This window comes from Blautia sp. Sow4_E7 (assembly GCF_052116245.1).
Classification (GTDB): Bacteria; Bacillota; Clostridia; order Lachnospirales; family Lachnospiraceae; genus Blautia_A.
This window is the reverse complement of record NZ_JBQKLL010000018.1, coordinates 1-57,671: the sequence shown is the minus strand read 5'-3', so window position 1 is coordinate 57,671 and position 57,671 is coordinate 1. Positions and strand designations below refer to the sequence as shown.

The 57,671-nt window shown below is 43.7% G+C and carries 49 protein-coding genes and 5 pseudogenes (1 of these 54 running past the window's edge); 49 read left to right on the top strand and 5 right to left on the bottom strand.

Annotated features, from left to right (window positions below; all coding sequences use genetic code 11):
* From mobQ to ACTQ50_RS11420, 10 genes and pseudogenes are all read left to right on the top strand, one after another.
* Positions 1 to 621: the end of a MobQ family relaxase gene (mobQ, locus tag ACTQ50_RS11465; protein WP_441484317.1), read on the top strand. 1,044 nt of this gene lie to the left of the window's left edge; the window shows 621 of its 1,665 coding nt (coding positions 1,045–1,665); its start codon lies off the left edge, out of view; its stop codon occupies positions 619 to 621.
* A gap of 13 nt (positions 622 to 634) precedes the next feature.
* Positions 635 to 2,536: an AAA family ATPase gene (locus ACTQ50_RS11460; protein ID WP_441484316.1), complete on the top strand. Its 1,902-nt coding sequence runs from the start codon at positions 635 to 637 to the stop codon at positions 2,534 to 2,536.
* Between the two features lie 131 nt (positions 2,537 to 2,667).
* Positions 2,668 to 2,790 (top strand): hypothetical protein, encoded by a 123-nt coding sequence (locus ACTQ50_RS11455; protein WP_256443746.1) that lies wholly within the window; start codon positions 2,668 to 2,670, stop codon positions 2,788 to 2,790.
* Positions 2,791 to 2,812: 22 nt separating this feature from the next.
* Positions 2,813 to 2,929 (top strand): putative holin-like toxin, encoded by a 117-nt coding sequence (locus ACTQ50_RS11450; RefSeq protein WP_243115541.1) that lies wholly within the window; start codon positions 2,813 to 2,815, stop codon positions 2,927 to 2,929.
* A gap of 275 nt (positions 2,930 to 3,204) precedes the next feature.
* Entirely contained in the window at positions 3,205 to 3,387 is a 183-nt protein-coding gene (locus ACTQ50_RS11445; protein ID WP_302577724.1) for a hypothetical protein, read from the top strand.
* Positions 3,388 to 3,414: 27 nt separating this feature from the next.
* Positions 3,415 to 5,113: pseudogene (locus ACTQ50_RS11440) on the top strand (recombinase family protein).
* Positions 5,114 to 5,168: 55 nt separating this feature from the next.
* A pseudogene (locus ACTQ50_RS11435) lies at positions 5,169 to 5,252 on the top strand (Maff2 family mobile element protein); the annotation flags it as partial.
* Between the two features lie 19 nt (positions 5,253 to 5,271).
* Positions 5,272 to 6,144 (top strand): VirB6/TrbL-like conjugal transfer protein, CD1112 family, encoded by an 873-nt coding sequence (locus ACTQ50_RS11430; RefSeq protein WP_441484315.1) that lies wholly within the window; start codon positions 5,272 to 5,274, stop codon positions 6,142 to 6,144.
* Positions 6,145 to 6,171: 27 nt separating this feature from the next.
* Positions 6,172 to 6,561 carry a PrgI family protein gene (locus tag ACTQ50_RS11425; RefSeq protein WP_154580939.1) on the top strand — a complete coding sequence of 130 codons (390 nt, stop codon included), beginning with the start codon at positions 6,172 to 6,174 and terminating at the stop codon, positions 6,559 to 6,561.
* Positions 6,509 to 8,584 (top strand): VirB4-like conjugal transfer ATPase, CD1110 family, encoded by a 2,076-nt coding sequence (locus ACTQ50_RS11420; RefSeq protein ID WP_441484325.1) that lies wholly within the window; start codon positions 6,509 to 6,511, stop codon positions 8,582 to 8,584. The genes ACTQ50_RS11425 and ACTQ50_RS11420 overlap by 53 nt, the downstream gene beginning before the upstream one ends.
* A gap of 705 nt (positions 8,585 to 9,289) precedes the next feature.
* Here ACTQ50_RS11420 and ACTQ50_RS11415 read toward each other — a convergent pair.
* Together ACTQ50_RS11415 and ACTQ50_RS11410 are read right to left on the bottom strand one after the other, a co-directional pair.
* Positions 9,290 to 9,823 carry an HdeD family acid-resistance protein gene (locus ACTQ50_RS11415; protein ID WP_154433055.1) on the bottom strand — a complete coding sequence of 178 codons (534 nt, stop codon included), beginning with the start codon at positions 9,821 to 9,823 and terminating at the stop codon, positions 9,290 to 9,292.
* A gap of 72 nt (positions 9,824 to 9,895) precedes the next feature.
* Positions 9,896 to 10,336, bottom strand: coding sequence for an Hsp20/alpha crystallin family protein (locus tag ACTQ50_RS11410; RefSeq protein WP_262655201.1), 441 nt, complete (start codon positions 10,334 to 10,336; stop codon positions 9,896 to 9,898).
* Between the two features lie 340 nt (positions 10,337 to 10,676).
* Between ACTQ50_RS11410 and ACTQ50_RS11405 the strand changes: the two genes are divergently transcribed.
* The 11 genes from ACTQ50_RS11405 (at position 10,677) to ACTQ50_RS11355 (ending at position 20,914) form a co-directional block, all read left to right on the top strand.
* On the top strand, positions 10,677 to 11,108 hold the full coding sequence (locus tag ACTQ50_RS11405; protein ID WP_154433057.1) for a MarR family winged helix-turn-helix transcriptional regulator: 432 nt from the start codon (positions 10,677 to 10,679) through the stop codon (positions 11,106 to 11,108).
* Positions 11,109 to 11,319: 211 nt separating this feature from the next.
* Positions 11,320 to 11,604 carry a co-chaperone GroES gene (locus tag ACTQ50_RS11400; protein ID WP_154433058.1) on the top strand — a complete coding sequence of 95 codons (285 nt, stop codon included), beginning with the start codon at positions 11,320 to 11,322 and terminating at the stop codon, positions 11,602 to 11,604.
* 28 nt (positions 11,605 to 11,632) lie between these two features.
* Positions 11,633 to 13,246, top strand: coding sequence for a chaperonin GroEL (groL, locus tag ACTQ50_RS11395; protein WP_441484314.1), 1,614 nt, complete (start codon positions 11,633 to 11,635; stop codon positions 13,244 to 13,246).
* Between the two features lie 108 nt (positions 13,247 to 13,354).
* Positions 13,355 to 13,858 (top strand): flavodoxin family protein, encoded by a 504-nt coding sequence (locus tag ACTQ50_RS11390; protein ID WP_441484313.1) that lies wholly within the window; start codon positions 13,355 to 13,357, stop codon positions 13,856 to 13,858.
* Positions 13,859 to 13,909: 51 nt separating this feature from the next.
* A complete protein-coding gene (locus ACTQ50_RS11385) occupies positions 13,910 to 14,437 on the top strand; it encodes a hypothetical protein (protein WP_441484312.1) in 528 nt (175 codons plus the stop codon).
* Positions 14,421 to 15,752: a citrate/2-methylcitrate synthase gene (locus ACTQ50_RS11380; RefSeq protein ID WP_441484324.1), complete on the top strand. Its 1,332-nt coding sequence runs from the start codon at positions 14,421 to 14,423 to the stop codon at positions 15,750 to 15,752. Before ACTQ50_RS11385 ends, ACTQ50_RS11380 begins: the two co-directional genes overlap by 17 nt.
* Positions 15,746 to 16,624, top strand: a complete 879-nt coding sequence (locus ACTQ50_RS11375) for a DUF445 domain-containing protein (protein ID WP_441484311.1) — start codon at positions 15,746 to 15,748, stop codon at positions 16,622 to 16,624. The genes ACTQ50_RS11380 and ACTQ50_RS11375 overlap by 7 nt, the downstream gene beginning before the upstream one ends.
* Before the next feature lie 474 nt (positions 16,625 to 17,098).
* Positions 17,099 to 17,284, top strand: a complete 186-nt coding sequence (locus ACTQ50_RS11370) for a helix-turn-helix domain-containing protein (RefSeq protein WP_441484310.1) — start codon at positions 17,099 to 17,101, stop codon at positions 17,282 to 17,284.
* Positions 17,285 to 17,365: 81 nt separating this feature from the next.
* Positions 17,366 to 18,337 (top strand): helix-turn-helix domain-containing protein, encoded by a 972-nt coding sequence (locus ACTQ50_RS11365; RefSeq protein WP_441484309.1) that lies wholly within the window; start codon positions 17,366 to 17,368, stop codon positions 18,335 to 18,337.
* A gap of 3 nt (positions 18,338 to 18,340) precedes the next feature.
* Entirely contained in the window at positions 18,341 to 19,732 is a 1,392-nt protein-coding gene (locus tag ACTQ50_RS11360; protein ID WP_441484308.1) for a tyrosine-type recombinase/integrase, read from the top strand.
* 120 nt (positions 19,733 to 19,852) lie between these two features.
* Entirely contained in the window at positions 19,853 to 20,914 is a 1,062-nt protein-coding gene (locus tag ACTQ50_RS11355; RefSeq protein WP_441484307.1) for a Fic family protein, read from the top strand.
* A gap of 547 nt (positions 20,915 to 21,461) precedes the next feature.
* Here ACTQ50_RS11355 and ACTQ50_RS11350 read toward each other — a convergent pair.
* A pseudogene (locus tag ACTQ50_RS11350) lies at positions 21,462 to 22,025 on the bottom strand (IS66 family transposase); the annotation flags it as partial.
* Here ACTQ50_RS11350 and ACTQ50_RS11345 point away from each other — a divergent pair.
* From ACTQ50_RS11345 to ACTQ50_RS11295, 11 genes and pseudogenes are all read left to right on the top strand, one after another.
* The gene (locus ACTQ50_RS11345; RefSeq protein WP_441484306.1) at positions 21,990 to 22,319 is read left to right on the top strand and encodes a tyrosine-type recombinase/integrase; all 330 of its coding nucleotides are present in this window, start codon (positions 21,990 to 21,992) and stop codon (positions 22,317 to 22,319) included. The pseudogene ACTQ50_RS11350 and the gene ACTQ50_RS11345 sit on opposite strands and share 36 nt — an antisense overlap.
* Positions 22,320 to 22,503: 184 nt before the next feature.
* Complete coding sequence (locus ACTQ50_RS11340; protein ID WP_441484305.1) at positions 22,504 to 22,761, top strand: type II toxin-antitoxin system Phd/YefM family antitoxin; 258 nt, start codon at positions 22,504 to 22,506, stop codon at positions 22,759 to 22,761.
* Positions 22,754 to 23,083 carry a type II toxin-antitoxin system RelE/ParE family toxin gene (locus tag ACTQ50_RS11335; RefSeq protein ID WP_441484304.1) on the top strand — a complete coding sequence of 110 codons (330 nt, stop codon included), beginning with the start codon at positions 22,754 to 22,756 and terminating at the stop codon, positions 23,081 to 23,083. Before ACTQ50_RS11340 ends, ACTQ50_RS11335 begins: the two co-directional genes overlap by 8 nt.
* A 55-nt stretch (positions 23,084 to 23,138) precedes the next feature.
* Positions 23,139 to 23,504: an SDR family oxidoreductase gene (locus tag ACTQ50_RS11330; protein WP_441484303.1), complete on the top strand. Its 366-nt coding sequence runs from the start codon at positions 23,139 to 23,141 to the stop codon at positions 23,502 to 23,504.
* A 262-nt stretch (positions 23,505 to 23,766) separates the two neighbouring features.
* Positions 23,767 to 23,847 (top strand): annotated as a pseudogene (locus ACTQ50_RS11325) (rubredoxin-like domain-containing protein); the annotation flags it as partial.
* 367 nt (positions 23,848 to 24,214) lie between these two features.
* Positions 24,215 to 25,072 (top strand): AraC family transcriptional regulator, encoded by an 858-nt coding sequence (locus ACTQ50_RS11320; RefSeq protein ID WP_441484302.1) that lies wholly within the window; start codon positions 24,215 to 24,217, stop codon positions 25,070 to 25,072.
* Between the two features lie 239 nt (positions 25,073 to 25,311).
* On the top strand, positions 25,312 to 26,694 hold the full coding sequence (locus tag ACTQ50_RS11315) for an MFS transporter (protein WP_441484301.1): 1,383 nt from the start codon (positions 25,312 to 25,314) through the stop codon (positions 26,692 to 26,694).
* 40 nt (positions 26,695 to 26,734) lie between these two features.
* Positions 26,735 to 27,574, top strand: coding sequence for an alpha/beta hydrolase (locus ACTQ50_RS11310; RefSeq protein WP_441484300.1), 840 nt, complete (start codon positions 26,735 to 26,737; stop codon positions 27,572 to 27,574).
* On the top strand, positions 27,574 to 28,275 hold the full coding sequence (locus ACTQ50_RS11305; protein WP_441484299.1) for a DUF554 domain-containing protein: 702 nt from the start codon (positions 27,574 to 27,576) through the stop codon (positions 28,273 to 28,275). Before ACTQ50_RS11310 ends, ACTQ50_RS11305 begins: the two co-directional genes overlap by 1 nt.
* A 37-nt stretch (positions 28,276 to 28,312) precedes the next feature.
* A complete protein-coding gene (locus ACTQ50_RS11300) occupies positions 28,313 to 30,823 on the top strand; it encodes a glycoside hydrolase family 3 protein (protein WP_441484298.1) in 2,511 nt (836 codons plus the stop codon).
* 12 nt (positions 30,824 to 30,835) lie between these two features.
* The gene (locus tag ACTQ50_RS11295) at positions 30,836 to 31,654 is read left to right on the top strand and encodes an MBL fold metallo-hydrolase (RefSeq protein WP_441484297.1); all 819 of its coding nucleotides are present in this window, start codon (positions 30,836 to 30,838) and stop codon (positions 31,652 to 31,654) included.
* 493 nt (positions 31,655 to 32,147) lie between these two features.
* On the opposite strand, the pseudogene ACTQ50_RS11290 reads toward ACTQ50_RS11295, so the two are convergent.
* Positions 32,148 to 32,357: pseudogene (locus ACTQ50_RS11290) on the bottom strand (transposase); the annotation flags it as partial.
* A gap of 27 nt (positions 32,358 to 32,384) precedes the next feature.
* Here ACTQ50_RS11290 and ACTQ50_RS11285 point away from each other — a divergent pair.
* Positions 32,385 to 32,684 (top strand): hypothetical protein, encoded by a 300-nt coding sequence (locus tag ACTQ50_RS11285; protein ID WP_441484296.1) that lies wholly within the window; start codon positions 32,385 to 32,387, stop codon positions 32,682 to 32,684.
* Positions 32,685 to 32,840: 156 nt separating this feature from the next.
* Here ACTQ50_RS11285 and ACTQ50_RS11280 read toward each other — a convergent pair whose 3' ends face one another.
* Positions 32,841 to 35,684, bottom strand: coding sequence for an HD domain-containing phosphohydrolase (locus ACTQ50_RS11280; RefSeq protein WP_441484295.1), 2,844 nt, complete (start codon positions 35,682 to 35,684; stop codon positions 32,841 to 32,843).
* A gap of 285 nt (positions 35,685 to 35,969) precedes the next feature.
* Here ACTQ50_RS11280 and ACTQ50_RS11275 point away from each other — a divergent pair, with 285 nt between their 5' ends.
* The 16 genes from ACTQ50_RS11275 to ACTQ50_RS11200 all read left to right on the top strand — a co-directional run bounded on the left by ACTQ50_RS11275 (position 35,970) and on the right by ACTQ50_RS11200 (position 57,626).
* The gene (locus tag ACTQ50_RS11275) at positions 35,970 to 36,548 is read left to right on the top strand and encodes a hypothetical protein (protein ID WP_441484294.1); all 579 of its coding nucleotides are present in this window, start codon (positions 35,970 to 35,972) and stop codon (positions 36,546 to 36,548) included.
* Positions 36,549 to 36,552: 4 nt separating this feature from the next.
* Entirely contained in the window at positions 36,553 to 37,146 is a 594-nt protein-coding gene (locus tag ACTQ50_RS11270; RefSeq protein WP_441484293.1) for a hypothetical protein, read from the top strand.
* A 191-nt stretch (positions 37,147 to 37,337) separates the two neighbouring features.
* Positions 37,338 to 39,209, top strand: coding sequence for a hypothetical protein (locus ACTQ50_RS11265; protein WP_441484292.1), 1,872 nt, complete (start codon positions 37,338 to 37,340; stop codon positions 39,207 to 39,209).
* Positions 39,210 to 39,297: 88 nt separating this feature from the next.
* Entirely contained in the window at positions 39,298 to 43,425 is a 4,128-nt protein-coding gene (locus ACTQ50_RS11260; protein ID WP_441484291.1) for a protein kinase domain-containing protein, read from the top strand.
* A gap of 64 nt (positions 43,426 to 43,489) precedes the next feature.
* A complete protein-coding gene (locus tag ACTQ50_RS11255; protein ID WP_441484290.1) occupies positions 43,490 to 44,257 on the top strand; it encodes a TatD family hydrolase in 768 nt (255 codons plus the stop codon).
* Between the two features lie 172 nt (positions 44,258 to 44,429).
* Positions 44,430 to 44,987, top strand: a complete 558-nt coding sequence (gene grpE, locus ACTQ50_RS11250; protein WP_441484289.1) for a nucleotide exchange factor GrpE — start codon at positions 44,430 to 44,432, stop codon at positions 44,985 to 44,987.
* Positions 44,988 to 45,091: 104 nt separating this feature from the next.
* Complete coding sequence (locus ACTQ50_RS11245; protein ID WP_441484288.1) at positions 45,092 to 46,705, top strand: transglutaminase domain-containing protein; 1,614 nt, start codon at positions 45,092 to 45,094, stop codon at positions 46,703 to 46,705.
* A gap of 27 nt (positions 46,706 to 46,732) precedes the next feature.
* Positions 46,733 to 47,197: a hypothetical protein gene (locus ACTQ50_RS11240; protein ID WP_441484287.1), complete on the top strand. Its 465-nt coding sequence runs from the start codon at positions 46,733 to 46,735 to the stop codon at positions 47,195 to 47,197.
* Positions 47,198 to 47,199: 2 nt separating this feature from the next.
* Positions 47,200 to 48,501: a hypothetical protein gene (locus ACTQ50_RS11235; protein ID WP_441484286.1), complete on the top strand. Its 1,302-nt coding sequence runs from the start codon at positions 47,200 to 47,202 to the stop codon at positions 48,499 to 48,501.
* Positions 48,473 to 49,933: a penicillin-binding transpeptidase domain-containing protein gene (locus tag ACTQ50_RS11230; protein WP_441484285.1), complete on the top strand. Its 1,461-nt coding sequence runs from the start codon at positions 48,473 to 48,475 to the stop codon at positions 49,931 to 49,933. The genes ACTQ50_RS11235 and ACTQ50_RS11230 overlap by 29 nt, the downstream gene beginning before the upstream one ends.
* A 20-nt stretch (positions 49,934 to 49,953) precedes the next feature.
* On the top strand, positions 49,954 to 51,345 hold the full coding sequence (locus ACTQ50_RS11225) for a hypothetical protein (protein WP_441484284.1): 1,392 nt from the start codon (positions 49,954 to 49,956) through the stop codon (positions 51,343 to 51,345).
* 9 nt (positions 51,346 to 51,354) lie between these two features.
* On the top strand, positions 51,355 to 52,821 hold the full coding sequence (locus tag ACTQ50_RS11220; protein WP_441484283.1) for a hypothetical protein: 1,467 nt from the start codon (positions 51,355 to 51,357) through the stop codon (positions 52,819 to 52,821).
* 95 nt (positions 52,822 to 52,916) lie between these two features.
* Complete coding sequence (locus ACTQ50_RS11215; RefSeq protein ID WP_441484282.1) at positions 52,917 to 54,722, top strand: Hsp70 family protein; 1,806 nt, start codon at positions 52,917 to 52,919, stop codon at positions 54,720 to 54,722.
* Positions 54,723 to 54,844: 122 nt separating this feature from the next.
* Positions 54,845 to 55,735, top strand: coding sequence for a transglutaminase domain-containing protein (locus ACTQ50_RS11210; RefSeq protein WP_441484281.1), 891 nt, complete (start codon positions 54,845 to 54,847; stop codon positions 55,733 to 55,735).
* Positions 55,736 to 55,825: 90 nt separating this feature from the next.
* A complete protein-coding gene (locus tag ACTQ50_RS11205) occupies positions 55,826 to 56,758 on the top strand; it encodes a metallophosphoesterase (RefSeq protein WP_441484280.1) in 933 nt (310 codons plus the stop codon).
* Positions 56,759 to 56,990: 232 nt separating this feature from the next.
* On the top strand, positions 56,991 to 57,626 hold the full coding sequence (locus tag ACTQ50_RS11200) for a peptidase C39 (protein WP_441484279.1): 636 nt from the start codon (positions 56,991 to 56,993) through the stop codon (positions 57,624 to 57,626).
* Positions 57,627 to 57,671: the final 45 nt, after the last annotated feature.

Here is a 57,671-nt window from a genome sequence, read left to right as displayed (position 1 = left end):
CAGAAATTAGAGGAATTACAGACGGTTGCGGGTGGCATCCGTTCCGAAATCAAATCCCGGAGGGGAGAGATTGCCGGGTACCGGGAACTGATGGATTATGACCAGAAAATGAAAAAGCTGCAGCCGGTTATGGATAAATACCATAAGATTTTCTTTAAGGGTTCCAAGCAGAAATATTACAGTGATCATAAAAAGCAGATCGACCTGTACCGGATGTGTGAACGGAGGCTGAAACCCTACCGGGATGCACAAGGAAAGCTGCCGGTTGCACAGTGGAAAAAAGAACAGGAAAAGCTGGAGGCATTGAACCGGGATGCGGATATTGACCTTACCCCGTATGATAAGGAATTAAAGATGGTCAGGAAAGTGCAGAAGTGCATTGATGTTATGCTGAATGAAAAAAGGCAGATGCAGTCCGGTAACACCGGGCGGTCAGAAAAAGAAGATCCATCTGTGCAGCATCCGGTTTCATCTCAGGCAAAAGGATATTCCCAGAAACCAATGGTAGAAAGGACTTCTGTTCTGGAGAAGCTGAACAAAAACAAGGAGATCAAGCGGAAAGAGGAGGAAGAAAGAAAAGCATCAAAGAAGAAAATCAAAAGAAATGACATGAGTTTATAAGGAGGAAATGAAAATGCAGTATTCAGAAGAGCAGGTCAGGCGGGCAAAATCCACTGACCTTGTTTCATTTTTACAGTCACAGGGTGAGAAATTAGTGAAAAGCGGGAAGGAATACCGCTGGATGGCTCATGACAGCGTGACTGTCCGTGGAAACTGCTGGTTCCGGCACAGCCGGGGAACTGGCGGTGGACCGATTGATTTTGTGATGGAGTTTTATGGACTGACATTCCCGGAGGCAATGAAAAAACTGACCGGGGAAGAGGGGGAGGAAAGGCGGGTGGCGAAGGATGCCCCAAAACAGGGCATCCCCGCCCCTTCGCCTGATTTCCGGCTTCCAATGAGAAACAGGGATGAAAAAAAGATACTGGAATATCTGACAAAGACCAGAGGAATACAAGAGGATCTGGTAAAGGTATTTATTGGGAATGGCGATATTTATGAGGATGAAAAGCATCATAATATCGTGTTTGTCGGGAAAGACCATTCAGGGATTCCCCGGTACGCCCACATCCGGGGAACGGAAGAAGAAAAATTCCGGGGAGATGTGGCTGGTTCATCGAAAGAGTACAGTTTTTGCTACAGAGGAAACGGTGACCAGCTGTATGTGTTTGAAGCACCGATTGACCTCTTATCTTTTATTCAGCTGTTCCCGAAAGACTGGGAACAGAGAAGCTATCTTAGCCTGGGCGGTACATCGGACAGGGCACTGACAGCCTTTCTTTCTGACAGCCCAAATATCACTTCGGTATTTCTCTGTCTTGATAATGACAAAGCCGGGGAGGAAGCCTGTGAAAAGATTGCAGGGAAAGAAGTTCCCTGTGAACGGATCATCCGCTTAAAGCCGGTTTTGAAAGACTGGAATGAAATCATCTGCCATCAGGAAGAAATGCAGGGAAGGAACCCGGTTGCAGATACGGTTGTGCTGAAAGCACCGGAAAAAGAAGAGATCGTGCCTATGATTTATTATCAGGATGTGGAAGCCACAAGTGTGGAATGGCTCTGGTTTCCCTATATCCCGTTTGGCAAGCTGACCATCATTCAGGGCAATCCGGGGGAAGGAAAAACGTATTTTGCCATGAAGCTGACCGCAGCCTGCACCAACCGGAAATATCTCCCGAATATGGAGGAGACAGAACCATTTAATGTAATCTACCAGACAGCCGAGGATGGAAAGGGAGATACCATCAAACCAAGGCTGATCGAATGCGAGGCAGATCTTTCAAGGGTCATGGTGATTGATGATACAAAAATCCCACTGACATTAATGGATGACCGGATTGAGAGAGCCATCCGGCAGAACAAAGTCCGGCTCCTGATCATTGACCCGGTGCAGGCATTTATCGGTGCGGATGTGGATATGAACCGGGCGAATGAAGTCCGTCCGGTATTCCGGAAACTGGGAAATGTGGCAGAACAGACCGGATGTGCCATTGTGCTCATCGGGCATCTGAACAAAGCCTGCGGTACGCAGAGTACCTACCGGGGGCTTGGTTCCATTGACATCATGGCTGCCGTCAGAAGCCTTTTATTTATCGGAAAGGTAAAGAAAGACCCGACAACGAGAGTGCTGATCCATGAGAAAAGCTCTCTTGCTCCTCCGGGTGAGACACTTGCGTTTATGCTGGGGGATGAAGAAGGTTTCCGCTGGATTGGCGGTTATGACATCAATGCAGACGATCTCCTGAACGGGAAAGAAGGAAAACCGATAGAGACAAAACTGGAACGGGGAACAAGGCTGATGGAGGAAATGCTGAAAGACGGAAAAGAAATCCCGCTGAAGGACATTCAGGAAAAAGCGGCTGCGATGAACATTTCATCCAGAACCATGCGTGATGTCCGTAACCGGATGGGGGAACGGCTTGTGTATGGAAAAGGGACAGGACGGGAAAATACTGTCCGGTTGAAATTAGATTAGTGGCAGGATTTCTGGTTTAAAGGCAGGATTTTATAGATACCTTAAAGCCTGCCACTCTGCCACTAAAACATTTTTGCATGACAGACAGAAAGGAAGGCTGTCTGTTTATGGGGAAATGTGGCAGATTATAATTGAAAACATTGGATATTGATGGTATGATAATTCCGTGGCAGAAATGCCATGGAAGAGTTACCCATGACGGGGTGGTAGCCTCCCGAACCTTACAGACCGAAGCCTTTATGGTGACGGAATAAAAAGGAAGGGAGGTGCGTGATTATGACAGCTTATGAGATTTTGTCTCTTGTCATCGGCATATTGACTTTGTTGATTGCCTTTGGCAGCTTGATTGTTGCGTTTCTTGCCTTTCTTGACAGAAAGCACAAGAAGAAATAAAAATGCCTATCCTGTCGGCCAACAGGATAGGCGGTGTCCATAAGGACAAATAACCCATTCGAGAGGCATCCACTTTGGAGTGGGTGCTCTTTCTATATCTAATGTACCACTAATCTGTTTTTTTATCAATGAAAAATCGAAATTTCATTATATTTTCATAAATCCGTTGTGGGTATATTTGGCAGAGAAAATGAAATATGGAACCAGTGTTTGGGCAGTTAGTCTATGGAAATGGATTAGCTGCTTTTTTCTTGCAGAAAATGGAGGGGATTTTTATGGCAACGAAAAATAAGATTGTAAATATCAAGGTGTTTTTTGATGGCGATCGGGATGCGTCGCAGGTCTTTGCAGAGGTGATCGCACAGAAAATAAAGGACACGAAAAAGAAAGATTACCTTGCAAAAATGACAGATATGGATTATAATGAACATGAGTTCAGTAATCTGAAATCTGCGTAGGATGTGCGAAAGGAACGGAGGTATCAGATGAACAACGCAATGATGTATCAAAACAGCAGACGAAAAGAAAACTGTGATACATGGAGAGTCGGTATTTACTGTAGGCTTTCCAAGGATGATGAACTGAATGGCGAGAGTGCCAGTATTTCCAACCAGAGGGATATCCTGACGAATTACTGTAATTCGCAGGGATGGCAGATCGTAGGGGTGTTTCAGGATGATGGGTACACCGGATTGAACACGGAACGTCCGGATTTACAGAGGCTTTTGCAGGCATGTAAAAAAGGCCTGGTCAATCTGGTAATAACGAAAGACCAGAGCCGTCTGGGAAGGAACCACGTACAGACGGGGTATCTGATGGAAGAATTTTTCCCGAAGCATGGTGTTCGGTATGTGGCACTGTATGATAACGTTGACACATATGCCGGGGATAATGAGATCGCTCCATTTAAGAACGTACTGAATGAGATGTATTCAAGGGATATTTCCAAGAAAGTACATGCTTCTTACCATCTGCAGGCAACGAAAGGCAAGTTTACCGGTGTGGTTCCGCCTTTGGGGTATTTAAAAGATCCGGACGAAAAAGGGCATCTCCTGATAGATGAGGAGACGGCACCCATTGTCAGGAAGATCTTCCAGTGGGCGGTGGACGGACGGGGAATCAATTATATTTCCCGGGAGCTGGAACGCCAGAAAGTCCCTTGCCCGTCATGGTGGCACCGGAAACGGGGGGAACCGTACTTATTACACCAAATGGGAGCAGAAAGACCCGGAAAACGGGAAATATGTCTGGGATGAATCGTACCTGAAAGACCTGCTCCGAAATCCGGTCTACTGTGGGGATATGGCATCCCAGAAGAGGTATTATCGGTTTAAAATCGGCTCACAGGGAGACAAGGCACCGGATGAATGGATCACAGTGGAAGATACCCATGAACCGATTATTTCAAGGGATACCTTTGAACTGGTACAGGCGAAAATAAGATCGAGAAAAAGGCAGAATACCACCGGGGAATACAGCATTTTTGCGGGACTGCTTCGCTGTGCGGAGTGCGGAGGGGCATTAACCATCCGCAAAACCAACAGCAAAGACCCACGTGAGATCTATAGCTGTTCCACTTACATTCACAAAGGAAAAGCACACTGCAGCCAGCATCGGGTGGATGCAGATGATCTGTACGATGCAGTACTTTCCAAAATCCGTGAATGTGCCAGAATTGCCGTCGGCGGATGTGAGGATATGGAAGAACGTGTCCGGGAACTTTGCCATGAGGACGAACAGGATCACAGGGATAGTATTGAAAAACTGGCAGCGAAACAGAAAGACAGGCTGGAGTCCCTTGACAGGTTGATTGCCCGCCTTTATGATGACCTGATCAGTGAAAAGATTTCAGAATCTACTTTTGATAAGATGCTGGAGAAAACACAGAAAGAGCAGTCTGAGATCAAACAGGAGCTTGTAAAAAATCAGAAACTGCTGGATGCAGAAGAAAAGCTGGATGCCCAGTCTCAACAGTGGGCAGAAGATATAGGCAGCTATACAGACATCACAGAACTGGATGCCAATATACTGAACCGGCTGATCAGCAAGATTGTCATTTCAGAGCCGCAGGATGATGGAAGCAACAGTTCCCATGCGGTGGAAATGGAAATTCATTTTAATTTAAGTCCAATACCGGAGCTTGGAACCATCGAAAGAGGTTCCAGCTCCATAAGATATTTCTAATCTATCATTTTTTTATCAATTTCAAGCCCATTCGGGCAAAAATTTTCTCATATTTGGCATTATACAGCTTATGAGCGGTGGTGGTGTAATCCTCATCGGTACTCAGTTAATTCCGCTTCTTAGTGGACTGTTTGGTTAAGAGAAAGGAGTAGTTATCCATGTTCGATCAGATTTTTGATGCGATCGAAGAATGGATGAGGGAACTCCTGACAGGGATGATCAATTCCAACCTGGATCAGATGTTTACTGATGTCAATCAGAAAACTGGTGAGATTGCAAGCCAGGTTGGACAGACTCCCCAGGGATGGAATGGCAGCATATTCAGTATGATCCAGAACCTGTCCAATTCGGTAATTTTACCGATTGCAGGTATCATCATTACGTTTGTGCTCTGCTATGAACTGATTTCCATGCTTACTGAGCGTAATAACATGCATGATATTGATACATGGATGTTCTTCAAATACTTTGTGAAGATGTGGATCGCAGTGTATCTGGTAAGCAATACTTTTACGATTACAATGTCTGTTTTTGATGTAGGTCAGCATGTAGTAAATGCTGCATCCGGTGTGGTCACAGGCAGTACAGCCATTGATATCAGTTCGGCATTGACCGATCTGGAGGCTACATTGGAAGCCATGGAGATTGGAGAATTAGTAGTATTGGCATTGGAAACCCTGATCGTCAGCTTCTGTATGAGAATCATGTCCGTATTGATCACCGTAATTCTATATGGACGTATGATTGAGATTTACCTTTATACTTCGGTCGCGCCGATTCCGTTCGCCACAATGAGCAACAGAGAGTGGGGACAGATCGGAACCAATTATTTCAGAGGACTCTTTGCCCTGGCATTCCAGGCATTTCTGATGATGGTTTGCGTCGCTATCTATGCTGTGCTGGTAGCGGGTATCCAGTATTCAGATAATCTGAGTTCTTCATTATTTGGCGTAATGGCTTATACAGTCATCCTGTGTTTTAGTTTGTTTAAGACAGGATCCCTGAGCAAGTCCATTTTTAATGCCCATTAAATTAATCACAGGAAGGAGAGATAAACCATGGCATATGTCAGTGTTCCAAAGGATTTGACAAAAGTAAAAAACAAAGTGGCTTTTAATCTGACAAAGAGACAGATCATCTGCATCGGTATCGGTGCAGCGATTGGTATTCCGTTTTATTTTCTCACAAGAGGAATACTTGGAATGTCAAATGCGGCTACCGTTATGGTGATTCTAATGTTGCCGGCATTTATGTTTGCCATGTATGAAAAAGATGGGATGCATCTCGAGGATGTGATCTTGCACATCCTGAATGTAAAAGTGTTCCGGCCACCGGTCAGAACCTATGAAACAGAGAATTATTATGAATCGAATCCGGAAACAATCGGTTCGAAAAATGCAGTCAGAGGAAAGAAGGGAGGAAAGACAGGTGTCAAAAAGAAAAAATAACAGCACCAAAAAGTCAAAGAAAAAAGAAGAAAAGCGGCTTTCGGTACAAAAGACGATCCGATACAAAGAGATGGGAAAGGATGGGATCTGCCGGGTACAGGGGAATACATATTCTAAATGTATCCGGTTTTATGATATCAACTATCAGCTGGCACAGAATGAGGATAAGAATGCTATTTTTGAAAACTGGTGTGATTTCCTCAACTATTTTGACAGCAGCATCCATTTCCAGCTGAGCTTTATCAATCACAAAAGTAATATGAAGGAATTTGAGAATGTGATCCGTATCCGGCCTCAGCATGATGAGTTTGATGATGTCCGCATGGAAGATGCACAGATGCTTAAAAATCAACTGGCAAAGGGTAATAACGGTCTGGTAAAGTCAAAATATATCACGTTTTCTATCGAAGCGGAGAATATCAAGCTGGCGAAACCGAAGCTGGAACGTATCGAGTCGGATATCCTGAATAATTTCAAGGTGCTTGGTGTACCGGCATATCCCCTGAATGGTGTGGAGCGGCTTCAGATTATGTATGAAACATTTAATCCGGATGCCAGTGCCGATTTCCAGTTTGATTATGGATCCATGATCCGGACCGGTCTCAGTACAAAGGACTATGTGGCACCGACCAGCTTTGTATTTAAAGAAGGGAAGACATTCCAGATGGGGATAACGATTGGCGCAGTCTCCTATCTGCAGATTCTGGCTCCGGAGCTTACGGATAAAATGCTGGCAGAGTTTCTGGATATGGATAAGGATCTGATCGTAAACCTTCATGTGCAGTCGGTAGATCAGATGAAAGCCATCAAGCTTGTAAAAAGCAAGGTGACAGATATCAACCGTATGAAAATTGAAGAACAGAAAAAGGCAGTTCGTTCCGGATATGATATGGACATCATCCCGTCAGACCTGAATACGTATGGCGGCGAGGCAAAGAGACTTCTGGAAGATCTGCAGTCACGAAATGAGCGTATGTTCCTGGTAACTGCGCTCTTTTTGAATACAGCAAAAAGTAAACAGGATCTGGAAAATGCAGTATTCCAGACTGCCGGTATCGCTCAGAAATATAACTGTGTGTTAAGGCGTCTGGATTATCAACAGGAGGAAGGGCTGATGAGCAGTGTTCCGCTTGGTGTCAATCATGTGCCGATTAAAAGGGCACTGACGACTACCAGCACTGCTATTTTTGTTCCTTTCACAACACAGGAATTGTTCATGGGCGGAGAATCCCTTTATTACGGACTGAATGCCCTCAGCAACAATATGATCATGGTAGATCGGAAGAAGCTGAAAAACCCGAATGGGCTGATCCTCGGTACACCTGGATCCGGAAAGTCCTTTGCGGCTAAGAGAGAAATTACAAATGCATTTTTCGTGACAAATGACGATATTATCATCGGTGCTCCGGAGGGAGAATATTATCCACTGGTTCATGCCCTTGGGGGTCAGGTTATCCACATTTCTCCGACCAGCAAGGATTATATTAATCCCATGGATATCAATATGGATTATTCCGATGATGATAATCCACTGGGTGTGAAGTCAGATTTTGTCCTGTCGTTGTGTGAGCTGATCATGGGAACCAGAAATGGTATTGAGGCAGAGGAAAAATCAGTGATCGACCGGTGTCTTCCCCTTGTATATCAGAAATATTTTGCAGATCCGAAACCGGAAAATATGCCGGTACTGGGAGATTTGTATGACTGCCTGAGGAAGCAGAAAGAGCCCCAGGCTCAGCGAATCGCAACAGCACTGGAGATTTACGTTAATGGTTCTCTGAAAGTATTTAACCACCAGACAAATGTGGAACTGAATAACCGGATCATCTGTTTTGATATCAAGGAGCTTGGCAAGCAGCTGAAAAAGCTGGGAATGCTGATCGTTCAGGATCAGGTATGGAATCGCGTTACCATCAACCGGGGCTCCCAGAAATCTACCAGATATTTGATGAGTTTGAAGAATATGAAACCGAAGAGTCTAAGTTTGCTCATGCTATGGATAACATTTAACCACTTATCTTGAATAATAGCAATAATGGTGGGGATTGGCGGGAACACGATGTTACCGTAGAGCAAATTTATAAAAGACAGAGTAAAACAAAACTGGGATCTGAAAAGTTGTTTGAAATAACAGACTGCATCATTCAAGAAAATGTTAAAAAAGGGAATTTAAAGTATTAAATTTCAGTCTTTTGGTGAGTCTGCAAACACGCATTAATTTGAATTTGCCGGGATGTGGGATTCTTATTTTTGGGGAAAAGCAAGCAAAAAATAGAAATAGACATGGTTGTCCATATAAAAAAATCAATTTCTCGCTTTGTATTGTGGTTGAAATCGATGAAATAAACTAATCTATCGGTGGAAGGAGGAACAAAATGAAACAAGAAAAAGTTGGAAGTTTTCTTAAAGAGCTTCGAAAAGAAAAGAATATTACACAGGAACAGTTGGCAGAAAGCATGTGATTGATGGCGCGTTTTGGTTTGAGTAGGAAAAACATGGGAAGTTAGCAATAAAACATTACGCGAGTAAACTCGCATAAGATGATTTCCACTTCCCAGACATCTGATTTCCAGATTTCCGGAAGTGCGATTTCATCGCACAAGAATATTCAAATTGTTTGTGGAATTAGGCATTCGTTAAAAAAGGCTGCACACAATTTTGTATGCAGCCGAATCTATATGAAGAGGTGCCTTTTTTCCTCCTTGGCAATGTTATTTTTTGTTATATTTTACATCCAGAAGCGATTGGAAAAGCATCCACGCATGACAGATACAATACCCTGTAGGATCAGGAAAAATCCGATTACCCAGGCCATAGCTGCAATACTTGCAAATGGATGTGTGAATGACAGAAAACCAATCACAGTCAGAAGGATTCCAAGTACTGTAAACCAGCCCCAGCCCTTTACTCCCAGTTTTTGAAGGTCAAAGGAATTAACCAGTTTGGTGATACCTGAAAAAATCAGCCACATTCCTAAAATAAAGGAAATAGTCATTGCTGTAAACCATCCATTTCCCAAAATGAATAAAGACATCAGTACGGTTAGAATGCCGTCAGCAAGAAACCAGCCAGATCCTGCCATATAATCATGACCGGCTGCAAATATCACAATATCTATAATGCCGGAAAACATCATGGCAACTCCAAAGATAATGGGAAGACCATAAAGAATTTTTCCGGGATTCCTCAAACATCCGATCCCGGTTATAATCAGAAAGATTCCGGCTAAAATCCATAATACTCTTGATGTCGTTTTACTCATATCAAAAACCTCTTTTCCGATTGCATTTGGCTTTTAAAACAGGCAGGGGTTTTATTCCCTGCCCGTTTGAGATTAACCTTCGATGGAAATATAATGTGAGTTGTTTTCTACTGCCTTCTGCTCTTTTGGAACAGTAAAGGAAAGAATACCATTTTCAAATTTCGGATGGATGTCTTCTCTCTGAACATTATTTCCTACATAAAAGCTTCTGCTTACATTTCCGGTATAACGCTCGCGGCGGATATATTTTCCTTCCTTATCTTTTTCATCTTTATCCAGACCTTTTGCTGCACTTACAGTTACATAACCGTTTTCAAGCTGGATCTGAATCTCGTCTTTCTTAAATCCAGGAAGATCAATTGCCACTTCGTAAGCGTTGTCTTTTTCCTTCACATCAGTCTTCATGATATGGGGAGCATGTTTTCCATACAATTTTTTATCGATGTCCGGAAAAGCAAAATCATCCATAAAATCATCAAATAAATTTTCTCCAAAAATACTAGGCATTAACATAAGTCATATCTCCTTTCATGACATAAACTAAAGTTTGCACTATCGGAGAAACCCGAAGTGTTGATTTATGAATATCAGGAAGAAAAATCATATTCTCTTTCTTTGTTCTATGTGTAATATAACATATGAATTAGCACTCGTCAATAGAGAGTGCTAATAATTGTGTGAAGATTTTGTGAACTTTGCGAAATAAAATAATTACTGATATTAGATTCAGCGGAATAGATTCCAGATGTTAATCATTAATTAAGAGGAAACAAAAAAGTCGTTTAAAATTAAATGGTGACGAATTATTAAACTTGTGATAGAATGAAAAAAACATTGAAAGAAGCTGAACTAAATGGATACACAAATTGATATCATATTGCAGGGAGGACAATTTAAAAAGCTGTTAGAGGAACAGAGCGTTGAATTACGAGAAAAATATGATATGAAAAGAGCAGAACTGGAGATATTATACTTCCTGTCAAAATGCGGAACACATAATACCTCTACGGATATCCACCATCAGTTGATGATGAACCGTGGACATATTTCGCAGGCAGTTGACAGTCTCTGCAGGAGAAATTATCTTATTGCGATACCGGATAAGAATGATAGAAGATATATTCATTATGAAATATCTGATTATGCGAAGGATCTGGTAACAGAAATGACGAAGAGAAGGGAAGCAATGAACGGGATGATTTTAAAAGGTGTGTCGGAAGAAGAATTGAAGGTTTTTCGGGAAGTATCGGAAAAAATCAGGAAAAATATAAATGAATTAATTTAGATGATCAAAAGATGCAAAGTAATGGTTAAGGTGCTTCGCATCTTTTTTAAATTATTTTGGAAACCTATTGACAAGAGAAATACAGGTGATATAATACTTTAAAAATAAATAATTTAAAAATAAAACATGTTTCGCGAGAAACATATTTTTTGCGAAACACGATGGCACTCAACAAGCAAGAGTGCTAACAAAAGAAAGGCAGGTTATTCATATGAAATTAAAACCATTGGGTGACAAAGTAGTTCTTCAGTATCAGGATGTTGAAGAAAAGACAGAATCAGGAATCATTCTGCCAGACAGCGCAAAAGAGAAACCGCAGGAAGCTGTAGTAATTGCAGTTGGTCCGGGAAAATGTAAAGACGGACAGAGGGTTGCCATGCAGGTAAAAGAAGGAGATAAAGTCATTATTTCTGAATACGGCGGCACAGAAGTAAAAATTGGCGACGAAGAATATAAAATTGTAATCCAGGATGACATTCTGGCAATTGTCGAGTAATAGAAACAGTAGAAAGAAGGAAATTATCATGGCAAAAGAGATTAGTTTTGATATTGATGTTCGAAAAAAAATGGAAGCCGGCGTAGACAGACTGGCAGATACAGTAAAGGTAACATTGGGGCCAAAAGGAAGAAATGTTGTACTGGATAAATCTTACGGTGCACCATTAATTACAAACGATGGTGTGACCATTGCAAAAGAGATCGAACTGGAAGATCGTTTTGAAAATATGGGCGCACAGCTTGTAAAAGAAGTGGCTACCAAGACAAACGACATTGCGGGAGATGGAACAACAACAGCTACAGTTCTGGCACAGGCACTTGTAAAAGAAGGAATGAAAAATATCGCAGCAGGTGCAAATGCCATTGTTTTAAGAAAAGGAATGAAGAAGGCAGCAGATGTGGCTGTACAGGCAATTGAAGAAATGAGCCATCCTGTTACTGGGAAGGATCATATTGCAAAAGTAGCTGCAATCTCTTCCGGTAATGAAGAAGTCGGTGAGATGATTGCCGATGCAATGGAAAAAGTCGGAGAGAACGGCGTTATTACGATTGAAGAATCAAAGACCATGAAGACGGAGATCGACGTAGTCGAAGGTATGCAGTTCGATAATGGATATCTTTCCGGATACATGTGTGATGATAAAGAAAAAATGATCGCCAACATGGAGGATCCTTATATCCTCATGACTGATAAGAAGATTTCAAATATCCAGGACATCCTTCCCATTTTGGAAAATGTGATGAGAGAGAGGAAAGAACTCCTCATCATTGCAGAAGATGTGGAGGGAGAGGCACTTACCACATTGATTGTCAACAGACTGAGAGGTACCCTGAAGGTCGTTGCTGTAAAGGCACCGGGATATGGTGACAGCAGAAAGGCAATGCTTGAAGATATCGCAACACTTACCGGCGGTCAGGTGATCATGGAAGATCTTGGCCTTGAACTTAAAGATACCACGATGGATATGCTTGGCCGTGCAAAATCTGTAAAGGTTACAAAGGAAAATACCACGATCGTAGACGGTGCCGGGAACAAGGAAGACATTGATGCACGCATCGCCAGCCTGAAGAGACAGATGGCGGAAACAACATCCGATTTTGATAAAGATAAACTCATGGACCGTATCGCGAAGATGGGCGGAGGCGTTGCAGTGATCCGTGTCGGCGCGGCAACAGAAACAGAAATGAAAGAAGCTAAATACCGCATGGAAGATGCCATGAACGCAACAAAAGCAGCCGTATCGGAAGGCATTATCTGCGGTGGCGGATCTGCATATATCCATGCACAGAAAAAGGTAGAGGAACTGTTAGCAGCCCTGGAGGGTGATGAGAAGACCGGAGCCAGAATCGTAGCAAAGGCACTGGAAGCACCACTGTATACGATTGTGGAAAATGCAGGTCTGGAAGGCCCGGTTATCGTAGACAAGGTAAAGAAGAGTGAACCTGGCATGGGATTTGATGCATCATCAGAAACCTTTGTGGATATGATGAAACAGGGTATTATTGATCCGGTAAAGGTAACAAAGAATGCATTAACGAATGCGGTAAGCGTGGCAGCCACACTTCTAACTACAGAAGCTGCGGTAGCGGACATTAAGGATAATACACCTGCACCACAGCCACAGCCGGAAATGTATTAAAGTGAATAGGTAAAATCAAATAACTGGAGAGCAACAAAATGGGGAGATGGCTGGTACATCTCCTCTTTTTGTTCTCTTTTGTTATTTTTATATGAAATGAGGTTCATTATGAAATATGCAGTTATATATCAGTCAAAAAGTGGCAATACACATTTAATAGCAGAAAAGATCTATGGTGCTTTAAATACAGAGGATAAAACAATTGTAGATATTGATACAGAGCAGGATATACCTGCGGCGGATGTCTATCTGATCGGGTTTGGAATTCATGGTTATTCCTGCAGCATGGATATCTCAGATGTATTTGAGCAGATTACAGGCGGAAAATATGCAGTGTTCGTTACCTGCGGTTATGTGCCGACAGAACAATATAAAGAAAAGCTTGAAAAAAATCTTGAAGTCTGGTACCCGGACGAGGGAGAGTATCTGGGAATGTTTCTCTGTCAGGGGAATGTGGAGTCAGATAGAAGGAAAATTATGATCAGCCAGATGCCAAGTAAAGAAAAAGAGATGCAGCAGATGTTTCGACTGGGAAATACCCATCCGGATGAAGAAGATCTGGAAAATGCGGTTGATTTTGCCATTAAAATTCAGGCAGAAATTGGGGATTAAATAAGAAAATAACATGTATTGATGTAAATAAAAAGAGAGGAGCGGTTGAAGATGCCAGAGCAGAGAGAAATATTGAATGCAAATGAAATCAGAAAGTTTACAAATGAATTAACCTATCGTCGGTATCTGATGAACAAAGGAAAAATACAGGAACTGTTTCGTAAAATGACACTTCAGGAGTATATTGCTTTGTATACTATAGAATCTGAGAGAGAAAATTCTCCGAATAATAATGGGAGAACGTATTTAAAGGATTTATCAGAAAAGATGCAGCTGACAATACGGCAGACATCAAAAATGGTAGAAAAGCTGAAAGATCGTGGACTGGTACTGTGGTCTTATGAAGGAAGCGGAAGTGAAGGAACATATGTGACTGTTACAGAAACGGGACAGAAACTGTTTAAGGGTCAGGAAATGATTCTGAGAGAATGTTATGGAAAAGTGATCAACAAATTCGGAAAAGATAATTTGATCATGTTATTAAAAATGATGAAACAACTGGATAACCTGATGTGCAGCGAAATAAAAGGGATTGGAGAGGTCGATTCGTATGGGAGAGCTGATGAAGCGGATGAATGATTATGCTGTGCAGAATGAAGATATCTGCCGGAAAAATGATCATATTGATCCTAGATTGTATGAAGAGTTTGGTGTTAACCGGGGGCTGCGGGATGAAAATGGAAAAGGTGTGCTTACCGGTTTGACTAAGATTTCCCGTATTGTATCATCATGTGTGAAAGATGGAGAAAAAGTACCTTGTGACGGGGAATTGTGGTATCGTGGATATAAGGTAGAAAAATTGATTGGCAATCTTGGAGAAGAACAGCTTGGTTTTGAAAAGATCGCTTATCTTCTGTTGATGGGGGAATTGCCTTCAGAAGATGAAGAAAAAAAGTTCCGGGAAGTGATTGGCACATGCAGAACGCTTCCAACGAACTTTACCAGAGATGTTATTATGAAGGCACCATCTGAGGATATTATGAATTCAATGACAAGAAGTATTCTGACACTGGCTGCTTATGATAAAAAGGCAAAAGACATCAGCGTCAGTAATTCGTTGCGGCAGTGCATCCAACTGATTAGTGAATTTCCACTCCTTGCTGTATATGCATATCATGCCTATAATCATTACGAAAAAAACCAGAGTATGTATATCCATAATCCGGATCCGAAACTGTCTACAGCTGAGAATCTTCTAATGATGCTCAGGCATGATCAGAAATACACACCGGTTGAAGCGAAAGTTCTGGATACTTCATTGATTCTTCATATGGAACATGGCGGCGGAAATAATTCTACTTTTACAACCAGAGTGGTGACCTCTTCCGGTTCAGATACATATTCAACAATTGCTGCCGCTATGTCATCTTTGAAGGGACCGAAGCATGGCGGCGCAAACATAAAAGTTGTGGAGATGATGGATAATATACGGGAAAATGTAAAGGATTTTTCTGATAAAGAAGAAATATCAGCATATCTTATGAAGATAATTGACAAACAGGTATTTGACAAAAAAGGGTTGATTTACGGAATGGGACATGCGGTGTATACATTGTCGGATCCAAGAGAAAGAGTATTTAAAAAATATGTGGAAGCGCTGGCAAGAGAGAAAGGCCGGGAGAGCGATCTCCAGCTCTATGAGAATGTTGAAGTGATTGCACCTAAACTGATTGCAGAAAACAGAAATACTATAAAACGAGTGAGCCCGAATGTGGACTTTTACAGCGGATTTGTATATGACATGCTAGGCATTCCACGTGAATTATATACTGCGATTTTTGCAGTAGCGAGGGTAGTCGGGTGGAGTGCGCATCGTATGGAAGAACTGATCTGCACAGATAAGATTATCCGTCCGGCTTATATGAGTGTTATGGAGGAAAAAGAAAAATGTTAGAAAAACTGGCAGGACCCATTATAGGGGCATTGATTGGATACTGTACTAATTATATCGCTGTCAAAATGCTGTTTTATCCTAAACAGGAAGTCAGAATCCTTGGACGAAAACTTCCTTTTACTCCGGGGGCAATTCCTAAAGGAAAGCCAAGGCTTGCCAGAGCAATCGGAATTATTGTGGCGGACGATCTTCTAACGGAAGATGATATTAAACAGAAAATGATTTCTTTGGAAACAGAAAATGCTGTTGTGGATCAGATTGTTCAGGGATTATCTGTTGATCTTCATACCTGTGTTTCAAAAGTATGTTCGTCCGAGTTGAATTATGAAGAGATAAAAAACAGATTGATTTCTGAACTGTCCAGCCAGATCCTTGATTCTGTTCAACATATGAATCTGGATAATCTTATTGTTCAGGAAGCCGGAAAAGCTGTTAAAGCCAAAACAAAGGGCTCCATGTTGGAAATGTTTCTGAATGATGAAATGCTTAATTCCCTGATACAGCCTGTTGGAGGAGAAATAGTAAAGTATATTAATGAAAAAGGACCAGATTTTATAAAGGAAGAACTGGAAACTAAAATTGATACGTTAGGAGAACAATCTGTCATAGATCTCTGTAACCATATGAATATTTCGGAAGGAGCCGTTCGAAAAATAGTAGCAGATTTTTATCACAAAGCAATTGATTCTGTCATCGGAAAGCTGATCGGTAATTTGAATATTGCAGAAATTATCGAAGATAAAATCAATGCTATGAATGTAGATAGTCTGGAGAAACTGGTGCTGACTGTGATGAAAAAAGAATTGGATACAATTGTAAATCTTGGGGCTTTAGTAGGTGCAGTTTTAGGAGTTTTAAATATTATTATATAATTTCTTATGTAAAGAAGATAATGATTGTAAACTAAGTTTTCATGGATGAATGAAAAGATATATATGATATAGCACAAATAGGACAAGAGGACAACAGGAATTTACTGTGTAGTTGTGATTGTATTGATGAACACTGTTTGTAAGAGATAACCTCCAGTTTATCTGTTTCTTAAAATGACAATATCATGGAATAAATACAACATAATGAGAACATGTTACCTTCGTATGATTCGATTCATACGGAGGTTTCTTTTTGCCAATTTTTCTCATCTTGACATTTTTTTACTAAAACATGTTGTATAAGCCCCTCTGAAACTTTGGATATATAGAGGGACATTTATATCCGCGAGCAACGAGCCAAGCGGACATGCTTGCATGTCCATTTGGCGACTGCCGCGAGAGCCAAATGCCCCGTCACTTGCGGGAGTATTTGGCATGCCGCCTCCAAAATAATGAAATGTGAGGTAATGACATATGTCAGAGAAAAGATGTTATACAGTAAAAGAGTTACAGGAAATCCTTGGAGTCAGCAGACCGACAATATATAACCTTCTGAAGAAAAATGAGTTCCGGTGGATCCAGCTGGATGGCGGTAAGTACCGTATTTCCAAAAAGAGCTTTGATGACTGGCTGGATAATCTGCCGGAATCTTCCAACTAATCTCCTATCCGGATGAAAAATCGACATCCTAAATTTTTTTGAAAAAGTGCGGTATGGTATGGGAAGAAGGAGGAAAGCTTCATGGATGAGAAGGGAAAAATGAATACCGGGGAATACGAAGAACTGATAAAGGAAGTGGAAGCAAACAGCCCATACAAGAGACTGTCTTCTGCAAAAAAGAAATGGATGAGTGTTTCTGAGATGGGCGAGCTTTTAGGGCTTAAAAAGACGGATCGGTATTGGCTGGTACATAAAAACTTTTTTGAGACCAAAGAGATTGCCGGAAAGATGCGGGTCAATATTGAGAGTTTTGAAAAGTGGTATGCGAATCAGATTAAATATCATAAAGTCAACGGAGAAGAACCGGGAAAGGAATTGAAAGAATGGTCTTATTCTGTTCCGGAACTTGCAGAAATGCTGGAAGTTACGGATGGTGTCGTTTGTGACCTGATCAAGCGGAATAATATCGAAGTCGTGATTGTGGATTACTGGAAACGTGTACCAAAAGCTGCATTTCAGAAATGGTATGACGGACAGTTCAGATACCGCACGAAGGATGATAAAAAGAGGGATGCCGAAATGGAGGCCGCTACTCTCACTATGCCGGAAATGGCCAGACAGCTGGGAATCACCAGAAATCAGGTATATGGCATCCTGAATAGTCAAAAGTATCAGCATTTCTTTGAGTTCGTCACGATCGCTGATCGAAAAAGAATCACGAAGGAAAGCTTTCAGAAGTTTCTGGACGGACAGAATGAATATCATCTGGATCCGGCGAACGATTATAAAGAACTGGCAATGGAAGAAAATGTGGCACTGGCGAATTATCGGAGAAAGAAACTGGCACAGACCGGGGAACGAGGAAGGAATGGCAATCTGCAGTATCTTACTATAGATGAAGCAGCCTTTATGGCAAAGGTCAGCCGGTCCATGATAAATGTCTGGTACACAAAAGGATATTTTCCGGTTGTAAAAATAAGGAATCATGTTCGGATTAAACGAAAAGAATTTGAAGCATGGCTGGAAAAGAGAAATACAGAAAGGGGCTGTTAGATTATGGCATCGATCAGAGAACGAAACGGAAAATTTAATGTGATCTATTCCTATACTGATGCAGACGGGAAACGGAAGCAGAAATGGGAAACTTATGCTACAAAGGCAGAGGCAAAGAAACGCAAGAAAGAAATCGAGTATAAAGAAGAAATGGGATCTATGATAATCCCGCAGTGTAAAACCATGAAGGATCTTCTGGCAGAATACGTTGCCCTGTATGGAAAAGACAACTGGGCATTATCTACGTATGATGGAAATGTTTCTCTCATAAATAATTATATCCTTCCGATCATCGGGGATGAAAAACTGTCGGAGATCAATACCCGTTTTATTGAAAAATATTATCAGAGGTTGTTGAAAGCTCCGGCTGTGGTCAATCCTATGATTGGGAAAAGAAAGAATGAATATGTATCTACCAGTACCATCAGAGATATCCATAAACTCCTCCGAAGCTGTTTTAAACAGGCTGTCAAATGGGAACTGATGGAGAAGAATCCTTGTATCTATGCGACCGTACCAAAACATAAAACAAAGAAACGGAAGATCTGGACTGCCGAAACTCTGATGTACGCACTGGAAGTATGTGAGGATGATCGGCTAAAGCTGGCAATGAACCTTTCCTTCTCCTGCTCTCTCCGGATCAGTGAGCTTCTGGGGCTTACCTGGGATTGTGTGGACATCTCGGAGGAAGCAATTGAGGAAAACCGGGCATATCTGTTTATCAATAAGGAATCCCAGCGAGTGAGCAAATCCGCTTTAAAAGAGCTGGATGCAAAAGATGTGCTGCTAATATTTCCGGAAAAAAGCAAGACCAATAAAACAGTCCGTGTTTTGAAAATACCGAAGACAGACAGCAGTGTCCGAAAGGTTTTCCTTCCAAAGTCTGTCGCAAAGATGCTGATCGAATGGAAAGAAAAACAGGATGAGACAAAGGAAGTTCTTGGAGATGAATACATGGACTATAACCTGGTCATGGCAAGTACGTTTGGTCTTCCTTTGGGGGATGGCGCGATCCGGAAGCCATTAAATCAGTTGATTAAAGACTATGATCTCCCACCGGTTGTTTTCCACAGTCTCAGACACAGCAGTGTTACCTATAAGTTGAAACTGAATGGTGGAGATATTAAAGCTGTCCAGGGAGATTCCGGACATGCCCAGGTCAGCATGGTTACGGATGTATATTCCCACATCTTGGATGATGACCGGAAGAAAAATGCAGAATTATTTGAAGAGGCTTTTTATGAGAAGAAAAATCTGGATCCGCAGATGCATCCGAATACAGCACAAAACACGGTAGCGGTTCCGGAAGGTGTGGATGCAGAACTGCTTGCAAAGGTCCTTAATAATCCTGAGATGGCAGCACTTCTTACGTCACTGGCGAAGACAATGAAGTGAAAAATAGTGTAATTTTAGTGAAAAAATGGGTTTCGTTAAAAGGAATGTTAAAAATATATCTCCATCATGCTAATTGATATCACCGTCATTTGATGGTAAAATGATGGAGATAATATTAAAATGAAGGAGATTTCGATGAGAAGTTTTGATTATATAAAAACTCCGGAGCAATTGCTAAAACCTGAAATTGTTCAGATGGTCGGAAGCATTCATGAGCATAAAGGTAAGCAGGAATTGTTCCTTGAAGCCAATATAGACGAATTGAAAACTCTGCTGGAAGTTGCTTTGATTCAAAGTACAGGGGCTTCTAACAGGATTGAAGGTATTTATACTACCGACAAACGTTTGGAAGAATTAGTAAGACAGAAAGCCGAACCACGTAACCGGTCTGAACAGGAAATATCCGGATACCGGGAAGTTCTTGCCACTATCCATGAAAGTTATGAGTATATTAATCCGAGACCCAATATTATTTTACAATTGCATCGGGATTTATACTCATATTCCGGAGGAAATGCTGGTGGAAATTATAAAAATTCGGATAATGTAATTGCAGAAACAGATGTAGAAGGTCATCAGAAAGCGCGTTTTATCCCGGTGCCGGCATTTCAGACTCCAGAAGCTATGAATGAACTTTGTACAAATTTTCTGGAAGCATGGGAAGCAGATCGAATAGATAAGTTGATTCTTATCCCTATGTTTATTCTTGACTTTCTGTGTATCCATCCATTTAATGATGGAAATGGGCGAATGAGCCGCCTGTTAACACTTCTTTTGTTTTATAAAGCCGGCTATATTGTCGGAAAGTATGTCAGTGTTGAAATGCTGATTGAAAAGACAAAAGAAACTTATTATGAGGCATTACAGGAAAGTTCCAATGGATGGCACGAAAATGAAAACAGTTATGAGTCATTTGTAAAATATTATCTGGGAATTATACTGAAAGCATACAGTGAGTTTGAGGGGCGTGTAGAGCACCTGAAGAACAGAAGCCTTTCAAAGCCGGATCGTATAAAGGCAGTAATTGATAATAAGGTAGGAAAAATTACCAAAAAAGAAATCATGGAGTTATGTCCGGATATAAGCAAGGTAACTGTAGAAAGGACCCTGACGGAACTGGTCAAAAGTGGATATATCGCAAAAGTAGGTGCCGGACCGGCAACTGGATATGTTCGTATTTAAGTCGGCTGTCGTGGTCGAAACACCATAGACAAATTTTCAATAACGGTGTATAGTAATAATAGAAATCTGGTCAATTGAATATTGTTTATCATTCCCGCTTGTAAGGGGATGGTAGCCGGAAGATGATATCTGTCAGTAACAACAGAGCTTTCCCCGGATGTTAGCAGCTGCAAAGAATCTGCTAATTTTCAGGTCTTATCTGGTCTTGACAGAAAGGGTATTCAGATTACCAGAATTTGATTCGAAAATAAAAAAAGTCCTTGATAATAAAGGGCTAAATATATCAGTTCTTGACAGGGATTGACAGAACCACAGAGCTCTCCTAAGCGCTAGCTGTGGGTTCGATTCCCGCACGGGACGCTGATTAGGAGAGCGGGTGAAAATCCAATGGAGGTATTGGTTTTCACTCGCTTTTTTTATTTATTCCGTTTTATCCAATCTAACTGTTCAAAATCCAATGTTCTTAAAAAATAAGTAGATCGAGAATTCGTGTAGGGAGGTTTTACTGTAAGCGCTTAATTTTTAGGTATGATAAAAAAATCCCCGACTACTTTTCAGTAGCCGGAGCACCTTGACAATTCACATATGATTGATTTGATTCGTTTGCACGACGTTCGATCTCAGCTTTGACAGTTTCGTTCCATGGCGCCAGAAGTTCTAATTCATCATCACTCATCCTGTCATCAGGCAGTTTTTCCAGCAGATAGGTAAGATAGTGATAGACGTTTACTCCATTGGCTTTTGCCATTTCTACCATTGTGTACACAATAGCGCTGGCCTGGGCTCCGTTTGGTGTGTCACAGAACAGCCAGTTTTTACGGCCTACTGTAAACGGACGAATCGCATTTTCACTGAGATTATTAGAAAAACTGCAGCGGCCGTCTCCCAGATAGGTGGACAGATAGGAGCGGCGATTCTGAATGTAGATGACAGCTTTATCCATTCTGCTTCCACGGATAGGGCTCTGCTGATCAAGCCACGACAAAAAGCCTTCTACTACCGGCTTTTCTTTTTCAAGACGAGCCTTTCTGATAGCATCGAAGGAAGAATACTTTGATCTGATCACATCTTCCAGGTGGAAGAGCTGGTTAATGTACAGCATAAGCTGAAGCTAAATGGCGGAGATATCAAGGCTGTACAGGGAGATTCCGGTCATTCACAGATCAATATGGTTACGGATGTGTATTCTCATATTATTGATGACGACCGCAGGAAGAATGCAGAGCTCTTTGAAGAAGCTTTTTACGAGAAAAAAGATCTGGATCCGAGTATGCATGCCCATGCTGCCGGCAAGACTGTTGAGCTTCCAACGGATGTTGATGCGGAATTATTAGCAAAGGTCCTTTCCAATCCGGAAATGGCAGCACTTTTATCTACCCTGGCCAAATCCCTGGAGAAAAAATAGAGATAATGAGTTTGAGTGTTATATGTGGTGAAATGGTAGCCAAGTTGGCTACCATTAATGTTACAAAAATCTATTCCACTGGCATCGTCCCCATCATTTAAAAAGAGTTGATAAAACTGGAAATTGGGGGTAAAATTATATTGTAAAGATAAAATTATGATAAAATAATGATAAGGAGGTTGCCATGATACAGATAAGACCTGTTTCAGATTTAAGAAATAAATTCTCAGAAATTGAAAAAGCAGTTGGAGGAGGAGAACCTGTTTATTTAACGAAAAATGGTTATGGAACAATGGTTGTTCTAAGTCTAGATGCTTATTCTAGGCTTACAGACGGTGTGGAAGCTGCATTGGATGAAGCTGATCAGTTTGCAGCAGAGAATGAAAAAAGATATACACACGAAGAAGTTTTTGCAAATCTCCGGAGAAAAATAAATGGGTGATACGAATTATAAGTTAAGATATTTGCCCCTGTTTTACCAGGATTTGGAAGGAAAAATAGCGTATATAGCAGAAACCCTGCAAAATCCTCAGGCAGCAAATGATCTATTGGATGATGTTGCTAGGGCAATATTGGAAAGACTGCCAAATGCAGAGTCTTTTGAGCCTTATCATTCAGCAAAAGAGAGACAGTATAAATACTATAGAATATATGTCAAAAATTACATCGTTTATTATGTAGTAATAGATGATGAGGGTTCTGATAAGATTATGGAAGTCAGAAGATTTCTGTATAATAAACAGAACCAAAAAAAATTCGTCTAAAGAGAATAAGATATAAAAACAGAATATAAAGCGTAAGGGCATGTAGAATCTATCTATGTACTCTGTTTTTATGCTTTTTTCAAGAAAAAGGACTAATAGTCAGGCAGAAAGTTACACTGCAGCCAAGGGTGGGATTTCAGCATTAACTCATGCGTTGGCGGTCAGTCTTGCAGGAAGAGTACGAGTCAATTCAATCTCTCCGGGATGGATAGATACTGACTTTACCGAATATACAGGAGCAGATGCAGTACAGCAGCCGGTTCATCGTGTCGGAAATCCCATGGATATTTCCAATATGGTACTGTTCCTTTGCTCTGAAAAAGCAGGCTTTATCACAGGTGAAAACATCTGTATTGACGGTGGCATGACAAAACAAATGATTTACCATGGTGATTGTGGTTGGAGATTTGATGTGGGTTGATGTGGTGATGTGAATATTAAAAAAACAGAATAGAAAGATATATAATGCGATATCAGAAATAAAATTTCGGAAACAGGCGTATAAAACATGAAAAATGGAAATATTACCCTAGATTATTCACGGCTGTGTCGTGAATAATCTAGGATAAAGTTTGGAACTCGTTGGGAAGTTTATTTATGAGAAGAAAAATAGTTGGTCACAGTATTAGTATTATCTTTATCAGCATGCGATGAAAAGAAGCAGATACGATATTTCCCGATGCGTAGGAAAGAAGGCACCGGAAGTGTGCCCGGTATGCGCACATCCCCAGAGCTATTTCCAGATAAAGGCAGAAAACTATTGATTATGTATAAGAAAACGGGAAATAAAACAGGGAACAGAATAGAAAGTAACATAAAAATGAAATAGAAAGTGAACTTTGCCGCTGCGAAGAAAAAACGCCCCCTTTTGTCGGACAAATACAAGTCTGACGAAAGGAGGCATTAAAAAAGCTGAGTATAACGAAATAGGAATAGGTAGGAAATACATATTTCGCAAAATAACAAGTTATGTTAAAATATTTTATAGCATCTTTTATAGTTTTTTTGGCAGAAGTTTTACGGAAATTTTTATGAAAGCTTTTCCAGGAGTTTTCCCGGAAGCTTTTTACGAAGGCTTTTAAGATGGTTTTAAGGATATCGGATAAAGAAGAATGAGGATATGAAAAAGATATGACAAATGATCATTCCGCTTATGAAGTTGTAAAGCTTGATATGAATTTGCCTGCGTCTGTCAGGTTGATTACCAGAAAATCGTTTCGAAATGTGACCAGCCATTGGCACAGGAGCCTGGAAATCAATTTCTACTTGGATGGGGAGATTAATTTTTATATTAATGGAGAGAAGAAGCGCTGCGGTCCCGGCAGTGTCTGCTTGATTAATAGTGAGGCGATCCATCACTCGGAAGTGGTGAAAGATTTTGAGAACAAGGATCAAAAAGTGGTGGGAATGACGCTGCTGATCGGATACGATTTCATTATGAGTCTGGTTCCGGATATATCCGATGTCTATTTTGTAATCGATGATATAGAGGCGGAGATTGCCATTCGGGGAAAACTTCTTCAGCTCTTGCGGGAACGGCAGGAGACCCAGGTGGAATATAACAATGTGCGGATGCTGAGCACGGTGTGCGAGATCCTTCTGATCCTTTGCCAGCAATGCAAAAACAGCAAAGAAATTATTCAGATCAATACGCAGAGAGAGACTGAGCGAATCCGGGGGATCCTTTTCTATGTCCATGAGAATTATGCGCAAAATCTGATTCAGTATGAGGTGGCGAAGAAATTTTATTTTTCTCGGGAGTATTTTTCTAAATTCTTTAAAAAGTATACGGGGATGAACTTTAAAGAGTATCTGACCCGTTACCGGCTGATGAAAACAGAAAAGCCGCTTTTGGCTACAGATATTACAATTTTGAACATAGCCCTGGAGCATGGGTTCAGTGATGAGCGGCAGATGATCAATGCATTTAAAAAATATTATGGTATTACTCCGAACCAGTACCGAAAAGGGGAGGAAGTGAAGTGCTGAAAATGGCCAGAGTATCTTTTTTACTCTGCCGTCAGCACTTTTTTTCTGCTATGAGAAAGAAACAGGAGGAGTAGTGCGGAAGAAGTACAGTGGAGGAAGTACAGAAAACAAAGAGTCCGGAAAGCAAAATCCGGAGGTCACAAAATGGAAATAAAGTGGATAATTCTCCGAAAGCATTTTTTTGTAGAAAAATGTATACTTGAGATACAAAAAAATTCTTACAAAGAGAGGGAAAAGGGATGAATAACAAGAAGCACGATGTGAATTTACTCGGAAGAGTAGGCTACGGAATGTGTAACTTCGGTATGAACATTATTGCTACAATTGTGGGTGCCTTTGTCACAATGTATTATACCGACAATGTAATGCTGAGTGCAGCTTTTGTGGGAACCATGCTGCTGGCGGTCCGTGTACTGGATGGTATTTCCGATTTGATTATGGGAGCGATCATTGACCATACCCACACCAGAATCGGAAAAGCCCGTCCGTGGATTTTGATCGGTTCCATTTTCTGTGCATTGAGCATGTATTTTGTATTTAACGCACCCAGCGGAATGAGCGAGTCCATGGCCAAGGTTTACTGTGTAGTTACCTACATTCTGAATACAGTGGTATTTGGTACCATCGTAAATGTGGCCTGGAGTACTCTGGCGGTTAAGGTCAGCAGAAATCCGGATACGAGAGCGAGTATGATCAGTATTGCACAGTTCTTTGCACAGCTGGCAGGTCTGATTGCAGGAAGCTACACCATTCCGATGATTTTATACTTTGGCGGTTATGAGACCGGATATAAGGGAATGACTTTGGTATTTGGAGCGATTGCTTTCATCAGCATTTTGCTTACCGGAATTGTGTGCAAGGAATATGATGTGGAAGAAACGAATGATGCTCCGTTAAAGAAAGAGAAGAAGGAAAAGCATTCTGCAAAAGAGCTTCTGGGATATATGTTCAAAAATGAGTATACCATTCCATTGATTATTGCGTTTGTTCTTAACTGGTTTGCATTGAGCCTGGTGGCAACTGCAACGGTTTATTTTGCCAGAGATATTCTGGGGGATGCCAATTCCATGAAGGTGCTGAACAATGCCAGGACGCTTCCGGCAATGCTCTTCCTGGTTATTGGTGTAGTACCGTTTTTTGCAACAAAATGGGGAAAAAAGTTCACACTGCTTTTTGCCTGCGGTTCTCATATCGTATCCGGCGCCATGATGATTTTGGCAGGTGGCAATGTTCCGCTTCTGATTTTCGGACAAGTATTGAGAAGTGTGGGTTCCGCATTCGGCAGTACCATGCTGATGGCTACGGTTTCTGACGTGGCAGACTACGTAAATATGAAAAATAATGTGGACATTTCCGGTATGACAAGCAGCGTGGTCAGCTTTGGAATGAAAGTTGGCGACGGGTTCGGCAGTGCAATGATGGCATGGGCTCTGGCTTGGGGCGGATACAGTGCGGAGGCTGCCAACAGCGGTCTTGCTCAGGCAGCATCTACTCTGCTGGCAGAAAAAGCATGCTTTATTTATATTCCCACAGTTTGCTTTATTATTCTGTTCTTCATCTGTACCAGACTGGATGCAGATAAGAAAGTAAAAGCGATGAGAGCGCAGATGGAATCAAAGTAAAACAGAAAGAAACGGATAAGAAAAGTCAGGAGGGTGTAAGATGGCGGTAATGCAGGTGGATTTCGTTTCTCAGTGTCTAATGAGAACGGTGACGATAAAGGTAATTCTTCCGTTGGATAAAATCGCGAAAATGAACGGAGAAAAGGCGTATGTACCGGAAAAGTTTAAAACATTGTATCTGCTCCACGGTATGCTGGGAAATCATACGGACTGGATTGACGGAACCAGAATTCAGAGATGGGCGCAGGAAAAGAATCTGGCAGTGGTAATGCCGGCAGGTGAGAACCGATTTTATGTGGATAATCCCAGGGAAGGCGCTTATTTTGGTGAGTATATCGGCCGGGAGCTGGTGGAAATGACAAGAAAAATGTTCCCCTTATCGGAAAAAAGGGAGGATACCTTTATTGCGGGGCTTTCCATGGGCGGCTACGGCGCAATCCGCAACGGATTAAAATATCATAAGACCTTTTCCCATATTGCAGGACTTTCCAGCGGCATTATGCTGGAAGACATTCTGAACTCAACCAATGAACCGGTAATGCCTTTTATGAGAAGAAGCTATTATGAGTCCGTATTTGGGGATCTGAGTCAGTTGGAAGGCAGCGACATGGATTACAAGGCACTGATCTGCAAGCTGAAGGAGGAGAAGGCGGATATTCCGAAGATCTATCTCTGCTGCGGAACAGAGGATTTCCTACTGAAATATAACAGAGATTACAGGGACTTTTTAACGAAAAAAGGAGTGGCCGTGACATACGAAGAGGGACCGGGAGCTCATGAATGGGACTTCTGGGATACTTACATCAAAAAAGTGATGGAGTGGCTGCCTCTGGATGAGGGCTCTAAGGGATTAAACAGTGGAAATGTGGGTGTAGAATAATGCCGGTTGGAGTTATCACCAATGTTCTTTCCGTGTTTATTGGAGGCATTATAGGCTATCTGCTGAGAAAACGGTTTTCCGAATCTTTGAAAGCGTCATTAAATGGTGCTTTCGGATTGGCTGCTCTTGTCATCGGAATTTCTCTTCTGGATGGGATGCACAGTCTTTCAGCGGTGATTTTGGCGCTGCTTGTGGGGTGTTCCGTAGGGGATGTGCTGAAACTGGAGGACCGGGCCTGTCGGGGAATTGGAACTCTGCCCAGGAAGATTCCCTGGTTTTCCGGAATGGATGAGAAGAAAACGGAAGCACTGATTTCCGTTTTGATTTTAATTCTCACCAGTACCGCCGGAATTTTCGGAGCGATGAACGAAGGAATTACGGGGGATTATTCCGTATTGCTTACCAAGTCCATTCTTGACTTTTTTACAGCGGCAATTTTTGCGGCAAATGTGGGAATCATTGTACCGTTTATCTGTATTCCGCAGTTGGCATTACAAATGGCGCTGTTTTTGAGTGGAAATACAATTTCTGTATTTTTGAGCGATACGATGATTGGGGATTTCAAAGCCTGCGGCGGAATTATTATTATTGCGGTGGGATTCAAAATATTGAATGCATATCGCTTTAAGGTGCTGAATTTTCTTCCCGCATTGGCGCTGGTCCTGCCGATTTCTTATTACTGGATGCGATTTATAGGTTAGCGAAAAGGAATTTTGAGATATAGAGGAGGTTTTCGGAATGGATTTAAGGGAAAAATCCTTTGCCGATACGGTGCGGGATATCGCCGCAGAAGGTGTGGTTTTATTAGAAAATAATGGGGTTCTTCCATTGACGGAGGATAGAAAACGGATTGCACTGTACGGGGCCGGAGCGGTGTTGACCAGAAAAGGGGGCACTGGTTCCGGAGACGTCAGTGTGGAGCATGTGACCAATATTGTGGAAGCCCTGGAAGAAGCCGGATTTGAGATTACCACAAAAAGCTGGTTGTCGGACTATGAAGAGAGAATCGAGAAGAGCGAGACGGAACGTTTTGACCGTATGAAAGCGGAAGCGGCAGCCACCGGCGATCCTCTGATGAGCGTATTTTTACGAAATCCCCAGATATTGGTGGACGGGGCGGAGCTTCCCCGGTTTGCGGAAAAAATTGACGATGAAACAGCGGTATATATAATTTCCAGAATCAGCGGAGAATGTGCGGACCGGGAGGCTCTGCCGGGAGACTATTTTCTGACGGAGCGGGAAAAGGAGCATCTGAAAGCACTGGTGGAAAACTACGAAGATGTGGTGGTGGTGCTGAACACGGGCGGAGTGCTGGATACCGGTTTCTATCGTGAAATAGAGGGACTTTCCGCCATGATATTTATCTCCCAGGCGGGCGTGGCCTGCGGAACGGTGCTGGCAGATGTGTTTTCCGGAAGGGCGGTTCCCTCCGGAAAACTGACTTCCACATGGGCCAGAAACTACTCCGATTATCCCGCATCCGGTTCCTTCCGGGATAATACCGGCAATGACAAATTTTACGAAGAGGGAATTTATGTGGGATACCGGTATTTTGATTCCTTTGGAATAGAACCGGCCTACGCTTTCGGATACGGTAAATCCTACACGGATTTTTCCTGGGAGGTATGCGGGATAAAGGCAGACGAAGAAGAAATCCGGCTGATTGTGGATGTGACCAATACCGGAAGCCTTTACTGCGGAAAGGAAGTTCTTCAGGTATATACCAGCAGTCCGGCAGGAAGCCTGGATAAACCATGGCAGGAGCTGCGTGGATTTGAAAAGACAGAGCTTCTGGCTCCGGGAGAGACTCAGAGAGTGACCATTGTCTGGGAAACCCGGTCCATGGCGTCTTACTGTGAGGAAAAGGCGGCCTATATTCTGGAGGCGGGGCAGTACCTGGTACGTCTGGGAAATAGCTCGCGGAATACGGAAGCTGTGGCGGCCATTGAACTGGATGAGACGGTGGTTACGGAACGATTGCGGAATCGTCTGGCGCCCTGTCAGGCGCTGAAGGAGTGCAGACCCCGGGAATATGAGCGGGAAACGATGGAAAAAGCAGTTCCCGTTTACAAAATTTATGCAGGAAATTTTAAGCCGGCAGCGGAACCCTATCAGGAAAGCACTAAAACAGCATCGGATAAGAGCTATGAAAAGGACTGCTGTACTTATGAGGATGTAAAAGCAGGTGCCGCTTCGCCGAAAACCCTGGTTTCTCAGTTGTCTGCGGAGGAGATGGCTGCGCTCTGCGTAGGGGCGGGGGCCATCGGAAACGGCGCAGTGATCGGAAGCGCGGCCATTAAGGTACCCGGAGCCGCCGGGGAAACCACTTCCGCACTGTATGAAAAATGGAAAATACCCACCGCCGTGCTGGCGGACGGTCCAGCCGGATTGCGGTTGATTCTAAGATATCAGGTCAGAAATGCGGATAATAGTGTTGTGGTACCACCCACCGGATTTTTGGCGTTGACCGGTTTTGAGCGGCTGAGCGGAAAACAGCCGGAGGAAGAAAACTGCCGCTACGTGGAGCAGAAAACCACGGCGATTCCCATCGGAAGTATGATGGCTCAGACCTGGAATCCTCAGGCAATCCGTCAGGTTGGACAGATTGTAAGTGCGGAGATGAACCAATATGGAGTACATATCTGGCTGGCACCTGCCATAAATATTCATCGGGATCCTCTCTGCGGCAGAAATTTTGAATATTACTCGGAAGATCCTCTGTTGGCAGGCATCTGCGCGGCAACAATGACCAGGGGCATCCAGTCGGTGCCGGGCTTCGGTGTGACGGTAAAACATTTCGCGGCCAATTCCCAGGAGGAAAACCGTTTTGACCAGAACAGTGTGGTATCAGAGCGGGCACTGCGGGAAATTTACCTGAAAGGTTTTGAAAAAGTGGTAAAAGAGGCGGATCCTCTGATGCTTATGACATCCTACAATCTGATCAACGGCGTGCATGCGGCCAATAACCGGGAGCTGCTGAAGGATATTTTGAGAACAGAGTGGGGCTTCCGTGGGGCGGTGGTGACTGACTGGGGCACTACAAGAAATGGAATGAGGGCCGGTTTCGGGGGAAAAACCCGTTCTTTGCCGGAAAAATGCATTTCCAGCGGAAATGATCTGATTATGCCGGGGGATGTCAGGGACAGGGAAGAGATTTTAAGCGCTATTGAAAGTGGGGAGCTTTCTATGGAAGACCTGCGCACCTGTGCTGCCAATCTGATCAGGAACCTGCAGCGGCTTTGTTTATAAGGAGGGAAAATTATGGAATACTTTAAAGTGGAAACTATTTCCCCCTCCATAAAGAGCATTACAGATTTGACGACGGTACGAAGCTTTTTGATAGAAGGAGAAAAAGCGGCGGTTCTGGTGGATACGGGAACCGGTGTGGGACATCTGGCAGAATTTGTGAAAGCCATTACGGCAAAACCTCTGACAGTGCTCTGTACCCACGCGCACCCGGATCATATGGGAGCGGTGGAAGAATTTGGTGAGGTATATCTGAATGAAGAGGATTTTGAAATGGCAATGACCCGCTGTGGTATGGACCGCCGCAGAGAATATGCCGGTTTTATCCTTGGAGAGAAAGCGGATTTGGACAGCCTGTATTTTGTCCCGGAGAGAACCAGAGGATACCAGAAGCTTTCACCGGACATGGAATTCGACCTGGGCGGAGTCACGGTAAAAGCTCTTGCTTTTCCGGGCCATACCCAGGGGATGATGGTAATTCTGATCAAAGAGGAGCGCAGTGTGATATTGGGAGATGCCTGCAATCGGAGAGTTTTTCTGTTCAGCGAGGAATCTTCCACGGTGGCAGAGTACCGGAAAGCCTGCTATGAATTTCAGGCTGCTTACGGGGATCTGTTTGATACCCTTTATATGTCCCATGGGCCTTTAACGCTGGATTACAGTTTGATTCAGAACATGATTGATACCTGTGATGACATTCTGGCAGGAAAAGATGATAGGATCGAGATTGATTTTATGGGAGAAAGGGCATACCTGGCCAAAAAAGAAGTCAGCCCGGGCACCAGGGAAGACGGAAAAATCGGAAATATTGCTTACGCGCTACACAAGCTTTAAGGGCAGCGGCGTTCCTGAACAGAGAAGTGCTTCTGAGAGAGACACTGCTTTCGAGAAAAACAGTGTTTCCGAGAGAGACAGTGCTTCCGGCTGAGGGACTGTTTTAAGAATATAAGTGACGGAAGAGAAGCAGAGGGTAACATCTGCAGCATACGGGATGCGCGAGAAACATGCGAAATGTGGTTTTTTGAATGATGTCAGAAAACCACATTTTTTTACATTTTTTCGGAACAATTGTAAAAGTTGTAAAAGCGGTGATTTTGTAGTAAAATCTTAAACATGGTTTGCAGATTATCTATCCGTAACAGAAGGATAATTGTAATATTAATCCTGAATTATTCACGGAACAGTATCAGAACTGATAACTGTACCATGAACCTGAAAATTGATCCATGCAGCCATAACATCACTCAATTAACCCGTCAAAAGGGTATAAAATCCCTGTCGCAGAGCTCAAAGCAGTTGTTAAGCTGTCATGGTTCGTTAATAGTTGCTATTCCAGCTGTACATTCAGCTTGACGATATTTGAAAGTGTCTCATAGAATTCATTCTTATAAGGGCAGCTGCTACACAGCTTGAATGTAGTATATCTTGCTGAACGAACTACTTTTGCAGCAATCTTCAGCAGTTTTAAACGGACGGTATCAATGCGTTGCTTTCGCATGTTTGCTGATAACGCCAATCGTCTAAACCAATTAAATATAATAAAAACGAAATACAAAAGCTAAGCATGGAGACAAGGTGGTTTCTGGCAATATTATTGGAGCAGTATACGATCTTAGATGATGAAATCGTGGAGGTGAGAGATGTGTGTAAGGCATGGGAGGGAGCAATGCAGATGTATGCGGATGAGGCAAGAGAAGCAACAAGGAAAGAAATGAAAAAGCAGGAATTTGCGAGAAATCGCAGAATAGTTTCCCGAATGTTTTCAAAAGGCTATCCGCCGACTGAGATTGCAGATGTGTTAGAAATACCGTTGAAAACAGTGAAAAGATGGTGTATGGGATTGAATCCAGCGACACAAAAATAGAATTATTTAAAAGCAACTGCCGCATCAAACTGTTGAGAATGATGTGGCAGTTGTTTTGTAAAAAATGAAAAATTTCACACTTTATAAATCCTGCTCAGATAGCCATGTGAGAAAACTTTTTGGATTATGAGTTACACTCTCCATTTTTTGAATGGGTTAACATTGCTTTATTTTCCCTTCATCCTCCCCCGTCTCCGTCATAGTCAAATACTCATATTTCGGCTGGAAGTCGTGGCTTTTGGAGTGTTTGTAGTACTGCATGAAAATACGGTCCATGATGTTCGGAATCTGGGTTTCCATTGGCTCGAACAGGATGATCAGGTACTGCATGGAGCTGTAGCGGGTGCAGATGTCAACGCGGCGGATGGTCTGGCGGATGGATTGTTCCATCTGGGAAAGAGCCTGCTCGATTTCCTCAATGTGAGGAAGGGTGTCGGCGGCGGTTTCCATGGTGACCATTACCAGGTAGCAGCGGCAGTTGCTCCGGACAATCAGCTGGTGCATGTATTCGTACTGGCGGGAAAAATCCCGGTAGTTAAGATCCAGGGCACCTGCGTAGCTTCCGCTCTTGCGCAGGGAATCTGCAATCTGGTGAAGATCCTTTGCAATGCTTGCTGAACCAGGAGACTGATAGTTGATCTGCTGGTAGAAGGAAAACTGGTTTTTCCCATTCTGCTTCACGTAATAGAGCGCTTTATCTGCCTTGGAGCAGCAGTCTGCGAAAGTGTCCCCACTGGTGCACAGGCAAAGTCCGGCAGAAAGGGAAGCATAGCGGATTTCTGCATCTGCCTGTGCGATAGCCTGGAACTGCCCGAACAGCTGCGTCATTGTCTCCGAAACGGATTCGGCTGTGACATCTGGCAGAAACAGAAGAAATTCATCTCCGCCCAGACGACATGCAAGCTCTTCTTTTGTATAACGGGAAAGCAGATTGCCGAGATTTTTCAGAGCCCGGTCGCCGGCCTTGTGCCCGTGGATATCGTTTATCTTTTTCAGATTATCCATATCCAGGAAAATAAGACAGCCGTTGTGATCCTTCATAAATTCGGCAATCAGCCGCTCGCCAAGGCTTCGCATTGGAAGCCCTGTGAGCAGATCGTAATGCTTGGTTTCTTCCTGGCTCTTTATGGTGGTGACCACATCGGAAATAAATTTGCTGATGGTATTGTCAATTTCAGGCTGCGGGGCAGACTCTGTTTCCAGGGAAACCTGGTCATCCAGAGCCAGGCGGTTTTCGTCCATCAGTTTCAAAAATACATCTGTGATTTCCGGGTCAAACTGTTTGCCTCGGTTCTTACTGATCTCTTCCCGGATCATTTCCTGGGGAAGTGCATTTCGGTAAATCCGGCGGGAATTCATGGCATCATAGCTGTCTGCCATGGCAGTGATGCGTGCATGAACGGGGATTTCGTCCCCGGCAAGACCGTCTGGATATCCATTTCCATCATAACGTTCGTGATGATTTCGTGCTACTTCAACAATATGAGGGATAAAAGTAATGTCCTTCAGTATTTCTGCGCCGATAACGGTATGTTTTTTTATCAGATTATACTCATCCTCTGTAAGCTTGGAAGGCTTGTTCAAAATCAGGTCGGGGATACCGATCTTGCCAATGTCGTGAAGATAGGCGGCGTGTTCCAGCTGTTGGATTTCCTCTGGGGACCAGCCCAGTTCAGCGGCAATAAGTGCGGCATATTTTGCAACCCGGTAGGAATGTCCACGGGTGTATTCGTCCTTTGCCTCGATGGTGGTGGACAAAGTCTGCATCATCTGCAGGGACATTGATTCAGTCTGTTTTTGTTTCCGTATCAGTTCCTGCTGCTGGTGTTCGGCTTCCAGCCGCTGGATGTTCCGAAGGGTTCGGACGATGTTGACAAACAGCAGGATAAGCATTCCAATGCCGATAAAAAGACCGGACACGGAGGTGACAAAATATACGGAAGCAGATTCTGCGGTAACGCACAGCAGGGTGAGCAAAAGTCCCAGGAGCAGAAGATGGTCTGTGCGGTTTTTGCTGGTGCGGATGTAGAGACACAGATGGATAAATACCATCAGGAATGTACCTACCAGTATGATCTGTCCGATAGGGAGTGTCTCAATGTAGTCGGCAATATTGGCAGCAGTCAGAATGGAACAGACTGCAAAATTCACCAGGGCGATCCCGCTTACAATGTGGTAAAGCCTGCGGTGAAGCCCATGCTGCACACTGTCTGCATAAAGCAGAAGTGGGATTGGTCCAAGGAGGATCATAACGAAGCACAGGGAGCCCAGGGCAGAGGAGTTGGGAATGAGCAGCTGGCGGATCTTGGACTCGCCCAGCATCCAGATCGCACCCATAACCATGCACCAGCCAAGATACTCCATGTCAAAGCTTGTGTGGTACACAAGACCCAGGGTAAAGCTGAAAAGGATGGTAGTCAGACCTGCGAACAGGATGAAAAAAGCCATGTAAGTGGCCAGTCCGTAATGGCTGAAGATCAGCTGCCAGATGTCGGCTTTGTCTCCGCAGACAACCTGGTTCACAACACCGGAATAGTTGGAGGTGTAGGTGGTCAGTTCAATACGCAGCTCTTTCCCTGCATCTTCATGGGAGGTTGGGCAGAAAATGAAACGGCTGGCGGAATTTTTCCCAACCAGACGGGTTTCGCTGGTGCTGTAATGCTCTCTCAGGGTGCCGTCTATGTAGATGTTCACGTCCTGTAGGGAGGAACGGATGGCCACTGATGGGGCGTCAAAATCTGCAGGAAGGGTGGAGGTGATGACCATGGTCTCGCCTGCGGGAACATCATAGGAACCAGGCACTGTGATTTCTTCGGTGGTGCCGTCGGGCTTTTCCCAGGTAAAAGTTCCGGGGTAGAGGATGGACGGGGAATTTTTGTTGACGGTTCTTTCATCTGCACCGAAAAACTGCATGAAAACGAACCATCCAAGAATGGCGAGCATCAGAAAATAAAAGATGTATCTTGGTCCCTGCCGGGCAGGGGATTTCTCTTTTGGCATGGCAATTCTCCTTTCTGTGGAGGGGAATGCAGGTTACAGGTGGCTGTTTACTCCATTTGCAGCAGCCTGTGCAGGACAAAAGGTGTCTTGCTTTGGGAAAAGGTGTTTATTAAAAATATTATACTACACGGAACCGTTTTCATCAAATACTCCGTTTTTTAATGCCGATTTTTTCGCCCTTGTGGGATAGGCCAGGGGCTTTGGAGCGCTTATAATTTTTATAAAATAAAAAAGCGATCGCCGACGGCAAGGCCGCGGCTGATTTGGAAAAAGGAGGAATTCATTATGGAGTATCTGGTATATTTTATCTTGGTTATTGCGGCTGCGTGGGTGGTTAGTGCAGTGGCGGAGTGGTGGACGGAGAGGAAATTTTCAAAAGAAATCGACGAGGAAATTGCAGTAAGCCCTGTAAAGAAACTAAGCCCAGAGGAGGAAAGCAGGGAAAAACTGGAAACGCTTATCCGCGCCTGGGGGGAGTGCTGGGAGTATAAGAGTGCTTATAACTTTGATCTGGCCAGATGGAATGAAGTGTACCGCAAGGAATTTGAACGGTGCGCAGAGCGGAAGCTGGTTGCAGCTGTGGACAGGCAGTTCAGAAAGTATGGAATGATGCAGCTGAACTACCTGAAAGGACTGCTTGCGGAAGGTCTGGATCAGGTGCTTCCGGCGTATGAAGAGACGGTTGATGATATGCTCAGAAACATGCCCTACATGTTTAGCTGCCGGAACGGGGAAATCTGTCTGGTAAATTGTCCGTCAAATATTAAGGCATTTAGTGATGGAATGTACAACCTGCTTCACAAGAGGATCCCGGAGACGGAAGGCGAAGCAAAGCGTTTGCTGAAGCTGGTGGAGGGATACTAGGAGTATGATCAGGATAAAGAAGAAAAATAACATGACATTTGTCGGCGTGGCGGATGAAGGCCACGGAGAATTTCGGAATTGTACTTTTGCCAGGCTTCTATTGGAAGCTCTGGCAGAGTATTTCCTGGAAAATGCAGAAAAGATTACCAGAACACCGTTCCGGGATGAGATCAAATTTGAGATTGTGCGGAAAATCCGAAAAGCAGTGCAGGATTGTCCAGTGCAGGAAACAAGATTTGTGGGAATTCTATTGATACCCGACAAGAATGTCCTGCTTCATGTGCGCTTTGGAAATGGAGTGGTCTGTGGAGTTACCAGGAATAACTATTGCAGAAATATTAACTGGGATATAAATATGAATGAGAGAGCTTTGAGCATTTGCGAGGATGGATGTATAAACAGAGTTCGTATTAAGATTGAACAGCTGGATAAGTTCAAAGAAATCCGGCTTTATACCAGGAGCAGTGATATGCGTTTTCTGCTTTTTTACAACGGAGGAGGAAAGGGATATGAATATAATCTGAATCAGCAGGGGGAGAAAAAAGAGCAGCAATGGGTGGAGCAAAATCAATGTATTGTAATGCTTTCTGAGAACTAAAGCTGTGCAGCCTGACAGCAGAAAAGTCTGTCTTTGGGGGCAATGTGAAATTTCTATACAACTTTTTTGATTTACGTTATAATGAATGAAAGCAAAGGTGATTGTGGAGCATTTTTTTACACACTCTGACAGTGGGATATGACTGTTAATGAGAACGTTAAAATACATTTACGTAGAGAGGAAAAGGAAAAATGGGGAAAAAGACCTACGAGGCTGGCGCATCCGCATATACATTTGGCGTTGCAAATAGCATATTGAATTACGCGGATGAATATGGACAAGCAAGCAAAGCTGAGTTGGAAAACATGCCAAAAGACGCAAGTGTAGACCAATGGAAGAAAAAAATGGAAGGGATCGCAGAGGAATTTATCTGCACACCCAGGTATTTTCTTATGTGCTGGCTGGCAGCAAAATGTCTGAATAAAAATCTTCTGGGTTCAGAAATGGAACTGGGAGAATTCCCGGCTTTTCAGTATAAACCAAAGGGCGCAAGAAAGGCAAAAAATTTTGAAAAGGTTACAAGAGCCCATGCTATGTCTCTGGATGAGAAGGAATTAAAGAAGTATATTACAATTTTTACAAACATTGCATGGGAGAATGAGCGGCCAGAGGAGAAAGATACAGACGAAGATTCTGACATGGAAGATTCTGCGGACGATAACTTTGTGGCTGGCAAAGAAGCAGAAACTGAAAACAAGAAAGAAAAAGGTCTGCGGCCATACAAATTTAGCCCTGTTTTTCGCCGGGCATTTCTCCTGTATGTGAATACCCAGCTGCTTACAAAGGAAGAAGGACTGCAGATTGCCCATATGATCCGACTAAGCTATGAAGAAACCTGCTATTTTCTTGTACGCGCAGTGGAAAATGACGGACTGGATTTTACAAAAAGCACAGACATCATACATGCGTACTGTCTGCTTCGCGGAAAAAGTTATGGCGTTTTTCAGCAGCTGGAAGCGGAATATCAGACAAAGGCAGCCGGGATTGAGAAAATAAATCTGGAGGAAAAGCCGGAAGGTTTTACTGCAGGGATGATGCCTGGAAGTGAGGTGTCCGGAAAGAAAGACGATCCGGGAATGTTATATGAACGGATTTGTCAATGGGAGGATGAAGTTATTTCCCAGGTCCTGGCAGAATCAAATGGAGAAAATGAGGCAGGCCAGGAGATGGAAGGCCAGAAGCCTGGACTGAAAGTCAAGGCGGACGATCCCAAAAAGATAGACTCTGTAGACGAGAAATTTCTGGCCTGGCTGGTTTCCCAGGCAAAGTACCTGGATATACCGGGAAAAAGTGCCCTCGCTGTTTATCGGAATCTGGTGGCATATGTTTATCATTATACGCTGGAGCATGACATCAGGAAAAAGGAAGGAATCAATGTTGGCGGTGACGGGGATTTCCTGAAAAGTTTCCCAGGAGATGGGAAGGCAGACGGCTTAGAGGATAATATTGGATTTACGGACTTGGAAGACTGCCTCGAGGATCCAGATGAAGCCGTAAACTGGAATGCGGGAAAATCAGGATTCAGCGAAATCTGCAGTATGAATAGTCCTTATCAGCTAAAAGAGGATATGAGCAAGGGGGATTACGAGAAACTGGTGATCAATCGTCTGGTGCGTCTTTTTAATAAATTGAGCGGAAGCGTATTTGAGGCCAAACATATAACACGGATCATGCGTTATACGCAGGTTGCGCAAAACGGCAGTCTTGAATCGAATCTTATTACAGACAGGATCATCAGACTTCTGGCGGGAGAAATCCCGGTGACAAAGGCGGATGTGCTATTTATGGTCTGGCTGGCCTGCAATCTGGATTGGGAAGATGAGAAGGAAAAAATGAGTGCAAGGGTTTGGGATTTCCTGGATGGGGGCTCCAAAGCGCTGGAAGAGGGGCATTTGCCGGAATTGTATATTCCACATGTGCTGGAGCGTACATTTATTCTCAGTTTGTGCATTGGCAATATGCCGGTGGGAGAGTGTATAAGTATTTCTACCGTTCATGCGAAAAATCCTGCACAGATATATCTGGCATTGAGTGCATATGTAAACAGTCCAATGAGTCAGTGAGGCGAATAGATTGGTCGGTATTTTCGCGCCTGTCAGGCTGTGAACATATTATTATGACTGATGATAAAGGTCTGTAAGGTGGAGAAAAATGGAGAGAGAATATTTATCAGACAATACCTATATCCGTTTTCCTGGGGGAGAATGTTATAAGATCAACAGCAGGATCGGGCGAGGCGGCGGAAGCCTTTTGTATTCTGCATGCAAAATGGTTTTGCAGGATGGAAAATATGAGGAACAGAGCCGGATCCGCTATGCGCTGAAGGAATGCTTCCCATATTCGGAGCAGTATGACTTTGTGCGTAATTCTGCTGGGGAAATACGGCCTGTAACAGAGAGCCAGGAAGCGGAACATTATCTGCATTATGTAGCTGCCATGCAGCTGAACGAGGGAAAAATCACGTCGGAGATTTATGAAACAGAGGCAATCCGCATGGTTCCAATCCTTCATCTGGCCGGCGGCGCGGAAGTTTCCCAGGATCAGGGAGAGAGCTTCCATTATGTCAGCAATACATACACGGTGATGGCATCTTTGGAGAATAAAGGGGAATCGGTGACGGCATGGTATGGAAAAGAAGAGAACCATACGGCTGCGGCAATCTTTTCCGTGATCCGGCAGGTGCTGCTGGCGCTCCGGGAGGTGCACGGAGATAGTGGAAGTGCGAAGAATGCAATTACGAAAAATGCAAGTACGAAAAAGGTAATAGATAGAGAGAAAATGACAAGCCCGCTGATTGGAAGCCAGGCGCAGGTAATGGAACAAGTTGGGGGACAAGCGGAGGTACATGCGAGTAGTGCCCATTCTGGTAAGTACGTCCACCTTGACATCCAGGCTGGCAATATTTTCGTAACAGGAGACTGGCGGGATCAGAGCCTGACTTGCTTTCTTATCGACTTTGGCTCTGCGCGCAGACTGCTGGAGGATGGCAGATGTGCCCCTGTAGGAAGTGAGCCCATATTTTCCTCACTGGGCTACCGCGCGCCGGAGATTGCCCAGATCCTTAGTGGCGAGAACAGAGAGTTCCGTCTGGGAAAAGAGGCGGATCTGTACAGCGTGGGCTATCTGCTTCTGTATCTTCTCACAGGAACCCGCTACAGTGACGAGCTTCTGGCCCGTTTTCGAAATAAATATGACAAGAATTACCTTACCCGCAAAAACATACAGGAACTGAATGTTCCAGCATATGTGGAAGAACTGATCCAGCACATTCTGGCAAAAGCACTGGAACCAGATCCTGAAAAACGCTATGGGAATACAGACGCCATGCTGAAGGATGTTGATAAAGTGCTGGAAGCCTTGCTGCCTTCTCATTCCCGGATCTCCGGGCTGGCTTATGATGGGTATATTTTGTATGACGCCAAAGAACCTGTTTGCAAAATAGCAGCACAGACTTTGCAGAAACGGTTAGAGCATTTTCGTGCGTCCGGGTTGAAGCGGATCCGCAGAGTATTTCTGGACAGCACAGAGGTTTCTGCAGATGTCAACCGGGATAAACAGACCGTGGAGGCTTTGAAAGCAAGCGGTTATCTGATCATTGTAGGCGGGGCTGATCCGGAGTCTGCAATCTGGCAGGCAAAAGAGGTGAAATTTTTCCTCAGGTTTCATCCTGTATCCCATGTGCTTGTTATGGTAACGGGGGTGGAAAAAGACGCTTCGGAAATGCCGGTGATCCGTGTGGCTGGCCTTGGCAGAGCTGCGGTTCTGGCAGCAGATGCCCGCGGCGGTTCTGAGAAGGAAATCAGGAAGAAGATAAAAAAGGAAGCAGCAATCCGTATTGCAGCCCCGCTTTTGTCTGTCCCCTATGACGGACTGGTACAGCGCTACAGACGGTACCGCAGGAGAAAATTCGGCAGTATTGCGGCTGTTGTGGCAGTAACGCTCACCGGCTTTGGCGCACATGCAGCTTATCAGGCGTACCAGATCCAGATCCAGCATACGCTGGCAAGCCAGAACCGGGCACTGAACTTGTGCAATCAGGCTATGGCGCTATATGAAAAAGGGGATAAGAAGGGGGCACTTGAGACTGCCATTTTGCCCTATGAAGAGGAAAAAACCAACTGGAGTGTGGTGCCGGAGCAGGTGTATGCTTTGAATACCATAATGGGGGCTTATTCCTCGGGCAAGGAGACCATGTTTGAGCCTCTGGGGATAGAAAAAATAGAGGAAGATGAGATGGCGGCGTCCGAAGACACGGAGTCGCCAGGGAATAATAAATTTGACCAGTTCCAGGATATTCGTGATTATGATTTTACCGTTGGAAACTGGCGGATACAGCGGGATGACCAGGGGCTGACCGTATATGATTTACAGAATAACACCCAGACTGTATTGACAACAGCCTGTGCAGCCAGACCAGTTCTGGTTGCGGACAATTTGCTGGCTGTGATTGAATATCAGGAGGGGCAACAGGATCCAAATGACCAGATGGACATCTGGAGTGATGAAAAAGGGCTTTTTACTCCTGTGTTGTATGATCTGACAACCGGGAAAGAAGTCTGCCGTCTGGAAACTGAGAATGAGTGGTTTGAGAATGGCAAAGGAAACTGTGTGCTGGAGCTGGATCATATGGGAAAGGGCGCCTCGGATGTGTGGGCTTGCTGGATCGGGCAGAAATTGTGGCTTGTGGATTTGGAAGACGGAAAATCTACGGAAGTTGATGTGGATGTGACTGAAGCTGCAGATGTGAATGCTAGAAACGGGAAGGCTACTGCAGACGAAAAAAATGCAGATTGCAATTTTAACCGGATAGCAGATTTGACATTCCACTCTGAGATCGCAGCCGTGGAACCATATTCTGAAAACGAATTTCTGGTAGGCTTAAGCAGCGGAAGCGTGATTTCCGTTACCGTATCGGATGGCTCTCTAAGCAAAAAGCTGGTTTATGAAGGAAATGGCACGTTATATGATTTTTCCTGTGACGCCCAGACGCAGACACTGGATCTTTATACAGAACAAGGTGTGGTTCATTGTGGAAAACCAAAGGATTCCAGAATGACAGATGTGGATATCACAGGTCTTTTTGGAGAGAGCTATGAAATCGCAGGGGTAGAACAGGAAGACACGTATACATACATGTGGTTTGGTGATACCAACCGGCAGAAAAAGGTGTACGGTTCCCTGTTTTTCTATAATGATGCTGTGGCTGTGTATCGGACGCTGGAAGAGGAACCTTTGTTTACCTATAAAAGTGACGGGGACTGGAAAATCCAGGACGTGCAGATGAAAGTGCAGGATGGACAGGAAGCTGCGCTGGTTTTGGAGACTCGGTATAACGAAAATTATGAGACCATTTCCAGAATAACGCTTTGCCCAGTGAAGGGTGGAGAAAGCAGGATCTTGGCGACTGTTACAGGGCTCCTGAATCAAATTCAGTACAATTCTGATCTGACCGGGGCATATTTATGTGGAAACCTTGCGGATCATAACATGAACCTGTTATTTTATATTGATTTTCAGGCACAGGAGATTTCCGAAATATCACTTGGACTAAATGACGTAGAACACGTATGCGACATTCTGGTCAAGAAGGCGGATGCGGAAGGTGACATAAGGCTGGAACTGATCAGCCCGTATCAGAATCAGATCAGAGTGATCACATATTCAACGCTGGAGAAGAAGATTCTGGCACAGAAGACCTTGTCTCTGGAAAATGATGAGAATTACGGTTCTGTAGAAATTGTCCAAAATAGAGATTGCACAAACCTGCTGATCTACGACCGCTCTGGCAGCGCCTGGGTTCTGGACGCAGAGACTTTGGAAGTTCTCCATACCCTGAATGTAGGCGAGAAAAGGTATCTGGATATGTGCTTTTTCCGTGACAGCACATGCCTGTTAGGAGCAGATGAAGAATCTGTCTGGCTCTATAATCTGGAAGAAGAGAAGATGGAATCCGTTGTGTATATGGACACACGGATCAACTGCTCCCCAGGCAAAAAATTAAGAGCCGACGAAAGCGGACCATTCTTCGGGTTCTGGGACAGCATGGTCTATACCTACACCGCAGCAGATAACGGAGCTAACACCCAGTACCTGCACCTTTTCTGGGCAGACGACGACCTGCAGATCCACAAATACGCAGACGTAGAAGGCGGCTTTAAGCCCGCGGATTCCTGGGGGATTATGAGTTTGTATGGGGATCGGAAAGGGTTTGCGTATGGGGGACTTGGGGAGTTTGATGAATTATACGGACTGGCAAAGGAGTGGCTGGAGGCGAATTAGTGGCCATTAGTCACTTGACAGTCTGTGAAAGCGAAAGCTTCCATGAAAGGAGAAACCTTGAGATATGCGTTTTATAGACAGTCATTGTCATCTGCATCACCGAAAATTTAATAAGGACCGCTCTCAGCTTTTGGAGCGGATTTGGGAAAGTGAAGTTTCTGCTTTCATTGAAGTTCCTATCGGGCTGCGGTCCAACTCTGATATGAGGGAAAAGATTGTGCTGCCGCAGGTGTACTTCGCGGCGGGAGTGCATCCTTTGAAGGTGGAGGACCTGGAGGCTCCGGGGGTGTGGGAGCAGGTGCGGAAGTTTGCGGAGATGGAGAATACGGTGGCCGTGGGAGAAACGGGGCTGGATGACCGGACTTTAAGGCGGGAGCTGCAGGAAGGATGTTTTAAGCAATTTATAGAACTGGCACTTGAGCTGGACAAGCCGTTGATCCTTCACTTACGGGGAGACGGGGCTTATGGGAGAGCACTGGAAATACTGAAGGAAAGGCAACGCAGGTATAAAGGTGTTTTGCATTGTTTTCATGGAGATATCCGGGAGGCAGAGCAGTTTCTGGAATTAGGGTTCTGCCTGGGAATCGGGGGCCTGGTTACTTATGCGGAAGAAGGGACGCTTCGGGAAGCGGTTGCCCAGATCCCACTGGAGAAGATTCTATTGGAAACGGATTCCCCGTTTTTAAAACCGGAGGCTTGTGTGGAGGACAAGAGAAATACGCCGCTTAATGTACCGGTGATCGCGGAAGAAATTGCCGCGATAAAGGGGATTGCAGTACAGCGCGTGGCGGAAGAGACGGTTCTAAATACGAAGCGAGTGTTTGGGATATAGCTTATTGAATAAATCATAAAAACATCTTATATATGTTAAGAATATAAAGCATGGAAAAGACATTTAATACGAGGTATTAAGTGTCTTTTTTTGCGTCCTCGTGGGAGTGTCTGCGAGGATGTAAAGAAATATAATGATTTTAGAAAATAAAAAGTTAAGGAGGACTAGACCTATGAATAAACGAGTAGAAAAGAAACACCTGAGAAAAACTGTCCTGCTGGAGCAGGCGATCCGCAAGGAGTGCGAAGAAATGAGAAGTGTGGGTCAGGATTCCAATGAAAAATTAACTGCGATTGCAGCCCGCGCTGAAATGCAGGAAGAGATTCTGGATCTTTTTTATAAGGAATTCAAGGAGATGAAGGCCCGTGTCAGTGAGAAGAGACACATCCGCACCTACATTCGCATCCGCGAAGAGTTAAAGAAAGAACTCCGTCCCTGGGAACATGAGGGACTCAATATTAGCAGTCCAATTGTTGCATTGGAACTGCTTCAGTATGACATCGAGGAGGTCTTGAAGGACATGGGAGTTGAAATTGTCCCGGTTAGAGAAGGGGATTCATATGATGAAAACATTCACAAGGCTACACGACGCGAAGCAGTGACAGATCCAGTTGAACATGGAAAAATCCTGTATGTGTCAAATGATACATACCTCTGGGAAGGAAAGCCTGTTGTTCTGGCAGAGGTAGTGGTTGGAGTGTTGGAAGAAGGCGAGGGAGATTCCGAATAATTGTGAATTCATAAATATGTTGAAGGTTCAGGAGAGACAAGCCTGAATAATGCTGCATTGTAGCTGCCTGGTGCAGATAGGAAGGGTGCAAAGGGAGGAGTACGATGAAACGTGTAAACGAATATAGTAACCCCGCCGTCCAGTTTACCGAAACCGGGAATCTGTATGTGGCCGGTATTTCCAAGAAATACGATAGACCACTGACAATCCTGGAAGGAAAACTGAACAGCAGAACAAAACTGAATCTGTCCGGAGTTCTGGTGGTTCCGGCAAGTGTAAGCCCGGAAGTCGCCAGGGGAATGAAGGACGAAATTAAGAAAACTGGTTTCCAGCCTCTTGAAGTCGTACCCATTCCCAAGGCAGTCACAGAATTTTACCTGCTGCAGAAGCGTATCACAAAGAATGACAAAAAGCTGCTTGTGGTCTATCTGGAAGAAGGTAAAAAGTGTATTGCGGGAGAGATCACCTACCTGGAACAGAAGCCTTCAGGAACAGAAAATTGCAGAAAGTTTCTGACTGGAAAAAGAAACACCAGCCGTTTTATGGTCATGAAAAGAGACGATAAAAACTATGACGAGAGCAAAGATTTTCCGATCGTATATAGTTCTGTGACAGGGCATCTGCGTATATTTTGCCAGAAATATTCTATAACAGAGGGCGTGGTCATGTTTGCCGGTATGGAGTCTGTGTGCAAAAAAGCAGCCTTACGCATTTGCGATGAAGACCAGTTTTCCGGTCTGAAAGTGAATGTATATAAGCCCGAAACAGCCGCCACCTTAGGTGCGGCTCTGTACGCCAGTGACAGGAGATTATCTATGGCTTCCTTCTCTGTTCCAGCAAAGAAAACCGATTATTATAAACGAAATGTATGGGGCAGGTACGAAAACCTGAGTCCAACTATGAAAAAAGCATACTGGACAATAGTGGAAGATGTGGCAGCCAGAAAACTTTCCGGAGAATACGAATGTGATGAACAAACAGACAAGAAAAAAATTGGACAGGAATTGAATCAGATTCTACATGCCATTCATCTGGACTTTCCTGAATTGGTTACTATCTGGGATACGGATAAGTCCAACTACCGTTGGAGAGTAAATGCAAAAGAACCATTAAAAATTTCATATACAATGCTCTATCCATCAGATGGAGAACGCCGCTTAATGGCTATTGAGCAGAAGGCGGATGAGATCATACAGGAGTGTATGAAAATGGGAAGTGAGGCTTTAAATGATCAGAATACTGTGGTGGCAGGAAGCAGACGTGTCAATAGAAATCACACTTTAAGCGACGAGGAGCTGATCAAAGCAGTTCACGATTACTTTTGCAAGCACTATGCATATTGCAAAGCAAAGCTGAAAAATGGAAAGTACCCTGCCAGGGCGTACTCACTAGAGGCCATTTTTGGAGATGCTGTGTGCGGCGGCTACAGTCTTACTTATTGTTATATTCTTCATAAACTTCAGATCAAAGCCAGATACATAGATGGATGGGCCGAACCGATAGATGAAGTGGCAACTAAGAGAGATACGAATCATGCGTGGACGCTGGTAGAACTGACTGACGGTCGGACAATAAAGCATATTGACTTAACATGGGACATTTGCAGATCATCTGAATATGCTCATAAGGTAAGAGAAGAATACTACATGAAGGACGATATCCAGATGCAAATTCTTTCGCACACCTGGCGACATAAACTTTATCCGGCGTGTGTGTGAAAAACGAGAGGAAAAGAGGTGACCAAAATGGATAAGCTTGTTGTATACCATCTGCTTACACTTGGCTTTTTCTTCTTCTTTATCATCAGTGAAATTGTATTCTTTCTCCGCCAGAGAAAACCTCTGATGAGCCGGGGAGAAATTCTCTGGAATCTGCATGCAGTTCGAACTGGTACTGTAAAATTCGGTTTTCGCCGCTTCCTGCTTACAGCAGGAAAAAACAGGGAAAACGAAATTCCGTTGGAAGAGGGTACTTATCTAGTGGGTAATAGAAGAGGAGATGACATTTATCTGGACAGTACTGGAAGAAAGGTGCAGCTGTTTGTGGATGTAAGACATCAGTGCGTATATCTCACAGTCATGAAGGGAGACGTAAGTATTGCCGGGATCAAATATCAGGCGGATTCGGGAAAAAGACTGGAAATTCAGGAGCATATGCGTATTAGGGCTGGAAATGTGGATTTGATCTTTAAGAAAGAAAGGTGGCGGTGATCATGTTTATGTGGATGTATTCTTTCCTTTTTAGTATTTTTTTGTTCTTGTGGACAACAACAGGTACTGTTGGTTTTTCCCCTGAATCCTATGAAAAATTTCTGAAGGGCGAATATGCGGCGGGTGTATTTCTGATTGCTGTTGTCACCTTGCTGGTGTGCAGAGCCGACCGCCATGGAAAGGTAAAACAAGGACTTCTTATTATTGGCGTATTACTCAACATTGGGCTGTCGGCATATTACCAGTGTGCCCCTCCCGTGAGAGGAGATGTGTCTTACTGGAAGCTGTTAAAGGATTCTTATCTGTTTGAGATGCTTTTCATGTTTCTTACATTTTCAGCTGCTTTTATGCTGGTGCGTTACACAAGGATTTACCGTACCAGAGTGTTTAATTATCTTGCCATGCTGATTCCGGTTATATGTGTATTTGGAGCAAGATTCTTTGGCAAAACAGGAGGCTCCAGCCTGAGATTCTGCGGCATTATGATATTTGCAGAGGTACTGCTCTGTTATAGTTTTGCTGCTGCATATTTTTGCTCTTTAAGTGCAAACAGATATGTAACAGGCAATCCGGGGATGGTTTCTTATAATCTGATCGCATTCCTTTTATGGGTATTCCTGCTTTACGCTGGCTGCATTGTTGACAACGAATTTGGTCTGATTTTGGTTCTTTTGTGCTGTAGTACAACGCTTTTTTTTATAAAATGCAGAAATAGATTCAGCAAATTTCTGTATACCGTGGCCAGTGCTGGTGGGGGATTGCTGGCCGTGACCTTTGTCCGCCATATTTCAGACCGGGTGAAGATCTTTCTGGACCCGGCAGGGGCTTATAGTAATCCGGATTTGAAACAGCAGGCAGAAAGTATGCTTTTCCTTTTCCGGCACTGGCGGGAGATAGGCTGGTGGGGGAATGGCCCCGGGCATTTATCTGCTCAGTATTTTCCAAACCGTACGACTGATCACCTTTTAATTATGCTATTTGATAATGGTTCCGTTTTTCTTGTTATGGGAGTCATTTTTGTTGGGGCACTTTTAGTGCGGTTTATGCTGACGGAACCGGAGGGGCTATCTGTATACGATAAAAATTTGAATTTAATTTGCGGATTTTTGACCGGAGGTATTATGATTTTAAATATTGTTTCGTGTACTACCATTACGATTGGTATACCATTCCCATTTGTGTCCAAAGGAGCATCCATTAACTGTGTATTGCTTATGAGCCTTGTTGGAATCCATACGGGACTTGTATGCCGTCAGAAAGGAGAAGAATACGATTATGCTGATCTGGAAGAAGAGGAATTTTAACCGCCGCTTATATATGTTCTTTGTGTTACTTATTATGCTGACACTTTTGGTTTTTGGTGTAAGGGCAGTAAGTGGTACCTTGATCACAGACTATTCAGATGGCGAGGTTTTGATGCTTCAGAAGAGTTATCAGACAGGTGCTGTTTATGATAGAAATGGTGTATGTCTGGTAAAGGGAGCTGATAAGACAGTTGATAAAGAGGGGAATGGAGAAAACACCGGGACAGATACTGAGACTGGAACAATTACTGAAAATGGGCTGGTATGGAGCAGCGCTCAGATTAAAGAGGCCTTTGAAGACCTGTTGGGTATGAATATCTCTGAGACCCTGAACTCAAGATTTACGATTGCAGGAAACGCTTCTGTGCTCTTTGGTACAGAAGACAACAGATTTTCCGGCAATTCTTTGCTTACACCGTTCCAGGCAAGGGTGGGCGGCTCTTTACAGCTTACATTGGATGCAGCAACACAGGAGAAAATTAGTACTCTGATAAAAAAATACGGCTATGACAGCTCCAATACTTACATTGTGGCGTCTAATTATACTTCAGGAGAGATTCTTGCATTACACGGGAAAGTATTTGATACCATGCTTCATCCAGGGTCAGTCGTAAAGCCTTTGGTAGCTGCAGCAGCCATGGATGTAACGAAAGATGTTAATCTGACGGAATTTACATACAATTGTGATTCTGGAAATCACACTTTCAAGCTTCCGAAGGGCAAAACGTTTTCCGTCCAATGCGCAGGCGGCGCTTACCATGGAAATACAGGGATTGAAGAAGCAATTAAATATTCCTGCAATGGCTATTTTATCAATTTGTTAGAAAAGATAAATAAGAAAAAGCTGTTAAATGAATTAAGAAAAATGGGAATAGGAGATTCTCTTCATTTTCAGGATATGATGTTTTGGGATGGCAGATTTATATATAAGAATTCAAAAAAGAAGGACAAATCTTACCTTTTAGCAAGTATAGGAGAAGCCGATTGTTACATGACTCCTTTTAATGTGAATTTTCTAACAAACGCTATTTTTAATCACGGTCTGCTAGTCGAACCATACGAATTTATCGTAACACAGTCCCGGCCTGGCAGTGAATGGGAGGCGAAAGAGCACTCCTACACGAAACAGGTTTGCAGTGAAGAGGCTGCGGATAAAGTGGCAGAACTCATGGGAGGGGTAACAAAAGAGGGGACATTGAAAAATGTTGAGATGAATAATTGGGCTGGCAAGACTGGAACAGCGCAGTTGGCGGGAGAAGACGGAAATCTCAGTGGCCTTTATAGTGTTTGGACGACTGCTGCCTATCTGGATTCTGAGAAACCATACAGCATCACAGTGTGCCTGGACAAAGTTGATGAAAGTCTTACCTCAGTAAGTGCCGGGCTGCTTGCAAGAGATATTCTGCAATATTTAGTAAATAAAAATATCTAAAAGTAAAGGAGAAAAATCAGATGAAGAAGAAAACGAAGGTAAAGAAGCCATCCAGTTTCAGTCTCTGGCAGAATAACAGCCAGTCCGGATATGTCCCCTATATCGATTTAAAAGGAAACGAACTTGAGGATATCGGCTTCACAAATGAAGAATTATTCCACGAAAAACCTAATGATTTTGAGATCTGGGGAACAAAAAAGGAGCCAAAAAAGCAGAAGATTTACACGGTTCACTCCCCAGGGGTAAAACCAATTTACGGCGACAATAGAAACTTTCCAGTGGCGTTGGTCTCTCCGGAGGGCGACACGCTCAACTTAAAGATAAGCATGAAGACGAAAGAAGTCTTACCCATCTATGCTGGAACCTGTCAGACACTGGATATTGCATTCCTTGGACGCCCGGCAGTTGGCAAAACGACCTACATTAGCCAGCTTTCAGACCCGGCTTTTCACGAGACCCTGAGTAGAGGGCTGGAGGTTTCAATTATGGAGAGCATCTTTGGAGATACATCCGGAAAAAGTCAATATGAAAAGTTTCTCCATGATTTGAAATACGAAGGAGTCTTTCCGCCTCCTACGGTGTTTTCTCCCAACACAATAACACCCAACATCTACTATCTTACTTATGATGATGGAGAGCCTCGTCACTGCTTATTACGGCTTCACGATCTGGACGGTGAACAGTGCCTAAATATAGGGTTTAATAACACTGCTTTAAAATTTAAGTATCTTTACTTGTGTGTTGGTGCTGATGAGATGCTGTTCAGCGGCAATAACGGGCAGCAATATTACAAGAAAATTCTCAGCAGAGTCCTTCAAAACCTTACTGTAAAAGGTGGATTGGATTCCTGTCAGATTATGGTGGTGATCACGAAAGCAGATTTGTTGCTAAAAAATTCACCTGATCCCTGCCTGCAGCCAGTCATCTCTAATTCTCTGGATATGACAGCTGATGGTGAACTGTTTCTCAAAAGCAATGCAAATGGGTTCTCCTATGGAGAGTTCAATCGACACGAAGAAGCAATCAAGAAATTCCTTCAGAAGAACTATCCAGGCTTTTACCTGATGTTGAAAACAATGGTTCCAGGACCTGTCCACTATTCCATGATTGCATCCATCGGAAATGCCCCAGATAAAGGGAATACCTTCTCCCAGTCTCAGTACGAGCCTTTCTGTATAGATATGCCGATCGCACGTACATTAGCGGATCTTGGGATGTGCAAAATCGCTGTTGGAGAGGATAACACAGAGGCGCCAAAGGAAGAACGGGTGTCTGGTCTGGGTGGAAACAGGAACAAGAATGGCACATCAGAAAAATCATTTTTCAGGAGATTCAAGGAAAAAATCCTGATTCATGATGAAGATGACGACGAGGAATTTGAGGACGATACATACGGTGAGTACACCAGATAGGAGGCTATTATGTGGGATAGAATGAAAGGCACAGTTGGAAAGAAAGAGATGGAAAAATATTATGATCCAAGCCCTGGTTCTGACGAAGAACAGCAGATGTGGGAAAGGAGAGCTGCCCGCTTTAACCAGATGGACAGGTACGTAACATTACGTAATCCAAATACAGGTGGACTTGGAATTGCGGTGGTGAAAGAGGATCAGGACAACTGGAATAACCAGGGCGACGGGAATGATCAGGACAGTTGGAATAACCAGGGCAGCAGATATCACCAGGGCTTCGATCAGGAGGCTCTGGAAGAAATCTATGAGAACTGTATGGAAATTCTTGTTTCAAGGGACGTGCCGTATGCAAGAGGAATTTATCCATTAAAGAATGGAAACTTCATTGCGATGATGGTGAAGAAGATTCCAGGAGGGAACGCCTTTGAGAGTCGCCCCCATGAGATTTGTAGAGGCATTATTTTAGAAGAGAGTGAACTGGAGTTTTTCTGCCACAACATTCTGGCTGAACCAGAAGGTGGAGCAAAGTTTTTTTTCCCCGACGAGTTTGATCCAGACCACCCGGAAAACTGGACACTTCCATCCGCGGATGAATTAAGAGAACTGAATCATAGAAACCTTCAATACTGGCTAGATGAGTTGGACTATAGGCAGGTGATTGGCTTGGGAAGCGCCTTGAAAGCAGTGGGTAAAGAGAACATGAAAATCCAGCTTGCCCTTCCAATGGAGCAGCAGGAATCCATGTTTTCTGCTCTATGCTGCATTAGCAGCCTGGTAAAAGAGAGACTGTTTATTCTTTTGAATGGCGAGTGCCCAATGTGCCCGAATGGGCCGGATATTCTGGTTACGGAGGAGATTCGCTTTGATCACGAGGTCAGATATTCCTTTATGAACCTGGAAGATTTTATTGCTATGGGGCTTAGAATGTCATACGGATTGGATCTTGCTGACAATGATGATGGGGATGAGGAAGCCGTAAAAGAAAAGGTTCTCTCTGTGCTGGAACTATGCAGAGATTATGTTACAGACAATAGAGCAGCCGGATATGATGTGTACGGTGCAGCAGATCATAGAGCAGCCAGGTATGATATGTACGATACAACAGACCATAGGGCTACTGAGTATGACGTATACGAGGCGGCACTGAGACTGCAGCAAGACAGCCAGAAGGCGTATGGTCTCTTCCGGGAAAAGCTGCGCGCTTACCTATTCCACCTTTTTCCAGGTGACTATTGCGAAGAAAATTATATCAAATTGCTTTATCTGGTCTTTCGCAGAGAGCCGGATCCCCATGATTATTCCCTGGAGATAAAAGCAGGCCCCTATGAATTTGGCAAGATGTCCGCATTTCTAAAAAAGAAGTTCAAAGGGAGAACATTAAAAAGACATCTGTCCCTTATGGTGGAAATTCTGTTCCAGGATCAGGATAATGAGGAATTTTTCAAGGCACTGGGAATTAAAAAAACATTGTTTTGAGGTATCTTAATAGTAGAAAGTAACTGTTCGGCAGGCTCGGTTCTGCGGAGGTGCTGAACAGTTATGGCTAGTACAAATTTAAGGAGGATTACACCATGACAAAGAGAAAAATTATTGGAATCGATTCAGGAACATCAACTAGCTACGCTGCTGTTCTGGAGTGGGGAAGAGTGCGTAATGTTTTAAGCCAGGATGGAGAGGAAGCTACCCCTTCTGTTGTCTGCATTACACCAAATGGTGAGACATTAATCGGCAGAAAAGCAGATAACTGCCGCGAGCTCTTTCCAAAGAGAAGCTGCACGCAGTTTAAAAGACTTATGGGCCAAACTACAAAGGCTTTAGAGGTAGATGGTGTTGTTTATTCACCGCAACAGCTTACAAGCATGGTTCTCCGGCGCATTATTGATAGTGTGGTTGAGGATCAGGACGGTGAGGAAATTCCAGAAGATGCAATTGTGACAGTGACTGTACCGGCTAACTTTGGTGCCGAAGAAAACAATGCGGTTTTTGAGGCAGCCAAGCTTGCAGGACTAAATATGAATAATGTGAAATTATTAAAAGAACCAGTTTCAGCTGCACTTTATGTTCTGGATCAGTGTAAGAAGGAACTGGAACTGGAGAAAGAAAAAGAACTTCTGCTCGAAGTGGTAGATGTAGGAGGCGGAACGACAGACGTTTCTGTGCTCTCTTTCCGTAAAGGAGTGATTACTGAGAGCACATCAGGGGGTAATAACAAATGTGGTGGAGAAGATATTGATCAGTTGTTTAAGGCATTTGCAAAATCTAAATTTCTGGCGGATAAAAAACTGGATGCCAATCAGGAGCAAGAACTTACTTCTAAAATTCGCCTTGCAAAAGAAACACTTAGTAAAAGAAGCGAGACTAGTTTTTCGCTTTCAGTAGGAGAAAAGTATATAGATAAGGTCTCTGTTAAATTGACCAGAGCGGATCTTGAGCAGTGCCTGAAACATCCCTGCGCTGGTCTTACCAGAGAACAGTATGAGAAATACACAACAGGCTGGAGAGAGTGTGAATCCTATAGACAGGAGTCCTTTGAAACAAAGATTGTAAATGTGTTAAAAGAGGTGGATAGCGAGCTCAAGAAGCTGGCAAAGGAAAACAAGGAGCTGGCTGGAAAAACCAGACCAGATGTGATTGTTTTATGTGGTGGCGTAAGCAGACTTCCAGCGGTAGACGAAATCGTGAAGTCCTTTTTCTCTGATCCGGGGATTCAGGTGTTGATTAAAGATCCTGACCTGGCAGTGTCACGCGGAGCTGCGATTTATGGCGGATATCTTGCTGCCAAGAAAGATCCAAAGATCAACTGGGGAGAAGAGAAAAATACCGGAAGAACAGCTGATCAGGATGGACACAACGGTGCAGCAGCTGCAAACGATGGTGCTGGTGGAACATCTGGTGATTCAGAGGTCGAGTCTGGAAGCAATATCATCAAGGAATTGAAGCTTGTTAGCCACAGATCCTACGGAATCAAGTGTTGGGAAGAATCAGGGGATAAGGTCGTAAACGTTCTTTATCGTGGCAGCACACTTCCGGTGGAAAAAGAGGAGGTATTCTTTACACGAACGGAAAACCAGAGAAAAGCAAGTCTGGAGGTTTGGGAGAATATTTTCCGCAAGAGTGACATGGGCAGAAAAATTAAGCCTGATGAGTGCAGCCTTTTAGGGGTTTGCGAGTTGGAAATCAGAGGTGACCTGCCAGAACATTCCCCGATTCAGGTTAGGCTCTCAATGGACGAGAGTGGTGTATTGCAGCTGCACGCCAGCGAGAAGACATGGGGAACCGAGGTTAGCGCAACGCTGAAGACAAAGGCCCTTCTTTCCGCTGAAGAGTTCGAGAAAGAAAAGAAGCAGGTGGACAAGCTTTACGAAGAGGTTGTGTAAACTTTGGAAGAAAAAAATTCATTTTCACATGTTATGTTGCGCTGAATAAGAAGCTTTAAGGAACGCGTTGCTGTGGAGAGGCACAGCAACGCGAAGATAGACGATATAAAGGAGGAGTCAGAATGAATATTGGAAAATTCAAGATTGGAGGTTTTTATTACTCTTTGCTTGACGTTGATGACCAGACAGACTACAGAAATATTGCGGAAGCTGTAGTACAGCACGATTCCGCTGTAGTTTTAAGTGGTACACAGGAGCTTGAGCGTCTGGCAAAAGTGTGCTCCGCTTTGCGGTATGATAACCCGGAATTATCTCTTTATTGGAACTCAACAGAGTTGAGTCTGAGTGATGATGGATTACTAAAATTGGTGTATACAAAGGATGAGAAAGAAGCGAGACTGGTCGTGAAGAAGGTTCGCGAGATTCGCCGTGAGATTATGGAGAAGGTGATGGAAGAAGAGGAAGGTGATAGTCCAGAAGAGGCTGCTGTTGGAGAAAACGAAGATGAAAAGACTGGACGTACTGAAGAATCTGGGAAAAGCGGTGAAGCGGAGGAGCGTTCTGGAACCAATAAAAATACAGAAGCAGATTATGCTGAAATGATGGATAGTGAGACTGCCAAGGTTATTAGAAAGACATATTCCTACCTTCTGCATCATGTAAAATACGCCGACGACGAACTGAAAAAACCACAGCCACGTCCATGGATTTACAATATCGAAGGGGCTTTTCTTTATGGAAAGTCTGGCTGTGTGGGTGTTGCTCTTGCAATGAGTTATATCTGTGAAGCCCTTGGAGTCCCATGTCTTCTTGTAACAGGCAGAGCGAAATTTGCGAATAAAGCTACCAACCATTGCTGGAACATGGTAACATTAGAAGATGGACAGAACTACCATATTGATGTCACTTCCCAGCTTGTGAACAAAGAGGATGAGGAAGCATATCTTCTTCTTAAGGATGAAGAAATGAAGGAACTGGGATTTGAGTGGGGAGATATTTATCCGGAAGCTTGATAGTTACTGCTCACTGGTATCGTTTTGCGAGGCGTTTTCTGTGAACAGTAACACTAAATATAATATATTAGTTATAGAGGGGTCAAAAGTATGGAGAAGAAAAACGAAAGACAGAAAAGTAAAAGCGCTGCAAAAACAGAAAATTCAGCAGAAAGAGTGAGCTCCGCAGAAAGCCAAAACAATAAAACCAGTGAAAATCCCCTCATAACAGGCCGCCTCCTTATAACCGGCGACACCCACGGCGACCATGGCGCTATGGCGTACATTGCCAAATTGCTGCGAGAAGGTGATTGCCTCTTTGTTGCCGGGGACTTCGGGTACATCTTCTTAAATGATACCAGTGAGAAATCATATTTAAGAGATGTGAACCACTTCTTAGTTAAGCATAATTGCTATTTGGTTTTCGTAGACGGCAACCACGAGAATCATCCGGCATTGAATTCCTATCCAGTCACAACCTGGAACGGTGCCAGATGTCATAAGATCTGGCACCGCATTATACATGTGTGTCGAGGCGAAATTTTGAAGATATACAAAAGCGAAGAACAGACAGAACCGATTAGGATCTGGTGCTTCGGTGGGGCATTTAGTATAGACCGCCAATACCGCAAACTAAACGAAGGCTACTGGGAAGAAGAGCTTCCTACAGATGAAGATTACGTCAATTCCAGTAAGAATCTGGAAGCAGAAGGTTACCAAATTGATTTTGGAATCACACACACGTGTCCTCTCTATCGAGTGCGAACACTAGGCTGCTATCACGCAGCCAGGGAAGAGGAACCTCTTCAGAATTATTTCCAATGGGTATGTGACAAGCTGAACCAGACCAATGAGGCATCTGCAGATGGCAGCGACGACAAGAAGGGCAGGGGCAAGCGGTTCAAGCGCTGGTACTTCGGTCACTGGCACACCGACTGGAATAAAAACTGGCTTGAGCTTATGCACTTGGAAGAATTTCCACAGAAATGCAGAGCAATTTATTTAGACGTGGAGGACATGGAAACTGGGGAAGTGATTGATTAAGTAACTGCGAAATTGGATGAACAAGATTTGATGAAGTGGTTACGGTGGCATACTTATTGAAAATGATTAAAAAACTAATTGAAAAAAGCTGCTTTATAAAATATACTACTTATGAGTATACTACTTATGGGTAGTATATTTTTTGTACAATAGGAAATTCCGTTGAAAGCCCCTATGCGAGTTGTTTATATGATTGACTTGAAGATTTGTACGAAAGAGAGAGACCTGGACAATGAAAAATCCATTACATTATCAGATATCAGAATACGACTGCGGACCTACGTCCATGTTGAATGCCATTATCTATTTATTTGACCGGGACGAGATCCCGCCGGAGGTGATCCGGAATACCATGCTGTATTGTCTGGACTGCTACAGCAAGGAGGGCATCCCTGGAAAAAGAGGCACATCCCGGGCGGCGATGATGTTTCTAAGCAACTGGCTGAATGAGTATGGAAGCCTTGGAATGATGACAGTGAGCAGCGAATACCTGTCAGGCGACCAGGTATACATAGGTCCGGGAAGCCGAATCAACCAGGCGCTGAGCCATGGTGGGGCAGCTGTGGTGCGGCTGTTTCTGGACGAGCCCCATTATGTACTGCTTACAGGGGTGAAAGGCGGAAGTATCTTACTGTTTGACCCGTATTACTGGGATGAACCCTATGAGGAAAAGGACATTCTCATTGATCTGGAGCACCCAAGAGAATACAACCGCGAAGTGCCTTTCCAGTATTTTAACAAAGAAGAAGACGCACTCTATGCCCTCGGCAAAGTAGATGCCCGGGAAGCTGTGCTGGTTTATTGTTATAGCTACCGTTTTTTATCCGAAAGCTACCGGGCTTGCCAGTCCATGAACAGACGGTTATAATGACCATAAATCTATAGAAAGAAAAAGAGCATTCCCTTTATGATG

Excerpts from the sequence above, each read along its gene's own strand:
- ACTQ50_RS11460 (WP_441484316.1), top strand. The coding sequence starts at position 635 with ATGCAGTATTCAGAAGAGCAGGTCAGGCGGGCAAAATCCACTGACCTT.
- ACTQ50_RS11450 (WP_243115541.1), top strand. The coding sequence starts at position 2,813 with ATGACAGCTTATGAGATTTTGTCTCTTGTCATCGGCATATTGACTTTG.
- ACTQ50_RS11445 (WP_302577724.1), top strand. The coding sequence starts at position 3,205 with ATGGCAACGAAAAATAAGATTGTAAATATCAAGGTGTTTTTTGATGGC.
- ACTQ50_RS11430 (WP_441484315.1), top strand. The coding sequence starts at position 5,272 with ATGTTCGATCAGATTTTTGATGCGATCGAAGAATGGATGAGGGAACTC.
- ACTQ50_RS11425 (WP_154580939.1), top strand. The coding sequence starts at position 6,172 with ATGGCATATGTCAGTGTTCCAAAGGATTTGACAAAAGTAAAAAACAAA.
- ACTQ50_RS11420 (WP_441484325.1), top strand. The coding sequence starts at position 6,509 with ATGCAGTCAGAGGAAAGAAGGGAGGAAAGACAGGTGTCAAAAAGAAAA.
- ACTQ50_RS11415 (WP_154433055.1), bottom strand. The coding sequence starts at position 9,823 with ATGAGTAAAACGACATCAAGAGTATTATGGATTTTAGCCGGAATCTTT.
- ACTQ50_RS11410 (WP_262655201.1), bottom strand. The coding sequence starts at position 10,336 with ATGTTAATGCCTAGTATTTTTGGAGAAAATTTATTTGATGATTTTATG.
- ACTQ50_RS11405 (WP_154433057.1), top strand. The coding sequence starts at position 10,677 with ATGGATACACAAATTGATATCATATTGCAGGGAGGACAATTTAAAAAG.
- ACTQ50_RS11400 (WP_154433058.1), top strand. The coding sequence starts at position 11,320 with ATGAAATTAAAACCATTGGGTGACAAAGTAGTTCTTCAGTATCAGGAT.
- groL (WP_441484314.1), top strand. The coding sequence starts at position 11,633 with ATGGCAAAAGAGATTAGTTTTGATATTGATGTTCGAAAAAAAATGGAA.
- ACTQ50_RS11390 (WP_441484313.1), top strand. The coding sequence starts at position 13,355 with ATGAAATATGCAGTTATATATCAGTCAAAAAGTGGCAATACACATTTA.
- ACTQ50_RS11385 (WP_441484312.1), top strand. The coding sequence starts at position 13,910 with ATGCCAGAGCAGAGAGAAATATTGAATGCAAATGAAATCAGAAAGTTT.
- ACTQ50_RS11380 (WP_441484324.1), top strand. The coding sequence starts at position 14,421 with ATGAAGCGGATGAATGATTATGCTGTGCAGAATGAAGATATCTGCCGG.
- ACTQ50_RS11375 (WP_441484311.1), top strand. The coding sequence starts at position 15,746 with ATGTTAGAAAAACTGGCAGGACCCATTATAGGGGCATTGATTGGATAC.
- ACTQ50_RS11370 (WP_441484310.1), top strand. The coding sequence starts at position 17,099 with ATGTCAGAGAAAAGATGTTATACAGTAAAAGAGTTACAGGAAATCCTT.
- ACTQ50_RS11365 (WP_441484309.1), top strand. The coding sequence starts at position 17,366 with ATGGATGAGAAGGGAAAAATGAATACCGGGGAATACGAAGAACTGATA.
- ACTQ50_RS11360 (WP_441484308.1), top strand. The coding sequence starts at position 18,341 with ATGGCATCGATCAGAGAACGAAACGGAAAATTTAATGTGATCTATTCC.
- ACTQ50_RS11355 (WP_441484307.1), top strand. The coding sequence starts at position 19,853 with ATGAAGGAGATTTCGATGAGAAGTTTTGATTATATAAAAACTCCGGAG.
- ACTQ50_RS11340 (WP_441484305.1), top strand. The coding sequence starts at position 22,504 with ATGATACAGATAAGACCTGTTTCAGATTTAAGAAATAAATTCTCAGAA.
- ACTQ50_RS11335 (WP_441484304.1), top strand. The coding sequence starts at position 22,754 with ATGGGTGATACGAATTATAAGTTAAGATATTTGCCCCTGTTTTACCAG.
- ACTQ50_RS11330 (WP_441484303.1), top strand. The coding sequence starts at position 23,139 with ATGTACTCTGTTTTTATGCTTTTTTCAAGAAAAAGGACTAATAGTCAG.
- ACTQ50_RS11320 (WP_441484302.1), top strand. The coding sequence starts at position 24,215 with ATGACAAATGATCATTCCGCTTATGAAGTTGTAAAGCTTGATATGAAT.
- ACTQ50_RS11315 (WP_441484301.1), top strand. The coding sequence starts at position 25,312 with ATGAATAACAAGAAGCACGATGTGAATTTACTCGGAAGAGTAGGCTAC.
- ACTQ50_RS11310 (WP_441484300.1), top strand. The coding sequence starts at position 26,735 with ATGGCGGTAATGCAGGTGGATTTCGTTTCTCAGTGTCTAATGAGAACG.
- ACTQ50_RS11305 (WP_441484299.1), top strand. The coding sequence starts at position 27,574 with ATGCCGGTTGGAGTTATCACCAATGTTCTTTCCGTGTTTATTGGAGGC.
- ACTQ50_RS11300 (WP_441484298.1), top strand. The coding sequence starts at position 28,313 with ATGGATTTAAGGGAAAAATCCTTTGCCGATACGGTGCGGGATATCGCC.
- ACTQ50_RS11295 (WP_441484297.1), top strand. The coding sequence starts at position 30,836 with ATGGAATACTTTAAAGTGGAAACTATTTCCCCCTCCATAAAGAGCATT.
- ACTQ50_RS11285 (WP_441484296.1), top strand. The coding sequence starts at position 32,385 with ATGGAGACAAGGTGGTTTCTGGCAATATTATTGGAGCAGTATACGATC.
- ACTQ50_RS11280 (WP_441484295.1), bottom strand. The coding sequence starts at position 35,684 with ATGCCAAAAGAGAAATCCCCTGCCCGGCAGGGACCAAGATACATCTTT.
- ACTQ50_RS11275 (WP_441484294.1), top strand. The coding sequence starts at position 35,970 with ATGGAGTATCTGGTATATTTTATCTTGGTTATTGCGGCTGCGTGGGTG.
- ACTQ50_RS11270 (WP_441484293.1), top strand. The coding sequence starts at position 36,553 with ATGATCAGGATAAAGAAGAAAAATAACATGACATTTGTCGGCGTGGCG.
- ACTQ50_RS11265 (WP_441484292.1), top strand. The coding sequence starts at position 37,338 with ATGGGGAAAAAGACCTACGAGGCTGGCGCATCCGCATATACATTTGGC.
- ACTQ50_RS11260 (WP_441484291.1), top strand. The coding sequence starts at position 39,298 with ATGGAGAGAGAATATTTATCAGACAATACCTATATCCGTTTTCCTGGG.
- ACTQ50_RS11255 (WP_441484290.1), top strand. The coding sequence starts at position 43,490 with ATGCGTTTTATAGACAGTCATTGTCATCTGCATCACCGAAAATTTAAT.
- grpE (WP_441484289.1), top strand. The coding sequence starts at position 44,430 with ATGAATAAACGAGTAGAAAAGAAACACCTGAGAAAAACTGTCCTGCTG.
- ACTQ50_RS11245 (WP_441484288.1), top strand. The coding sequence starts at position 45,092 with ATGAAACGTGTAAACGAATATAGTAACCCCGCCGTCCAGTTTACCGAA.
- ACTQ50_RS11240 (WP_441484287.1), top strand. The coding sequence starts at position 46,733 with ATGGATAAGCTTGTTGTATACCATCTGCTTACACTTGGCTTTTTCTTC.
- ACTQ50_RS11235 (WP_441484286.1), top strand. The coding sequence starts at position 47,200 with ATGTTTATGTGGATGTATTCTTTCCTTTTTAGTATTTTTTTGTTCTTG.
- ACTQ50_RS11230 (WP_441484285.1), top strand. The coding sequence starts at position 48,473 with ATGCTGATCTGGAAGAAGAGGAATTTTAACCGCCGCTTATATATGTTC.
- ACTQ50_RS11225 (WP_441484284.1), top strand. The coding sequence starts at position 49,954 with ATGAAGAAGAAAACGAAGGTAAAGAAGCCATCCAGTTTCAGTCTCTGG.
- ACTQ50_RS11220 (WP_441484283.1), top strand. The coding sequence starts at position 51,355 with ATGTGGGATAGAATGAAAGGCACAGTTGGAAAGAAAGAGATGGAAAAA.
- ACTQ50_RS11215 (WP_441484282.1), top strand. The coding sequence starts at position 52,917 with ATGACAAAGAGAAAAATTATTGGAATCGATTCAGGAACATCAACTAGC.
- ACTQ50_RS11210 (WP_441484281.1), top strand. The coding sequence starts at position 54,845 with ATGAATATTGGAAAATTCAAGATTGGAGGTTTTTATTACTCTTTGCTT.
- ACTQ50_RS11205 (WP_441484280.1), top strand. The coding sequence starts at position 55,826 with ATGGAGAAGAAAAACGAAAGACAGAAAAGTAAAAGCGCTGCAAAAACA.
- ACTQ50_RS11200 (WP_441484279.1), top strand. The coding sequence starts at position 56,991 with ATGAAAAATCCATTACATTATCAGATATCAGAATACGACTGCGGACCT.